Below are 57671 nucleotides of genomic sequence, written 5' to 3' on the forward strand. Positions count from 1 at the left end.
GAGGGATAAAGGAGAAGATTTTGGCTGCAAAGCGGGCGAAAATTAAGGAAATCATACTTTGTGAGGATAACAGAAAGGATATTTTGGAAATCAAGGAGGATTATTTAAAGGGCCTTACTTTTCATTATGTGAACGACATGCAGGAGGTAATAGATATTGCCATTACAGATGAGTCCGTTAAAAATCCAAAGCAACTTTAAAGAGATTTTTATTATCAATAGATCAAAAGCACCTACTAATAAGTGGGTGCTTTTGTATTTTACGGGAAGCTTTCCCTTGTCAAAATGTTAATATTTACACTTGTCAATACGCTGCAATTGAGCAATTCTTACTATTTTTAGACCCATGGGAAAGATAACTATTGCAATTGATGGATATTCATCTACAGGAAAAAGTACTATCGCCAAACAGTTGGCGAAGGCATTGGATTATGTTTATGTAGATACCGGGGCCATGTACAGGGCGGTAACACTTTTTGCTATGCGCCAAGGCTTTATTGGGGGTGAAAAAGACGATCTGGAAGGATTGGTCAATGCTCTGCCCACTGTGGATCTTAAATTTGTCTACAATAAATCCCTTGGGTTTTCCGAGATGTATTTGAATGGGGAGAATGTAGAGAAGGAAATTCGGACCTTGCCGGTTTCCCAACAAGTGAGCAAGATTGCCACCATTGAGAAAGTTAGGTTGAAATTGGTGGGGATGCAACAGGAAATGGGCAAGAAGAAAGGAGTTGTTATGGATGGCAGGGATATAGGGACCGTGGTCTTTCCCAATGCCGAATTTAAGATTTTTATGACCGCTTCTCCAGAAACTAGGGCGTTTAGAAGATATAAGGAGCTTTTGGACAAGGGGGAGAAGGTCTCGTATAAAGAAGTGTTGAAGAACGTTCAGACCAGGGATTACATTGACTCCCATCGCGAATTTTCACCCTTGAGAAAAGCGGATGATGCCATAGAATTTGATAACAGTGATATGGGCTTAAAGGAACAATTGGAACGCATATATAATTTTGCTCTCCGTAAAATTGAAGGAAAATAGAAATTTCTTTTTATTGATCCCTTGAATATTAATTCGGGCGCAGTCAGGAAGTTTGTAACCCTGGCTGCGCCCGAATTTAATTTGTGCTTCCCCTAGTTCGGGATAACCAAAACTTGGTCTGGGTGAATAACATCCGGATTTTTTAGGATGTTAGTGTTTGCCTCAAAGATTTTCTTGTATTTCATAGGGTCGCCATAGTATTTTTTGGCAATCTTACTAAGGGACTCTCCACTTTTTACGGTGTGTCTGTGATAAACACTTTCGTCGGCTACGGTAATATTGGCTTTAATATCCGAAGGATTTTCTCCGCCCAATTCTTTTATTTTATCCCACAAAAGATTTTTCTCGTACTGGGTTGCGGCCTGCCCTTTTATTTTTAGAATACCTGCTTCCTCACTTACATCACCATCCTTTATTTTTAACTGCTCGCCAAGGTTTAAGACAGCTTGATATTTTGCTTTAACACTCATAATTATATTTTTTTAACGGTTAATATTTGTGGCCTCAAGATAGGGATTCTAAGTATAGTTTTCATCAATTTTCGGAAAATAGTAAAGTAATTGTCATTCATCTCATTTTAAGGTTTGTAAAACCATTTTTTAGTTGTATTTTTGCACTCCTTTTTTAGCAAAGCATCGAGAGGAAAAAGGAAAGAAAAGAAAATCTATATAACTTCTTCTGTGGTAATTGTTAGCTCTTGTAACCCCATGGAATACAAATTTATAATCAGCAAATGGCTGAAGAAAAAACAACAGTTGAGGTAGAAGAAACTACCGAAGCTACACAAGAAACAAAAGTAGAAACCCAAGCGCAAGATCCAAAAGAGTTTTTGGAGAATTTTGATTGGGACAAGTACGAGCAAGGAATAGAGCGCGTTGATGATTCCAAATTAAAGGAATTTGAAAGCTTGGTCGCTGAAAACTTTGTAGATACTGCAGACGAAGAAGTAGTACAGGGAACAGTAGTGTACCTTACAGAACGTGAGGCGATTATTGATATTAATGCCAAATCTGAAGGTGTTATTTCACTGAACGAATTCCGATACAATCCTGACCTAAAGGTTGGTGATAAGGTAGAGGTGTTGATCGATATCCGTGAGGATAAAAGTGGACAGTTGGTGCTTTCACACAGAAAGGCAAGAACTATTATGGCTTGGGATCGTGTAAATGCGGCCCATGACAAAGAGGAGATTGTTAGTGGTTTTGTAAAATGCAGAACCAAAGGTGGTATGATCGTGGATGTTTTTGGAATTGAGGCATTCTTACCAGGTTCACAAATAGATGTTAAGCCAATCCGTGATTACGATCAGTATGTAAACAAAACTATGGAATTCAAAGTGGTTAAGATAAACCACGAATTCAAAAACGTAGTTGTTTCGCATAAGGCGTTGATCGAGGCTGATATTGAAGAACAGAAAAAAGAGATCATTGGTCAATTGGAAAAAGGACAGGTTCTTGAAGGTGTTGTTAAAAACATTACTTCTTACGGTGTCTTTATTGATCTTGGTGGTGTTGATGGATTGGTACATATTACTGATCTTTCTTGGAGCAGAATCAACCATCCAAATGAAGTGGTGGAATTGGATCAGAAATTGAACGTTGTTATCCTTGACTTTGATGAGAACAAATCTAGAATCCAGTTAGGTCTTAAGCAATTGGAGAAACATCCTTGGGATGCACTTAGCGAAGACATTAAAATTGGAGACAAAGTTAAAGGTAAGGTAGTTGTTATAGCTGACTACGGTGCATTTATCGAAGTTGCAGAAGGTGTTGAAGGATTGATCCACGTTTCTGAAATGTCTTGGTCTACACATTTACGTTCCGCACAGGATTTCGTAAAAGTTGGTGACGAGGTAGAAGCTGTAGTATTGACCTTGGATAGGGAAGACCGTAAAATGTCTCTTGGAATTAAGCAATTAACTCCAGATCCATGGACTGATATCACTAGCAAATATCCTGTTGGATCTAAGCATAAAGGTATTGTTCGTAATTTCACCAATTTTGGTGTGTTTGTTGAATTGGAAGAAGGAATAGACGGGTTGATCTACATCTCAGATCTTTCTTGGACCAAGAAAATTAAGCATCCATCAGAGTTTGTAACCGTAGGTGATACTTTAGAAGTTGAAGTATTGGAATTGGATGTTGAAGGTCGTAAACTAAGTTTGGGACACAAACAGACAACAGAAAATCCTTGGGATAAGTACGAAACTGAATTTGCTTTAGATACAGTTCACAAAGGAACTATCGCTGAAATAGTGGATAAAGGAGCAACTATCGATTTTAACGAGGATATCGTTGCCTTTGTACCATCACGTCATTTAGAAAAAGAAGATGGCAAGAAATTGGTAAAAGGTGAAGAGGCCGAGTTCAAAATCATTGAGTTCAACAAAGAATTCAAAAGGGTTGTAGCTAGTCATACCGCTATCTTTAGAGAAGAGGAACAACGTAATGTAAAAGCTGCCGTTAAAAAAGCTGCAGCCTCTGCTGATGAAGCTAAGCCTACCATAGGTGATGCCAATGAAGCATTGCAAGCGTTGAAAGATAAAATGGAAGCTAACGACAAGAAAAAGAAGTAAGCTTTTAGATTATTTATATAAAGGAGCCCTGGCATATGTCAGGGCTTTTTTATTGGTAAAATATTTGGGATTCAGATGTCTTTTAGGCTAGTAATTGAAGGTGTGTTGAATTCCCGGGTTAAGATTGCTTCGGACGTCTAAAAAGTGCAACCCTTGGGTTCTCAGGGCATTGCGTGGGGGTTCAAAATACTAATTTCTGTTCTCTAGCGGTCTTTTGTCTTTATGGCGACAATATTAAATAGAAATCCCTACTTTTGTATTTCAAAAGCATTGGCCAAATCATCTATGAGTCAAAAAGTATTACTTTCTTCCAAAGAAATAAATATTATCCTGCATCGCCTGGCTTGTCAATTATTAGAAAACCATCTCGATTTTAAAAATACCGTTCTTATAGGGATACAACCTAGGGGAATATTTCTGGCTTCACGCCTTGCCAAGATCCTTAAAGAGGACTACGGGGTAAAGAATATAGATTTGGGATTCTTGGATATAACATTTTATCGCGATGATTTTAGGAGAGGTGACAAGACCTTGGAAGCCAACAAGACCAAAATCGATTTTCTTGTAGAGGATAAGAAAGTAGTTTTTGTGGATGATGTACTTTATACAGGCAGAAGCATAAGGGCAGCTTTAACGGCAATACAGTCTTTTGGAAGGCCGTTGGAAATTGAGTTGTTGACATTGATCGATCGGCGTTTTAGCAGGCATTTGCCCATTCAGCCCAATTATAGGGGGAGGCAAGTAGATGCCATAAATGGAGAAAAAGTTAAGGTAATGTGGGAGGAAAATGATGGGGAGGATGTAATATATTTAGTAAAGACATAGATATGGGCGAATTAAGTGTAAAACACTTGTTGGGAATCAAGTATCTGAAGGAATCGGATATTCAGCTCATTTTTGAAACGGCAGATCACTTTAAGGAAGTGATCAACCGATCTATCAAAAAAGTTCCTTCCCTACGAGATATTACCATAGCCAATATATTTTTTGAAAACAGTACCCGTACACGACTTTCCTTTGAGTTGGCGGAAAAGAGGTTGTCCGCAGATGTTGTTAATTTTTCTGCAGCACAATCTTCCGTGAAAAAAGGGGAGACCTTGATAGATACAGTAAATAATATTCTTTCAATGAAGGTAGATATGGTGGTAATGCGCCATCCCAACCCTGGAGCTGGAATATTCCTTTCCAAACATGTTAAGGCCTCTATAGTCAATGCTGGTGATGGTGCCCATGAGCATCCCACCCAAGCCTTGTTGGATTCCTATTCCATTAGAGAAAAATTAGGGGATGTAGCAGGTAAAAATGTGGTCATCGTAGGAGATATTCTTCATTCACGGGTGGCACTTTCCAATATCTTCGCCTTGCAATTACAGGGTGCCAATGTAAAGGTTTGTGGACCTAAAACATTGATTCCTAAACATATAGAATCCTTAGGTGTTACCGTGGAAACCAATTTGCGAAAAGCGTTGAACTGGTGCGATGTTGCCAATATGCTACGTATTCAGAATGAAAGACTGGATATTAGTTATTTCCCTACAACAAGGGAGTACACCCAGCAGTTTGGGGTTAATAAGGCTTTGTTGAATAGCTTGGATAAGGAAATTGTAATTATGCACCCGGGTCCCATTAACCGTGGAGTGGAAATAACCAGTGATGTGGCGGATTCCAAACAATCCATTATATTGAACCAGGTAGAAAATGGGGTCGCCATACGTATGGCAGTGATTTATTTGTTGGCGTCAAAAATTAAATAATAGGCCTATGATTTTGGATAAAGAAGGGAATGTAACTACGGTTCTTCAAGAAAATATCTCATTAAACAAGTTTCTATCCAATTTTAGGGACATGTATCCTAAGATTAAGAACGATCATATTATTGTGAATCTTTTTTCCTTTTCAAAACTGACTTCCAACGACGTTTTGGAATTTTTGGAGCTCTCCGATGCTCATCGGAAAACTAAAAAATCCTTCGTTTTGGTTACCGGAAAAGTATCCTATGATGAGGTCCCAGATCGCATCTGTGTGGTGCCTACCATTCAGGAGGCTAAGGATATTATAGAAATGGAGGAGATCGAAAGGGACTTGGACCTTTAAGAATTTATAATTTATAAGTGATAGTGGGAGTAAGATTTTTATTGAAGTAAATGCCAAAGTTATTAGGTTGTTGCTGTCGATTAGGTGTCTTTTAAATATAACCAGGGAATAATCTTCCATTTTCCACTTTCAATATTTCATTTTTATGAAACTAACTGTATTGGGTTGTTATGCTGCAACACCAAGATCTTTGAACAATCCTACGTCACAAGTACTTGAGATTAAGAATCAATTGTTTTTAATAGACTGTGGAGAAGGAACACAGGTACAATTGCGTAAGAGCAAGATAAAGTTTTCCCGTATCAATCATATTTTAATATCGCATTTGCACGGAGACCATTTTTTTGGCTTGCCAGGGTTAATATCTACTTTTAGGTTATTGGGCAGGACCAATGAATTGCATGTATATGGCCCAAAAGGAATTAAGGAGGCGATTACCTTATTTCTTAAATTAGGGGATTCATGGACCAATTACCCCCTAATTTTTCACGAATTAACTTCAACAGAGCCCGAAAGGATTTATGAGGATGACAAGGTGTCCATAACCACAATTCCTTTAGAACACAGGATATATACCAATGGTTTTCTGATAAAGGAGCAGCTGGGCGAACGCAAATTAAATGTAAAAGCTGTAGCCAAATACAAAATAGACAAATGTTATTTTCAGAATATCAAGAACGGCAAAGACATTGTTTTGGATAATAATAGTGTTATCCCCAATGCCTTGTTGACTTTTGATCCTCCCGCTCCCAAAAGTTATGCTTTTTGTAGTGACACGGCATTTTCAGCCAAAATTATTCCTTGGATCCGGAATGTGGATGTGTTGTATCATGAGGCCACATTCTTGGAGACAGAAAAAAGATTGGCTCCGAAAACAAAACATGCCACCGCCAAAGAGGCCGCTACCATTGCCAAGGAAGCTAATGTAGGGATGTTGATATTGGGACATTTTTCAACTAGATATCAATCTCTGGACCTTTTTAAGGAAGAGGCCCAAACCATATTTCCAAATGTGGAGCTAGCGGACGATGGCAAGGAGTTTGAACTTTAGTCCAAATAAAACGTAATATTGTTACTAAGACTTGACTGTTTTTATTTTAAAGCTATTTGCTTTCCTTGTTAGTCCATACTCCTTAAAATTTATGCTTGAGTTATTGGGCATAAACATTGTTTTGGAGGGGCTATTGCCAAACTATAATTGTGTGTAATTATATCGGTCAATCCTTGGTTTCTAGAGTTTAAAAAAACTCCACTTACTTTTCGTGTTTCAGTTTGTTTTATGCAATTTTGTATAGTAACTTTTCACGATAATAATATCCAAGAGTACATATGCAAAAAGACCTAGGGAATTACAGGAAATCCTATGAAAAAAGCTCTCTTACAGAAGAGGTTATTTCGGATAACCCTATGGAGTTGTTTCAAAAATGGTTTTATGAGGTTGAGGCATCAGATGGGGTAGATGAACCCAATGCCATGACGGTCTCTACCATAGGTTTGGACGGGTTTCCAAAGAACAGGGTGGTATTGTTGAAAAAGTACACCTTTGAAGGTTTTATTTTTTATACCAATTATGAAAGTGAAAAGGGTAGGGCCATAACCCAAAACCCCAATGTTTGCATTTCCTTTTTTTGGCCCAATATGGAAAGGCAGGTCATAATTAAGGGAAGAGCGGAGAAAATTGCTGAAAATTTATCTGATGGCTATTTTGAATCGCGACCCGATGGTAGCAAGCTAGGTGCAATAGTCTCCAACCAGAGCGAGGTGGTTCCGAGTAGGGATTATTTGGAGAAGAAATTAAAGGATTTGGAGAAGGAATATGAAAATAAGGAGATAGAGCGTCCCAAATATTGGGGCGGATTTATTGTAAAGCCTGTGTCCATTGAATTCTGGCAAGGACGGCCCAATAGATTGCACGATAGGATACGTTATAGTCTTCAGGCCAATTTCGATTGGAAAATTGAAAGGTTGGCCCCTTGACGCTTGGCCAACGCATTGGATTTGAATGGTAATGGGGATGTGCCAATTACTATGTGGTAAAAAAAGGTAATGAACAATTTACACGCTCTCCATTTTTGATTTTCTTTTTTAGGAATGAATTAAAATGATTTAAACGTATGAAAACGGTAATATTGGTAAGGCACGGAAAATCGTCATGGGAATACAATGTTTCCGACAGGGACAGGCCCCTAATGGAAAGGGGTATAAAGGATGTAAATAAGGTGGCAAAGGAATTTTCGTCCAATATAATCCATATTGATGCGGCCTATTCCAGTCCCGCCAATAGGGCTTTGCATACCGCTATGATTTTTTTAAGAACTATAAACTTTCCATATACAAAATTTGAACTGTCCAATGAACTTTATGATTTTTCAGGGGAGGACGTATACCGATTTGTTAAGGGATTGAACAATGACTTGGATACGGTAATTATTTTTGGACACAACGAAGCTTTTACACATATTGCCAATTCTCTGGGAAACATGTATATTGACAATGTTCCCACCAGTGGGCTGGTACAATTAAAATTTGACATAAACGATTGGAGTGCCGTGACAAAAGGAATTACGGTACAGACACTTTTTCCAAAACAATTAAAAGAATGATCAAGAGTAAAAATCAATATATAAACAGAGAAATTAGTTGGTTAAGTTTTAATGAGAGGGTTTTACAGGAAAGTGCGGACAAGAATGTTCCTTTAATAGAGCGCCTTCGATTTTTAGGGATATTTTCCAATAATTTGGATGAATTTTTTAAGGTAAGGTATGCAACCGTTAAAAGAATTGTAGAAGCAGGCAGATCTGGTAAAAGTGTCTTGGGCGGGGAAACGGCAAAAGATCTACTCGAGGAAATTACCGAAATCGTAATTAAGCAGCAAACCAAAAGTTTAAAGATCTTAAGTGATATTGAAAAGGAACTGGAAACCCAGAATATTTTTTTGATCAATGAAAAAAAAATAACGGAGTCCCAATGTTCCTTTATTAAAAATTATTTCATCGAAAAGGTCAGTCCAGTTTTGATGACCATTATTTTAAACGATTTGGCCGGCTTCCCTATGCTGAAGGATACTGCGGCCTATCTTGCGGTAAAATTAATATTAAAGAAAGAGCCCGGCAGCAAATCCAATGTCAAAGAAAAGCGGTATGCACTTATTGAAATTCCTAAGGGTATAGATCGTTTTGTGGTGTTGCCCAAGGAGGGCGACAAAAACTATATCATCATTCTTGATGATCTTATCAGGTATTGTCTGGGGAGTATTTTTAATATGTTCGACTATGAATCCATATCTGCACATATGATCAAAATTACCCGTGATGCCGAGTTGGATATGGATAACGACCTGAGCAAGAGCTTTATTGAAAAAATATCGTCCAGTGTGGAGCATAGGAAAATAAGTGATCCTGTGCGTTTTGTTTACGATAAGAGCATTGGTAAGGATACCCTCGATTTCTTAAAGGAAAAAATGGATATTGAGGATACGGATAGTGTAATTCCAGGAGGAAGATATCACAATAGACGTGACTATATGGGCTTTCCAAGTTTGGGAAGAAATGATTTAATGTACGATAAGATATCTCCATTGCCCGTTAAGGGAATTTCAATGGAAGGAAGCCTTTTTGAGCGGATATCGGAAAAGGATTTCCTGCAGTATACCCCATACCAGACCTTTTCCTATATCATTAAATTTTTAAGGGAAGCAGCCTTGGATCCCAAGGTGAGAAATATCAAGATTACGGTATATAGATTGGCCGATAACTCCCAAGTGGCGGCATCCTTGATAAACGCCGTAAAAAATGGAAAACACGTTACAGTGCAGATAGAATTGCAGGCCAGGTTCGACGAACAGGCCAATATTGAATATGCGGAACAGTTACAGGCAGAGGGGGTAAAGCTTATATTCGGTGTTCGCGGCTTAAAAGTGCATAGTAAAATATGTCTTGTAGAGAGGGAAGAGGGTACGCAAATTAAACGCTACGGGTTTGTTAGTACTGGAAACTTTAATGAATCAACGGCCCGTATCTATACGGATTATACCTTATTCACGGCACATGACGGTATATTGAAGGAATTGAACAAAGTTTTCGATTTCTTTGAGACTACCTATAAGATCAATAAATACAAACATCTTATAGTTTCTCCCCACTACACCAAAAATGTGTTCAAGAAGTTGATCGATAAGGAAATTCAAAATGCAAAGGCAGGCAAAGAGGCTTATATAAAGATAAAAATGAACAGCTTTACGTCATATAAAATGGTAGATAAGCTGTATGAAGCCAGTAGGGCGGGTGTAAAAATTCAGCTTATTATCAGGGGTATTTGCTGCTTGGTGCCAGGTGTTAAGGGCATGAGCGAAAACATAGAGGCCATTAGTATTGTGGATAAATTTTTGGAGCATCCTAGAATCTTCATTTTTGGAAATGATGGCAATTCAAAAGTATATATCTCCTCTGCCGATTGGATGACGAGAAATTTGGATTATCGTGTAGAAGTCGGAGTGCCGATATATGATGGTGACGTAAAGCAGGAACTTCTGGATACCTTTGATATTTCTTGGAGGGATAACGTAAAGGCAAGGATGTTTTCTGAAAGACACGATAATGCATATAGAAAGAACAATAACCCCAAAGTGCGTTCACAATTCGCTACCTATGATTATTACCTCAATAAATTGAATTCCTAAAAAAAACAGCTACTTTGAAAGTACGGAAATATGCCGCTATAGATATTGGCTCCAATGCTATACGCTTACTTACCCATAACGTAATTGAAGAAGAAGGGAAAGATACCCTCTTTAGAAAAAGTGCCCTGGTACGATTGCCTATCAGGCTTGGGGAGGATGTGTTTAAAAATGGGACTATTTCCAAACGCAATGAAGAACGCTTGTTGAATGCTATGAAGGCGTTTCAACTTTTAATGGAAGTACATGGGGTGGAAAAATATATGGCCTGTGCTACTTCGGCCATGAGGGAAGCTGATAATGGGCAGCTGGTTATTGATAATATATTAGAGGCTTCAGGCGTACAGATTCAACTTATAGACGGGGAAAGGGAGGCTTCAATTATAGCCTCTACAGACCTTAAGAATTTGATAAGGAAAGATGAGACTTATCTTTATATAGATGTGGGCGGAGGGAGTACGGAGTTCACTGTATTTTCTGAAGGGAAAATAAAAATTTCGGAATCCTTTAAGATTGGAACCGTTCGGCTCCTGAACGGTATGGTAAATGATTCTATGTGGAACGATCTGGAACTCTGGCTAAAGAAACACGTTAAGGGGCTGCCCAATTTATCGATCATTGGTTCTGGGGGAAACATTAATAAACTACACAAAATGTCCGGTCGAAAGGAAGGAGAGTCCCTGTCTTATATTTGGCTAAGGGCGCAATATCATTTTCTGGCCAGCTTAACTTTTGAGGAAAGGGTTTCGGAATTGGGACTAAATCCTGATAGGGCAGATGTAATTATTCCTGCAACACAAATTTTTGTCTCTTCTGCCAAGTGGATCGGAGCCAAAAAAATTCATGTACCCAAAATAGGGTTGTCAGACGGAATTATTAAAACACTGTACTATACCAAAGACTAAGGGATTATGGTACAGAAGTTGGATTTATTGGACCTTTTTGCCGAAAGGCAATTTAGCCGTGTACGGTTTCAGTATTGCCCAGATCCTTCATGATCGATGCTTCATAAGTTAGTAGAGCGTCCCATTTCTTGTCCACCTCCTTGCGATCTCCATACGTGCGGGCGAAGTTTAAAAACATGGTGTAATGACCTGCTTCACTGATCATTAGTTTATGGTAAAAATCTGCCAGCTCTTTATCTTGTAATTGCTCGGATAGCAATCTAAAGCGTTCACAGCTCCGGGCCTCAATTAATGCAGCATATAACAATCGGTGCACTAACTGGGTGGTTCTGCTGCCTCCCTTCGGGAAAAACTTTAATAATGCTATGACGTAGTCGTCCTTTCTGTCTCTTCCCAATGTTTTTCCACGGGCTAATATGCGGTCATGTACCATTTTAAAATGTCCCATTTCCTCCCTGGACAAGGCTATCATTTCTTGGGTAAGTTCCGTGTATTCGGGAAAGCTCACGATCAATGAAATAGCCGTGCTTGCCGCCTTTTGCTCGCAATAGGCATGGTCCGTTAATATTTCATCAATATTTTTCTCAACAATGTTGACCCATCTTGGGTCTGTGGGTAACTTTAAACCTAACATAGCACAATTTTCTATTTCAAAAATAGAAAGAATACCATAAACCGCGGTAATTAATGCTGATATAGTTTTATATTTAAGCCTTCTTTGTAGGCATTGTGCAATAATTTGAATTACACATAGGCTTACTATATGTTTTATTAAAATTTATGGTTTAACACTGAACAAATATATTGTAATATGTTATTTAAAAATATCGGTACCCAGCTTCTGAAAATTTTAGAGGATAATGTGGACAATGAAAATAAGCAATGGCTGTTTTCAAAAATTGAAGGCATTGTGGAATCAGAGTCCACAAAGGATTTATATCTGACCTATAGCTTGGTACCCACAAAAATTAGATCGGAAAAAGATTTGTCGCTCTTATTGGATGATAAGGAGTTAAAGGGTTACCTTGAAATACAACATGCAAACCTTCAGCAGATAGGTAGAATCTATTTGCTTTATAGGGTGTTGGAGGCCAAGGAGGATTTTTTTAAGGCCAAGGTGGCCAATATTATTGAAGTGGCGGATAAGAGTGAACTTGAGACCTTCCTTAAATTTTTGGTGTTGTTGCCGCATCCAGAAAACTATAAAGTACAGGCCGTGGAGGCACTTAGGACCAATATCTCTACTGTTTTTGATGCTATAGCGTTGAACAATCCTTATCCTGCTCTTTATTTTAATGAACAGCAATGGAACCAAATGTACCTTAAGGCTGCATTTATGCAGCAAAATCTTAATGAAATAGTGCAGGTAGAACAACGGGGAAACAAGGAGCTTACAAGAATTATTTCGGATTACGCCCATGAGCGTTGGGCGGCATCAAGGGAAATAGATCCCTGCTTTTGGAGGCCAGTGAGCAATTTTATGAACGAAAAACTCTTAAAGGACATGAAAAGATTATTTTCGAGCGAAAATATTGCCGAACGAAAAGCTGCCGCTCTTTGTTGTTACCACTCCAATTCCAGTGAAGCGAAGGCATTGTTGACAGAATTTCCTGCGCTTGTAAAAGGAATCGAAAATGGTAATATTACTTGGCAGAACCTTAAAGAATAGTGTTACATTTTAAAAATAAAAAGAGCGGCTCAACAGTAACATTGAGCCGCTCGTTTTATTGGATGTTGTTAAGTCTTTCTTCTTATATGAATTGATCTATCCGGCAATTTTAAGAGCTTCATCTTTGGGCACATGTAGCATAGGCGCCATTGGTGTTGCGTATGCTGGTTTCTTATGGCTAATCTCTTTTTTAATAAACTGGAGCGTTTGGTAGATAGGTCCGATACTGGAACCGCAGCACCTCCTCTGGTATTTTGTTTAAGATATAGTACAAGGTAGGATGTAAATTGGTGGGATGGATTTTTTGGCCTTTACTCCTGGCAGCATACTGGCATGAACTTTGTATGGTCTAATATCGGCAGAAACTAAGAACGTTTATGACAGAAGCACTCACTTTAATTCAGATATTTATAAGATGTGCATTTCCATTTTAAAAGGCCCAACTTGGAATAGGGTAATGATGGTCCATGGTCGTCTTTTTTTACTGGTTTATATAAAATTCTTTTCAAATGATTTAAATTGCTGCATTATTGTAAAGAATTCTACATTATAGGCAAAAAAAGTATTTATAAAAGTATAATTTGTTTTTGGTTGAGGTGTTTTTCAGATTTGAAGGTTACAATTGAATCTACATTTGCGACACCTTGATCAAAGAATAGTATTTAATTAATTGAATTTTATGGATAATATTTTAAAGTTGGTAATGGGACTTATCCTAGTTTGTATTCTAGGCTCCTGTACCTCCAAGGAAACCAAATTATTGGTGTTTAGTAAAACGGAAGGATTTAGGCATGGATCCATTGAGGCAGGAGCAGAGGCATTGAAAAAATTGGGTACAGAAAATGGATTCTTGGTCGACACAACCGAAGATGCGACCTATTTTACCGAAGAAATATTAAAGCAATATTCCGCAGTTGTATTTTTAAATACTACTGGCGATATATTAAATGAGGTGCAACAGGCAGATTTTGAAAGATATATTCAAGCTGGTGGGGGATTTATGGGAATCCATGCGGCTACGGATACGGAGTACGGTTGGCCTTGGTACAATAAATTAGTGGGCGCCTATTTTAAGGGGCATCCTAAAATTCAGGAGGCAAGGTTGAATATAGTGGATAAAAATCATCCAGCTACGAAATCTATGTCCGATACATGGATGAAGACGGACGAATGGTATAATTTTAGGGATATCAACCCAGCAATAAAGGTATTGATAGAAATTGACGAGACCAGTTATGAGGGAGGGGAAAATGGGGAACACCATCCCATATCCTGGTATCACGAATATGACGGGGGAAGATCTTTTTATACGGAAATGGGACATACCGATGCCACTTTTGAAGATACGGATTTTTTAAATCACATTTTGGGCGGTATTACCTATGCAGTCGGGGATGCGGTATTGGATTACAGCAAGGCAAAGACCGAAAGGATTCCTGAGGAAAACAGGTATGTTCGCAAGGTGCTCGATTTTAACCTGAACGAGCCAATGGAAATTGAAGAATTACCGGGTAGAGGGATATTGTTCGTTGAACGCCGGGGTGCCTTGAAGCTTTATGATTTTAAGGAGGAAAAAACGAAACAGCTGGCCCAATTGGATTTGTTTTATGGTAATGAGGATGGTTTGTTGGGTATAGCGGTTGATCCCGATTATAAAAAAAATAATTGGATTTACTTATTCTATTCCGCTCCAGGAGATAAAAGCGAACAACGGATTTCAAGATTTACTTTGGTGGGTGATTCCTTGGATTTTGCCTCTGAAAAAAATCTATTGACCATTCCAACAATACGTAAATGCTGCCATAGTGGTGGGGCCTTGGAATTTGGTCCCGATGGTAATTTGTTTATTGGTCTGGGGGACAACACTAACCCTTTTGAGTCTTCCGGTTTTGCCCCGATAGACGAACGGGAAGGTAGGGCATTATGGGATGCGCAAAAATCGGCGGCCAATGCCAATGATCTTAGAGGAAAGATATTGAGAATTAAACCAGAGGACGACGGAACCTATTCCATTCCTGAAGGGAATCTTTTCCCAGTAGGTACTCCTAATACCAGACCGGAAATATATGTAATGGGGTCTCGTAACCCTTTTAGATTTTCTATAGATAGTGAAACTGGGTATCTATATTGGGGAGATGTTGGTCCAGATGCCGGTAAGGGCGATCCCAATCGGGGACCACATGGTATGGGTGAATTTGATCAGGCTAGAAAAGCTGGGAATTGGGGATGGCCCTATACTCGCGGCAATAATCAGGCATATAATGATTATGATTTTACCACCGAAACCCCAGGAAAAAAGTTCGATCCTACCAAATTGATCAACGATTCTCCCAATAATACGGGTATCAAAGAGCTTCCTCCCGCACAGGAATCAATGATATGGTTTTCCTATGGTGCTTCGGAAGAATTTCCATGGTTGGGCTCTGGAGGAGTTAACCCTATGGCGGGCCCAATTTATCATACTTCCAACTATCCCAATGCTACCAATAAATTTCCAGAGTATTTTGAGGATAAGGTTTTATTGTATGAGTGGATGAGGGATTGGATCTATGTGGTAACTTTAGATGAAGATCACAACTATGTAAAGGCAGACCCTTTTATGCCCAATAACGAGTTTTCCCATCCGATGGATATGCTTTTTGCCTCTGATGGCAACCTTTATGTCCTTGAATATGGCCAAAAATGGAATTCCCAAAACATGGATGCCCGTTTAAACAGAATTAGTTATGTTGACGGTAACCGCAAGCCGGTTTCCCGAATTACCTCGGATAAAATGGTTGGTGCCCAGCCATTTACCGTAAATTTTTCAGGGAGTACCTCCGAGGATTTTGATAAGGACAAATTGCAATACGAATGGTACTTTAATTCGGATGAGGTACAGGATACGGCTATGGAGCCTAGTTTTACCTTTAATGAACCCGGGAATTATACGGTTCGTTTAAAGGTAACCGATGAAGCAGGAAACACGGATACATCCACCCACAAAATATTGGTAGGCAATGATATTCCTGAAATAAAAATTGAATTGGATACCAAGAACAGAACGTATTGGGATGGACTTAAAGTGGCCTATAAGATTGTTGTGACCGATAAACAGGATGGTAGTACCCTTGAGGGTACCATTGATCCCAAGGATGTAAAAGTCACCTTTGATTATATTCCGGAAGGTGAGGATATGGTTAAGGCCACCATTGGGCATCAACAGAACACCATACCCGAAGGTAAATTAATTATGGAGGATACGGACTGTAAGGCCTGTCATGCCATTAATGTTAAGGTCAATGGGCCTTCATATGAGGAAATTGCAGCGAGATATTCGGCCAAGGACAAAAATTATTTGATAGATAAAATCATTAAAGGGGGCTCAGGAGTTTGGGGAGAAAGTATGATGTCCGCACACCCCCAACTTAAGGTCTCCGAAGTGGATAAAATAGTAGATTATATTCTTTCTTTGAATTCGGATATTGGGAAAGATGAAAATCTATTGCCTATACAAGGTGAAGTTGGTTTTAATGCCCATCAGGCGAAAAAGAGCCAAGGTAAGTACGTCTTAATGGCTTCGTACACTGATAGGGGAAGTAAGGAGCAGCCTGAATCTTCCCTTTCGGTTAGAGATCAAATTGTTTTTAAATTTCCGAAGTATGAAGGAGCCAATGCTGATGAAAAAAGTGGGGGATTGAGTAATTGGGAGGTGGAAGGAGACCAGGTAGTTGGATCCATTAAAAATGATTCCTATTTAAAATTCAACGACATTGGCTTGGAGGGTTTAAAAAATATAGAGTTGTTCATGTATTTTGGGGCCGACTATCCGTACGAGGGCAAAGTAGAAATTAGGGAAAATAGTCCTAACGGTAAATTGATCGGGGAAAGCTCCCTAAAATATTTTAACAAGGAGAAAGGGGCAAAGAAGAACTATCTTATCCCGGTAAAGCCTAGCAAGGATTTTGATGCCCTATGCCTGGTTTTTAAAGGTACAGGTGACAAGGAACAAATAATAGCCAATTTTAACGCTATGATATTGAAATATTAAAGCGGTTATTACGCTAAATATAAATTGAATTCTTTAGTGTTAAGCTAAAGTTGGTAGTTTGGTTTTCTGTTAAAACACTTTTAAAATGGGCTTGTTATAATCGTTATGACCCATTAATTAACTAACTTTATCGGTTAGAGTTGCCTTCAGAATAGGGATTTTTACAATATTTGGTTTATGTTCTTAAAGGCAGGTAAAACATTTGAATATTAGAAGCGTTTATCAATTAAAGTATACAATATTATTATGGAAGAGAAAATGATGATTATTGACCCACATGTACACATGTCCTCCAGAACAACGGACGATTATGAGGCAATGGCGGCAGCAGGTGTAGTGGCTATTATAGAGCCTTCATTTTGGCTGGGACAACCGCGTACACAAGTAGGGTCGTTTCAAGATTATTACAGCAGCCTTGTGGGGTGGGAGCCTTTTAGGGCCAGTCAGTTTGGGATACATCATTATTGCACTATAGGGTTAAATTCCAAGGAGGCCAATAATGAAGCCCTGGCCGAACAGGTAATTGAATTATTGCCGTTGTACGTGCACAAGGAAAATGTAGTAGCCATTGGTGAGATTGGTTATGACGATCAGACCCCAGCCGAGGATAAATATTTTAGAATGCAGTTGGAGTTGGCCAAAGAATTGAATATTCCCGTACAGATACATACCCCGCATAGGGATAAAAAGTCGGGAACCTTAAAAAGTATGGAAGTTTGTTTGGAACATGGTCTTGATCCGGGTATGGTTGTTATTGATCACAATAACGAGGAAACTGTTAAGGATGTATTGGATCGCGGTTTTTGGGCTGCATTTACGATTTATCCAAAAACCAAAATGGGGAATGAAAGAATGGTGGAGGTAGTAAGAAATTTTGGCAGCGATCGTATTATTGTGGATAGTTCTGCGGACTGGGGCGTTAGCGATCCTTTGGCAGTGCCAAAAACAGCCTCCCTGATGCTGAAAAGGGGAATAGCCAAATCGGATGTGGTTAAAACCTGTTACCAAAATGCATTGGATATTTTCGGAAAAAATGGTAAAATGAAGGAATCCGATTGGTTAAATCCACAAGGCATCAATCAAACCAAATTATATAATGACAATAGTGTTTTGCGAGGGCAGGAGCCTAAGGTTGATTCGGATAAAATAGTATAATGAATCCTGTATTGAAAGGATATTTAAGGCTCGCCAGACCTGCAAATTTACCTACAGCTGCTGCCGATGTTTTGGCAGGTGCGGCTATTTCGGGCGTATTTATGGGGGTTTCCCTTAATGCGGATTGGAATTTGTCCATTTTAGGGGATTTAGCTTTGTTGGTGTTTTCCTCCGTGTTCCTATATGCAGCTGGTGTTGTTCTCAATGACGTCTTTGATCATAAATTGGACAAAACAGAGCGCCCGGAAAGACCTATTCCTTCCGGATTAGTTTCTGTGCAAGCGGCCGCAATATTTGGAGGTGTACTAATGAATTTGGGGGTTCTATTTTCGTTTTTGGTAGGCTCTGTAAGTGGAATGGTAGCCGTTTCTTTAGGACTTTCCATTCTTTTGTATGATGCCTTGGGGAAACATCATTCTTTCTTTGGTCCACTTAATATGGGGGTTTGCAGAGGTTTAAATTTACTTCTAGGGGTGTCCATTTTGGGTGATTTCAGCAATTGGGTATATTTTGTTTTGCCAGTATTATATATTGCAGCTATAACCCTTATTAGTAGGGGAGAAGTACACGGTAATAATAAGAGCCATATTATTTTTGCAGGGGGATTGTACAGTGTTGTGATTTTGGGAATTGTTGTTCTTTTTTCAACCTCAGGGCTTAATTTATTGGAGGCAATTCCATTTTTAATACTGTTCGCTTTTTTAATATTTAGGCCTTTATTGAAGGCGTATGCAGAGAATTCGCCCAAAAACATTAAAAAGGCTGTGATGGCCGGGGTGATTTCTATCATTGTTTTGGACGCAACCTTGGCCGTAGGGTTTTCCTATTGGTGGGTAGGGTTGCTTACACTATTACTACTGCCCTTATCTATTTTTTTATCAAAACTGTTCGCAGTTACCTAACGTTTTAAAGTATGTCACATTATAAACCAATAGAGCAATCCTTTAAAGTATCTTATGAGTATAAGCTCCATTTTACGGAATATATTTTTAAGTTGGATAATCCCTTGTTCAGGGATATTATTAGTGGGTATAACAAAAAGGGAGATGTAAAAGTTCTTTTTGTAATAGACAGTGGTGTACAGGACGCCCATCCAAATTTAAGCTCCGATATTGCATCCTATTGCGTAAAAAATAGTTCAGTGGTACATCTAACGGAACAAATTGTGATTACGGGCGGGGAACAGTGTAAGAATGATTACCACAATGTGGAGCGTATATTGAACGCTGTAAATGATAACCGAATTTGCAGGCACTCTTTCGTTGTGGCAATTGGAGGAGGAGCCATCATTGATATGGTAGGATATGCCGCTGCCATAGCTCACAGGGGGGTGAAATTGATAAGAATACCTACCACTGTACTGTCCCAGAACGATTCGGCCGTAGGGGTGAAGAATAGTTTTAATATTTTAGGCAAAAAGAATTTTTTGGGGACTTTTGCTCCAGCTTATGCCATAATAAACGACAGTAATTTTTTAACCACTTTAGAGCAGCGCGATTGGATTTCTGGTATAGCGGAGGCGGTAAAAGTGGCATTGATCAAGGATGCGATATTCTTTGATTTTATTGAGGAGAATAGTACACTTCTTCGGGCACGTGATATGGAGTCCATGGAGTACTTGATTTATCGCTGTGCGGAGATGCATATGGAGCATATTGCCCAAGGGGGGGATCCTTTTGAAAGTGGATCTTCCAGACCTTTGGATTTTGGTCATTGGGCAGCCCATAAATTGGAATATATGACCAATTACCAATTGCGTCATGGTGAGGCTGTTGCCATTGGTATGGCCTTGGATTTGGTGTATGCCCATTTTATAGGGTTGATAAGTAAGGAGACCCTGGACCGCATTTTGAAAGTTCTGGAACAAATTGGGTTCGATTTACATATCCCTATTCAAAAGGATAGTGATCTGGATGATTTGTTGAACGGCATTCAGGAATTTAGGGAGCATTTGGGCGGGGAACTTACTATTACCTTGATATCAAAAATAGGTGCCAAACACGATGTGCATGAAATTGATATTTCCACCATGGGAAAAGCAATTGTATGGTTAAACGAAATGTACAAACCTAAAGTAACCAATACCTCATGTTAATACAAAACAAATATCATCTTAGCTATTGTAGCAACATTCATCCTGGTGAAGATTGGGAGCAGACCTATAATAGCCTAAAAACATATCTACCTAAAATAAAGAAGGAAGTTGCGCCGGAATCTCCTTTTGGTATTGGATTGCGCTTGTCCAATGTAGCAAGTTTGGGGCTTAATGAAGGTAGTAATTTGAAGGATTTCAAGGATTGGTTGGACCATAATCAATTCTATGTTTTTACTATGAACGGATTCCCTTATGGGAATTTTCATAACGAAAGGGTAAAAGATATGGTACATGCCCCGGATTGGACCACCCAAGAAAGATTGGATTATACCAAGCGACTTTTTGATCAATTGGCTTTTTTGATTCCTGAAGGTATTTCGGGAGGTATTTCTACTTCGCCTGTTAGTTATAGGCATTGGCATACTTCCGAAGAGGCTTTGGACAAGGCCTTTGCAACGGGAGCCGAAAGTATGGCGGAGATTGTTTTACAGTTGGTGGAAACTGAAAGGAATACCGGTAAGCATCTTCATATGGATATTGAGCCGGAACCAGATGGTATGATAGAGAATAGCGATGAGGTTCTTTATTTTTATGATACCTATTTGATTCCCATAGCCACTCAAAAATTGATCGCAGTTTTGGGGTGTAGCAAGGAAACGGCCAAGGATTTAATTCTAAGACATATAACTGTTTGTTATGACGTGTGCCATTTTTCCCTAGCCTATGAGGAACCGGAATATACATTGGCAAAATTTAAGAAAGCTGGGATAAAGGTTGGTAAAATACAGGTGAGCTCGGCACTTAAAATCCTTTTTAAAGAGGGTGATAATGAGGCTATATGGCACTCGCTAAGTCAGTTTAACGAGCCCACCTATCTACATCAAGTCACCGAAAAGATTGGCGATAAAGTGGTGACCTATAGGGATTTGCCCGAAGTTTTGGAGCAGCGCTCCAATGCCAAAGAGCTAAGGTCCCATTTTCATGTACCCATTTTTTTGGAAAGGTACGATCATTTATTTTCTACCCAGGACCAGATACTTAAAGTGTTGGAATACCTTAAGAAGGTTCAATTTTCGGATCAATTGGAGGTAGAGACCTATACTTGGGATGTCTTGCCGAAAGATCTCAAAACCGAACTGTCCAATTGTATTGTCCGTGAAATTGAATGGTTAAAGAGTAAAATTTAAGGCATGAAGAAAACCGTAGTGTTAAATGTTGTAGGATTAACGCGGGGATTGATAGGGGAGCACACACCCTTTATTAAATCTTTTTTGGAAAGAGGTGCTTCGGCATCTATTACACCACAATTGCCTGCGGTGACCTGTTCTGTGCAGGCCACCTATTTAACTGGAAAAACCCCATCTGAACACGGTATTGTTGGTAATGGTTGGTATTTTAAGGAAGAACACGAGGTTAAGTTTTGGCGTCAATCCAATAGCCTTATACAATCCGAAAAAATATGGGACAAACTTAAAAAGCTGGACAGCAATTTTAGCTGTGCCAATATGTTCTGGTGGTACAATATGTATTCCAATGCGGATTACAGTGTTACCCCTAGACCTAATTATTTGGCCGATGGAAGAAAGATCCCGGATGTGTATTCCTATCCGGCGGAACTTCGGGACCATTTACAGAATGAATTGGGAACATTTCCGCTATTCCATTTTTGGGGGCCGAAAACCTCTATAAAATCCAGTCAATGGATAGCGGACGCCAGTTTAAAAACGGATGTTTTGCATGATCCCACCCTCACTTTGGTCTACCTGCCGCATTTGGACTACAATATGCAACGCTACGGGACCGATTTAACCAAAATTTCAAAGGATCTAAGGGAGATCGATGATGTAGTTAAGCAATTGGTGGAATATTATGAAACCAAATCGGCCCATATTATTCTACTCTCGGAGTATGGGATTACCAATGTGAACAATCCCATCCATTTAAATAGAAAGCTCAGGCAAGAGGGTTACCTTGATATTCGTGTGGAAAGGGGACTGGAATTGTTGGATGCGGGAGCCAGTAAGGCGTTTGCCGTTGCGGACCATCAATTGGCCCATGTATATGTAAAGGATAAGGAGGATTTGGACAAGATCAAGGCTATTTTAAAAGGCCTTAAAGGGGTAGAGCAAGTACTTTCAGGAAGCGAAATCAAGGATATGCAATTGGATCATGAACGTTGTGGAGATTTGGTGGTAATAGCGGATAAGGATTCTTGGTTTACCTATTACTTCTGGTTGGATGATGAAAAGGCGCCTGATTATGCTAGGATGGTAGACATTCACAAAAAACCAGGATACGACCCAGTGGAGATGCTAACAGATCCCGAGGATAAATTCTTGATGCCAAAGGTTATTTGGAAGTTGTTGAAAAAGAAATTGGGTTTCCGAACGGTAATGGATATTATTCCCTTAGACGCCACTTTGGTTAAAGGATCACATGGCAGGATGCCCGAAGATCCCAAAGATCACCCAGTTTTGATAACCAATAAAAAAAGTGCTTTGTTAAAGGACAATGTGTTGGCAACGGAGGTGTACGGTATTATAGAAAACCATCTTATTAATTCATAACATGCGACTTTTTTCCAAGATATTTTCGGGAGTATTTACCATATTGTTTGTTTGGGCGGCATTGGTCCAGTATAACGATCCGGATGCCTTTATGTGGTATATCATATATGGAATAGCCGCAGTGGCTTCATTTTTATTTTTCCTTGGTAAATTAAATTTATTGATTCCAGTTGTTTTGGCCTTTGCTTACTTAATTGGGGCGTGGATTTTCTGGCCGGATCACTTTGAAGGAGTTTCAATAGGTGGGGGAAATATAGATAATATAGAACATGCCAGGGAGTCCTTGGGGCTCATAATCAATGCCTTGGTAATGTTGTTTTATGCTTGGAGGGTTAAGGTTGTAAGGGCGCTAAATATCTAAATCGAACTCTTTTCTCAAAAGATCGATAGCCGGATTTTTCTCCCTTAATTTTAGATACTTTTCTTCCGGGGTAAATGCAAATTTCTTGGCAGTGGCCTCGTTTACAGTTATTCGCAGTTGTATAAAATGATTATTGAGTTTTAGCTTTAAATACTCCATTAGATCGTACTTTTCCCGCTCAATTTCCTTTTTCATGGTGCCATTTGGTAATTCTATCCAAATGGTGAAATTATCGGTAAGCTTGGGTACATCAGAATGCAGGTTGGATGCCAAAATTTTCCGTCCATCATTATCCAAAATGTCAACAAAATCTGCCCAATGTTTTTGCATTTCTTCCTCTGTAAAATTAGCTTTGGGAAGGTTGCTTTCGTCAATAACATCCTCTTTTTTGTTCAGTTGATGTTCTTTTTTAGCCTTTAAGCTGGACAGCGAAAGACCAGAGACCCTCCTTTCGGTAGATTTTATGTTGATTTTGGTCCTAGGTGCAGGATTTGATTCCTGGGCAATATTTGCGGCTCCGTTACCTTCATTCCTTAGGGGCTTTTGGGTAGTGTTGGCAGGAGAAGATTGATTTTGGACAGTTTGTTCCTGTACGATGGCCCTTTCGGTATTGGGCGCATCGGGATTGATGGTTTTTACCTCCGTTTGGTTGGATTTTATTTCTTTCCCTTCCGAGGTGGGGCGACTAACCCTATAAAAGGAGGCAGGGATTATAAAATCTGGTTTGTTACGACCATTCCCTAAGGATTCAGGCTTTTTTTTTTCTCCATCAAAATTGATAGAGGCTAATTTCATTAAGGTCAATTCAACAAGAAGACGCTGATTTTTACTGGACTTGTACTTTATGTCGCAATCGTTTGCCAAATCAATCGCTGATAATAAGAAGCTACTAGTAGTATTTTTGGATTGTTCGCTATAGTGTTTCTTTGCCTCCTCCCCAACTTCTAGGAGTTCAATAGTGTTTTGATGCTGGCATACCATTAGATCCCTAAAATGTGAAGCCAGGCCACTTATAAAATGGTGTCCGTCAAAACCCCTGGCCAAAGTTTCATTGAAAAGTATCAATAGGCCGGGAATATCGTGTTTTAGAATAAGATCTGTAGCAGCGAAATAGGTGTCGTAATCAAGAACGTTCAAGTTCTCGGTTACGGCTTTCCTGGTCAATTTTTTGCCAGAGTAACTCACGACCCTGTCAAAGATGGATAGGGCATCGCGCATAGCGCCGTCTGCTTTTTGGGCTATAATATGAAGCGCATCGTCCTCAGCCTCTATTTCTTGGTTCTCCGCAATATATTTAAGATATTCGGCGGCATCCTTAACGGTGATGCGCTTAAAATCAAATATCTGACAGCGAGATAGAATTGTAGGGATAATTTTATGCTTTTCAGTTGTGGCCAATATAAATATGGCATGGGCAGGTGGCTCTTCAAGCGTCTTTAAGAATGCGTTAAAGGCGGCCTGGGACAGCATGTGCACCTCGTCAATAATATATACCTTATATTTTCCAACCTGGGGGGGTATGCGTACTTGACTTGTAAGCTCCCTTATATCATCTACCGAATTATTGGATGCGGCATCCAGCTCAAAGATGTTAAAGGCATAGTCCTCGTCTTCGTCCGTTCTACCATCTTGGTTGATCTGCTTTGCCAGAATACGGGCGCAAGTAGTTTTTCCTACACCTCTAGGACCAGTAAACAATAGTGCCTGAGCCAGGTGATCGTTGTCTATGGCGTTGGTCAAGGTGTTGGTAATAGCCTGTTGCCCAACAACATCCTTAAATGTTTGGGGCCTGTATTTTCGTGCGGATACTATAAAAGGTTCCAAGGCTATTAACTTATATTCGGTGTAAAAATAATACGCCGATGGGTGAAGTACAAATATAAAAATAGCATTGCATTAAAGGGCCTATTTAACTTTCTTTAGTACTTTATTTATCAACAATTGAATTACCTTTGTATCAGCAGGTCGCCTTATCGCTCCCCGCGTTCCGTGGGGGGAGGAAAGTCCGGACACCATAGTGCAGTATAGCGGGTAACGCCCGTCCATTGAAAGATGAGGACAAGTGCAACAGAAAGTATGTACAGGTTATGCTGTAGTGAAACCAGGTAAACTCTATACGGTGCAACGTCATGTAAATCAGTGTTTGAGGGCTGCACGCCCGAGCTGAAGGGTAGGCGGTTGGAACCAAAGGGTAACTTTTGGCCTAGATAAATGATAAGGAGGCCCTGAAATTATTCAAGGTCAACAGAATCCGGCTTATGACCTGCTTTTTTTTAATGAGACAGTATTTGCACAGCATACGTAGTCGAATTGATGCCGCCTCAGGCGGTATCCTTTTGATTAATGTAATCCGGGGTATGAATTCTTACGAATACTGCCGCTTCAGGCGGTATCTTGTTGACGAATGTTGTCCAGGGAAGATTCTTTAAATTAATGCCGTCCTAGGTGTTGTAATTAGAGCTTAATACCACCCCGAATGATAAAATGTCTACCTAACCCTACCTTCTGTGGTATCTTTTCAATGTAATTGGGTCCTATAATACTATAGTTATTCTTCAGTCCATTCGAAAAAACTAAAAACACTGCCACCATATCTTCTTTGGTTAGTGAAATGCTCCAAATGTGATAGATCGGTATGTTTGGAATGCTCAATGATCAAAACACCATTCTCTAGCAGTAACTGCTTTTCAAATACCAGTTTGGGAATAGCAGCGAATTCTTCAGGTGACAGATCGTAGGGCGGATCGGCAAATATAATATGCGCTTTTACAGGGTTGGTCTGCAAATATTGAAAAACATCTTTCTTGATGGTCGTTATGGGGAAGTCCATTTCCGAGGATGTTGCCGTAATAAACTTGATACATCCAAAGTCCGCATCTACTGCGGTAATATTTTCAGAGCCTCTAGATGCAAACTCGTAACTGATATTTCCAGTCCCGGCAAATAGATCCAATACGCTTACCTCGTTAAAGTAATATTGGTTATTGAGTATATTAAAGAGGGCCTCTTTAGCCATATCGGTTGTGGGGCGGACAGGGAGCTTTTTGGGGGCAGTTAGTCTTTGGCCTTTGTTTTTACCAGATATAATACGCATTAAAGAGTGTTTAGTAGTGTAAAATCTATGGTTTCCTTGTCCGATCCCCCAAAATGATAAAATGAAGTGTTGGAGGGAACGAAAATGGAAATTTCCCTTATGTATTGATGGCACATATTGTATAGTTCGTCGCCTTCCTCAATAGATCCAAAAAGTTTGAGTTTAGTGGTTTCTGTATCCAATTTTAATTGTTCCAAGGTGAATAATAGATAGTAAATAAAATCCTCCTTGGTAGCAAAACTGAAGTTATTGTATAGGATCAATTTTTTGTTTGAAATTACGGCGATGTCCATATGTCCCTCTATGAGATGAACATAACATATGGGTTCGCTTTGGTTTCCATGGTGGTTTGTCAAGGTTTGGATCATGATTGTTCCATGGTGCATAAATTCAAATTCACCGAAAAGGTCGTATATATAATTGTTTATATTCATAAAGGGAACATAAACGTTTACCATATCCAGATTTTTGATTTCATCATATTCCAGATGGTCGTTTGCTAGGATTTTGGCATTGAATTTTAGGTAATTGGCCAGTTCATCTTCGTTGAAAAGAGCCTGTGGTACTAAGCTGAAAAGATTGTTTCTATGTATTACAACGACTTCTGAAAACTTTACATCCCTTATTTTATTTTTCTCAAAAAGTTGCTTTATTTCCTTTTGAACGGCATATGGGGTAAGTTCATTTTCAAACAACATCCTTTCAGAAGCAAGAATGGTGTTGGAAAGTGTGTCCAGGACACAAAAAGAAAGTCCATTCAAGCTAACTTGAATGGACAATTTATGATATTCCGATTTAGAATTTTCTAAAATGTTATTGGTCGTTTCGTTTGTCATATATAGATGGCCAATTTCCACTGGTGCTTACCTCGGTCAAAGATCCAACCTTAATTACATTTCCATTTACCTCGTCTACATTGATTTGGCTATTTTCCCTCGCCAACAAAGCTTTGGGTTGGTCATGTAATACAATGTTCTTGCTAACTTTAGCTTCGAAAACTGGAGCTTTGTATCCGCTTTTTTCGATAATGGTCGACTTCATTTCAAATTTTTCGCCATTAGGAGCATATGGTACGTTCATCATTGTCTTAAAACGATCGTCTTTTTTGAATAATGAATCCTTAACAGAAACAGTACCAAGTGTATCTATTATTTTAACTTCTTTCAACATATCGATACCAAAATTCTTGTCGTACTCCAAATAAGAGGAATCTCTCTGTTGGGTAATGGTATATTTACCGGTATCAACAAAACTTACTAGGGACTCAAAATCCTTAGCATATCTACCATTTACAGTTTTATAGGCTTCTTGGGAATTTCTAATGTCCTTCAAATTTGATATTACCTTGGCAAAACGTTCTTGCTTAACTTTCTTAAATTCAATTGGGCCGTTTACAGAATTATATATCATATAACCCAACACGATAGATACTATCCAAAGGAAAATTTGTAAAATGGTCTTCATTTTGTAAGTGTTATTTTATTTAGTGGTTGTCACAAATCTACAATTTTTTTTTAATGGTAAAAGTATTTGACCTTAAAAATACTGATTATCTTTGATGTCCTATGACTTCTATAACCGACGCTACTTTTTTTAAACTACTGACAGACAAATTTCCACATGATCCAACTGCCAAGCAGTCAGTGGCTTTACAAAAACTTGCAAGTTTTGTTTTATCCAAGGAAAAGGATAGTGTTTTTATGTTGAAAGGGTTCGCTGGTACTGGAAAAACTACCATTGTGGGAACTATTGTGACCAATCTTTGGAAGACCACTATGAAGGCGGTTTTAATGGCTCCTACCGGTAGGGCCGCTAAGGTAATGTCCAATTACTCCGGAACACAGGCTTTTACAATTCATAGAAAAATTTATTTTCCCAAAAAACAGAGTGGGGGTGGGGTACAATTCGTTTTATCGCCCAATAAGCATAGAAATACCATTTTTATTGTGGATGAGGCCTCTATGATTCCGGATACTCCCACGGATTCGAAGTTGATGGAAAATGGGTCGCTCCTGGACGATTTGCTAATGTATGTGTATTCGGGACATAATTGTAAACTAATCCTAATAGGTGATACCGCACAGCTTCCTCCCGTGCATTTAAATATTAGTCCGGCTCTGGATGAAAATCAATTAGCCTTAAATTATAATAAGGAAGTTATTAAATTGGAGTTGGATGAGGTAGTGAGGCAGGCAGAGGATTCCGGGATTTTAGTAAACGCCACCAACTTAAGGGAACAGCTGCAATCTGAATTCTTTGATGATTTTAAGTTTTCGGTCAGCCATTATACAGATATCGTTCGCTTGGTGGATGGCAATGATATCCAAGAGGCTATAGACGATTCCTATTCGCAAAATGGTAAAGAGGAAACCGCCATTATAGTGCGCTCCAATAAGCGGGCCAATCTTTACAATGAGAATATTAGGAATAGAATCCTATACCTGGAAAACGAGTTGGCCACAGGGGACTATATGATGGTAGTTAAAAATAACTATTTCTGGCTGAAACCTACTTCCGAGGCCGGTTTTATTGCCAACGGTGATATCATTGAAGTGCTGGAGATATTTGCCATAAAAGAGTTGTACGGTTTTAAGTTTGCAGAGGTAAAGGTGAAAATGGTAGATTATCCTAATCAAAAACCGTTTGAAACAGTCCTTTTATTGGATACCATTATGGCGGAGACCCCATCCTTGTCCTATGATGATGGCAACCGTCTATATCAGGAAGTTATGAAAGACTATGCTGATGAGAAATCCAAATACAAAAAGTTTTTGGCAGTAAAGAACAATAAGTTTTTTAATGCGCTGCAAGTTAAATTCTCTTACGCCATTACCTGTCATAAGTCCCAGGGCGGGCAATGGAATACTGTCTTTGTTGAACAGCCGTATTTACCGAACGGAATAGACAAAGAATATCTTCGTTGGTTGTATACCGCCGTGACCAGGGCAAAGGACAAATTGTATCTCATAGGCTTTAAGGATGATTTTTTTGTTGATTAGGAATAGCCTAATTTCGCATTAAAGTTTAGGAATATGACTTTTGAGACCGTTTTAAGCATATTTTTAGGTATTGGGCTGGCTGCATCTGTAGGCTTCAGAATTTTTTTGCCTTTGTTTGCTTTAAGTTTGGCCGCTTATTTTGATGTTTGGCAACTAAATGAAAATTGGGAATGGATAGGGACTATGGCGGCCCTAATAACCTTTGGCGTTGCCACAATGGTTGAAATATTCGCATATTTTATTCCTTGGTTGGACAATTTGTTGGATAGTTTCGCGATACCTATGGCTGCTTTGGCGGGTACCGCCGTTATGGTGTCAACGGCCTCCAATCTAAATCCAGTGATTACCTGGACCCTGGCTATAATTGCGGGAGGGGGAACGGCTACCACAATAAAAGGAGCTTCGGCTACCGGCAGATTAGCTTCTACGGCCACCACAGGGGGAACGGCCAATCCTGTTATTGGTCTGGTGGAAACGGGAACTGCGGCAGTAGTAACTACAGCATCAATTTTCGCTCCTATTCTTGCTGCGTTTTTGGTCCTTATAATATTGATAGTTATTTATAGGTTATATAGAAAATTTAGACCGAGAACATAATCCAAATTAATTTTAAATAATTATCGTGTGAAATAAGCATGACCCAAAACCGGTCGCAAAATCAATGAAGTTATGCGTATTGCATATGATCGTTAAAACAATTAATATCCACATATGAAAATCATTGCAATGATACCAGCTCGTTATGCAGCCTCAAGATTTCCAGGTAAGCTTATGCAGGACCTTCAAGGGAAACCGGTAATACAGAGAACTTATGAAGCAGCCGTAAAAACGGATTTGTTTCAGGAAGTTTATGTAGTTACGGACAGTACTACTATATATGATACCATTACCAATATAGGTGGCAAGGCCATAATGAGTGTAAAGCAACATGAATGTGGAAGCGACCGTATTGCCGAGGCAGTGGAATCCATGGATGTTGATATCATCGTAAACGTTCAGGGAGATGAACCATTTACGGACAGGGAGAGTCTGGCCAGTGTAATCGAAGTTTTTAAGGATGACGTTAAGAAAGAAATTGATCTAGCTTCCTTAATGACTAGAATTAATGATTGGGTAGAGATTAATGACCCCAATACCGTAAAGGTAATAGTGGACAATCAAAATTTTGCCCTTTATTTTTCTAGGGCCCCAATTCCATATCCCAGGTCAAGGGAGTTGGATATACCATATTTTAAGCACAAGGGAATCTATGCCTTTAGAAAAAGTGCATTGATGGATTTTCAGAGATTGCCCATGCTTATTTTGGAGGCCACGGAAAAAATAGAAGCCATTCGATATCTGGAATATGGAAAAAAAATAAAGATGGTAGAAACCAGCGTTTCAGGTATAGAAATAGACACCCCGGAAGATTTGGAAAAAGCAAAGAAGGTATGGAAGTAGATTTTGGCAATATTACAGTGGTGGGTTTTGATGCCGATGATACCCTATGGGTAAATGAAACGTATTTTAGGAATGCAGAAGAAAAATTTGCCAGTCTTTTGGATGGCTATGAAACCAAGAATCAAATAGATCAGGAGCTGTTTAAAACAGAGATCAAGAACCTTGAACTTTATGGTTATGGTATTAAGGGTTTTATGCTGTCCATGATAGAATCTGCCCTGGATCTGTCCAATAATAGAATTTCGCAAGCAACGATTACGGAAATTTTGAATCTAGGGAAGGAAATGTTGTCGCATCCAGTGGAATTATTGGACGGCGTGGAGCAGGTATTGGAAGCATTGAAGGATAAGTATCGTCTAATAGTATTGACCAAAGGGGATTTGTTGGACCAAGAGAGGAAATTGGAAAAATCTGGCCTGTCCCAATATTTTCACCATGTAGAAGTTCTGAGCGATAAAAAAGAAGGAAATTATAAGAATCTACTGGAGCATTTGGAAATTCCTGTGGAGGAGTTTTTAATGATTGGAAATTCTTTAAAATCGGATGTACTGCCAATACTGAAAATAGGAGCAAAGGCCGTACATATTCCCTTTCATACTACTTGGCAGCACGAAGAGGTAAGGATGGAGGAGCATAATAATGATCATCTTACCTTAAGTACTATCTCCGATATTTTAAAGTATCTTAAATAAGTTTATGGACATAAAGAGTAAAAATATCAACACAATTATAAGCCCTGAATTGAAGACGAATTTCAAGAACTTTCCTATGGTGCCGCGCGTTATATTTGGTGCGGGTTGTTTTGGGCAATTGGGAGAGATTTTGTTGCCAAAACGGGTTAATTCCGAGGCTCCATTTATTTTTTTGGTGGACGATGTATTCGAAGGCACCGATCTAATTTCCAGAATACCGTTAATTTTTAATGATCAGATAATATTCATTTCGGCGGACGAGGAGCCAAAAACGGACCAAGTAGATGCTCTGGTCCACAAAATAAAAAACGATTATGACCATCTGCCTTCCGGAATTATTGGTATTGGTGGAGGCACCTTGCTGGATCTGTCGAAAGCCGTGGCAATAATGCTGACCAATAAGGGCAATGCCTATCAGTATCAAGGTTGGGATTTGGTAAAAAAACCATCCATATATCACGTGGGTATACCCACCATTAGTGGTACAGGTGCAGAAGTGTCCCGGACAACGGTACTATTGGGACCGGAGAAAAAACTAGGGATAAACTCTGATTATACCACTTTTGACCAAGTGCTTATGGATCCCGATTTAACAAAAGGGGTGCCCAAGGAACAATGGTTTTATACTGGTATGGACTGTTTTATACATTGTATAGAATCCCTAAATGGTACTTATTTGAATGCCTTTAGCCAGAGCTACGGAGAAAAGGCACTGGAATTGTGTAAAGAGGTCTATTTGGAAGATCTGCAAATGGATGAAGCCAGAAATAAATTAATGATGGCTTCCTGGCATGGGGGTATGAGTATAGCCTATTCCCAAGTTGGGGTTGCACACGCCATGAGCTATGGTCTATCCTATTTATTAGGAGTTAGACATGGAATTGGGAATTGTTTGGTGTTTCAGCATTTGAAGGAGTTCTATCCTGAAGGGGTGGAATTATTTAATAAAATGAAGGAAAAGCACAATATTCAGCTCCCAAAAGGTATCTGTAGTGAACTGACCAATGATGATTTTGAAATTATGACCAATGTGGCCCTTGGCCTTGTGCCGCTATGGGAAAATGCTATTGGAAAGGAATGGCGAACTATAATAACGCCTGAAAAATTAAAGTCGATCTATCAAAAAATATAATCGACCTAAGATGATGATGCTGTATGTTTTGATTAGTGCTGGGTTTTGTGGCACATGTAGACAAGGCGGGTGTTGGTAAATAGGGATATCTCGATCAAGTACAAAAGGCTCCGAATATTTTAAATAATTTTATGGTTTATGCAGACCCTTGCCAAATTTATTTATTTTAAAATTTTAGGTTGGAAATTAGTAGGTTCCTTTCCGCAGGTGGACAAATGTGTTGTAATTGTGGTGCCGCATACCAGTTGGGTCGATTTCTTTTTGGGACTTTTGATTAGGAGGGTTTTGAACGAGGATATCCATTTTATAGGAAAGAAAGCACTGTTTAAACCTCCATTTGGTTGGTATTTTCGCTGGATGGGCGGTGCTCCTATAGATAGAAGCAAAAATATGGATACTGTGAGTGCCATAACCAAAATATTTGATCAAAATAAAAAGTTCAGACTGGCGCTTTCCCCGGAGGGAACTAGGAAAAAGGTTGCGGAATGGAAAACCGGTTTCTATTTTATTGCCAAAGCGGCCGAAGTTCCCATTGTGATGGTAGCGTTCGACTTTGGAAAAAAGCAGATTAAAATCTCCAAACCTCAATATCCTACCGATGACAAAGAAAAGGATTTTGCAAACTACAAGGCATTTTTTAAAGGCGTGTTGGGCAAGGTGCCGGAGAATAGTTTCTGAAAATTTCAATGGGCCTAATTTATCAAATTCTGTAAGTTATTCCTTTAGTATTTATAAGAGTTTTAATCGTACTTTTTCCGTAAATATGACCAATTATTAAGTATTAATTTTCAATCATTGTAAGTATCTTAATAGTAATTTCGATATTGGAATTTTATCTTTAAAATTACGCCCTAGGTAATATTTGATATCCCCTGTTGTTAATTCTATTTTATTGCATTTAAAGCCGGTTGATTGTCTATGATTTGATACCACTTATCGAAATTGTGTACTCTTTTCACAAAATTTAACATTTTATGTTAATATTTATCCCCTCTTGTAATTAATCAATAGAGAATATCATTATTAATTGCAATATTGATATTATAGGTTTTTTATAGAGTTAGTTTTAGTAAAAAAATATCCCCCATTTTTTTTGTTATTACATTTAGTTGATTTGCACCCCAGATCTCTATGTGCTTCGCTTGGTTGTGGTCATGACCAACAGGATTTTTATGAAAAAAAATTACCTTAAGAAGTTTTGTTTTGCTCTTAATTCAATTTCACCCAATTGCAACGTAATATGGCTGAAATGGCATTGGTTTTATGAGTACTTCCGTCTAAGGACTGTTGAATCTAAGATAATAAGCCAAATAGATTTATTGAATCTGATAATATTAAATAATCATTCCACACATAATTTTAATACTCCACATTATGCATAGATTTTTACGTAAACTTATTGGTTTTTTCTTGCCAATTCACCTTGTTCAGTCCAATAAATTGGAAAGAAGGGTAGCAGGGATCCTGCTTGTATTATTATGCTGTAGTTCATCCCTCCTTGGTCAGGTCCAAATAACGACTGATCCGTCCTCACTTACGGTTGCACCTAATGAAACATTTTCAATTACGGTGCAGGTTGAGACCGATCAAAATGCTGATGCGGCCGAAGTACATATGAGTTTTGATCCAAGTATTATAGAGGTTACAAGTATAAGTCTGTCACAGCCCAATCCATTGCCTGTTCAAATCATAGGATCGGAATTTGATAATTCTTTAGGTGTGATCAATTATGCGGCGGGTACTTTTTCAGCCTTTCCCAATTCAGATTTTGATTTGCTCGAAATACAATTTACCGCAATAGCTGAAGGTTCTACGAATTTGGAATTTAGCGGACTTCCTTCAAAAGTTACCTTTGGGGGGCAGAACATATTATCTGGTGTAAGTGGATCTACAATTACGGTTGGAGTAACAGATATAATACCTCCGGTTATTACCCTCATCGGAGATGAGGTTGTCAATTTATCGGTTGGCGATGTTTATATAGAACAGGGAGCCAATGCCAACGATGAAACAGATGGTGATATTAGTGAATATGTAACTATAGGTGGAGATGTGGTGGATACCAATACGGTAGGTAGTTATATGGTTACATATAATGTAATGGATGCAGCTGAGAATCCTGCGGCAGAGGTAGTACGTACCGTAAATGTCTCCCAAGTTGTAGTTAATACATATACTATCACTACTAATCCTGGCTTAAACGGGACTATATCCCCATCCACTACGCAGGTCAATCAAGGGGATAATATTATTTTTACTATAACACCGGACCAAGGGTTTGAAATAGAAGATGTTCTAGTAAATGGAAGTTCTGTCGGTCCCGTAGCCTCATATGAGTTCACAGATGTTCAGGCAACTGCAAGTATAAGTGCTACGTTTATAGAAAATGCTTTCCAATTATGTATAGCCAGTGGTAATGATGCACTTACTGCTTTTGGTCGCAATTTCGTTGGAGATCCCGCAACCACGCCACCGACTGGGGCGTCCTTTTTACGGACTGGTGGTAAGGCTTATTTAGGTTATAATGGTGCAATTAGTGGAACATCCACTCCCGATGAACTTTTATTGTTTCAAAAGGAAATTTATGGGGGTAAGGATAGTGCCAACCCTCCATTGATGTATGAGATCCCTGTTCCAAATGGCTATTATCAAGTGGATCTGTACTTCGCCGAGGTATATCATCCTAATGCCGAGGGTAGGGTTTTCGACGTGTTATTGGAAGGAAATGTTATTTTGGATGAATACGATTTGGTAGATCCAATTAAAGACGGTATTTCTGCCAACAAAACGGCTGTTGTCAGGACGTATTATGTTGAGGTTGTTGATGGAAGTCTAAATGTGCAAGTTGGACCTGCGACAGTCGATAATGGAAAAATATCCGGACTGTGCGTTACGGCGACGTCTGCCACAAATGTTCATCCAATAGCCAATATCAGCAATCTTCAATTTGAGGCACTTGCCGCTGTTGCAGAAACCTTGAATATTGTGGATAGTGATCAGTTGAATATTGTATTTAATAACCTGCCAGCCTCCTTAAGTTATAATCCGTCCAACAATCAATTGGAGGGTACTCCTGTGGTCGCTGAGGTAGGTGATCATTTAGTCAACGCCATAATTGATGATGGGGTCAGTGCTCCTGTAACGGCAGAGTTTACAATTACAATTTATCCTTCTGGAACTGATCTTCCTCCTAGTATCGCCGCCATAAATGATATTGAAGTGGCCGAGGGATCAACAGCATCTGCTAATATTGTTGTTTCTGATGATAAAGATGTATTCAATGCCAGTATTGTCATATATGATAAAAGTAATGGAGGAACAAACAATCCTTTATTGCCGTCCACTATTGTGCCTTCTACGGAGTATACCTTTACGGATAATGGCGGTGGTAGTTATGTACTTAATTGGAGTACTGGTCAAGGAGATGGTCGTTCCTATTTGGCCGAAGTCACTGCCGATGATGGTGTTAATCCAGCTGTAAAACAGAGCTTTAATATTAATATTGCCCAACCGATTCCTGCAAATATTTTTGCCAGGACGTTTAGTAATCCTTTGCCATGGTACGGTCCGAATCCCTCGTTGCCATTTACGATTGCAATTGAAGCCAATGCAGCTCAGAATATTGGTTATATAGATGGAGGGGATTTTGCAGAGTATTTAATAGATGTTCCAGCTCCAGGTGTATACGATATAGAGTTCTCGGCGGCAAAGGGCAATGGCGGAACAACGGTTATAACTATTTCCGAAGAAAATGGAGGTGGTTTTTCTGCTGTTGGATCTGCCAATGTTTTATCGACGGGGAACTGGCAGACTTATGCTTCATATTTTACTTCTGTAGACATCAGCAATCCAGGAATCCAGACGATTCGCTTGGATTTTAATGCTGGTGTTAATATTAAGAATTTTGATATTTCCCAGTCGGCCATTGCAGCATGTAATGTGGCTTTTAGGGTAAATGCAGGAGGTCCCATCCAAGGATTATTAGGAGGGGATTTCGAAGCAGATCAATCTGTTGCTGGGGCCGGTGGAACTGCTGGTACAGGAACTCCTTCCCCTTATTACAAGGGTATTGTAGATAAAACCTTTGGCTCAAATGTAGCCTTGGTATCAAACACCACAGGATATCCTGATGCCATATTTCAAACGGAGCGGCATATAGATGGCGGGGTTTTAATGAACTGGGAGTTTCCAGCTAACGGTACTTACGAAGTAAATATTTTATTCAATGAAAACTGGACTGGAGAAGCCAATCCCGGTAACGCTAGGATTTTTGATGTAGAAATAGAAGGTGATCTGGTGTTGGATGACTATAGACCATCTTTAGCCGCTGGTGGGTTCAACATAGCAAAGGTTGAAACTTTTATCGTTGAAGTTACGGACGGTATTATGAATATCGACTTTAAAAAAGGTAATCAAAATCCATCTGTAAAAGGATTCAGTATTTGTTTAATTTCTGAACCTAACAACACTCCGCCAGTGGTGTCAATAACGGCACCAGCCAATGGAGATCCAGTAATACGGGGGACAGATGTTACCCTTACCGGAACTGCTTTGGATATTGAGGATGGAGACATTTCCAATTTTATCGGTTGGAGTTCAAACGACACTAGATTTACTACAACACCTTTAGACGGAATTGGTTCGGCAATTTCCGGACAATTTGTTACGCCAGGAGTTCAGACCTTGACGGCAACTGCGACAGATAATGGTTCAGAAGTGGGTACAGCCAACGTAACTGTTAATGTTTCCTGGCCCGGTGTGGTTATAGACCTTCCTTTAGAAGCTGCAGAATTGAATTCTACCGATGTAAGATTGGAATGGACAGGAACGGATGTGTTATATGATCTTACAGAGCACTATCATATTTTTGTTAATCCATCGGATATAAATAATATTGACCCTGCAACCCGGATTTCAACAGCTTCACAGATAGGACAGGAATTCTGGGACCTAACAGCTGCAGATGGGATAGTGGATGGACCAAATACCATTGTTCTGGTAGTGGCAGATCCTACTCATGCAGCTTTTGAAAATGTAGAGGCTACGGCTATAGTGAATTTTACGGTAAACCTACCGGACAATATACCACCAGTGATAACACTTCTGGATGTTGATCCGCTTCTAGTGGAATTAGGCTCGTCTTATATTAATTTGGGCGCCAGTGCAACCGATGATACGGATGGTGATTTGACCGATGAAATTGAAATAGGAGGTGATATCGTTGATCCTAATACCATAGGGGAATACGTTATTACATATAATGTTTTTGATGCAGCTGGAAATCCTGCCACAGAGGTAACCCAAACAGTTATTGTATTCGATAGCACTGCACCAGTTATTACATGTCCAGATGATATTGTGACTTCTACTGATCCAGATTTTTGTGGAGTAGAATTAAATCTAACTGGTGTATCCGCCATAGATATGAGTGGAACTATAACTTTTGATGGAATTAGAAGTGATGGACTAGAACTCACGGAACCCTATGCCTTAGGGGTAACTACGGTATCCTGGACTGCCACTGACGAAACTGGTAATGTTTCTGAGCCTTGTATCCAGACCATAACTGTAAATGATGAGGTTGGGCCTAATTTCGGGTGTCCAGCTAACATCAATGCAACCAGTTTCAATGGTAATCCGGTAGTAGTTGAAATTACTGCACCGCCTGTTTTCGATTCATGTTCACAATTGGATGTTACATTAACAAGTACACGTAATGATGGTCAGGAAATAGACGATGCTTATCCCGTAGGGACTACGCAGATAGAATGGAAGGCTACTGATAATGCTGGCAATATAAGTTCTTGTATACAATCAGTTACAGTTGATTTTACGGCTTCCACCCAGAAAAACATTGAGTCTTTTAGTGTCGAAGGACAGTTTGGACCGGAAATTATTGACGCTTCGTCTGGTACAGTAGGAGTTACCGTTGTTGCAGGAACAGATGTTACTGGCCTTTCACCTAGTATTGGGATTTCGGCAGATGCCACAATAAATCCTTCCTCGGGAACAGTTTTGGATTTTACCAACTCAGTAAATTATACGGTTACAGCTCAAAACGGAACTCAAAAGAATTGGACGGTTACGGTTACTGTTCAAGAAGATAACGAAGATCCGGAAATTATTTGCTTGGGAGATATTAGTATTTCCAATGATAATGGACAATGTGGAGCAGTGGTAGATTACACCGCACCGGTTGGAACGGACAATGTTCCAGGGGCTATTACCAACCTAACCCAAGGCTTGGGAAGTGGGGAGTTTTTCCCTATCGGTACAACTACAGAGGTTTATACCGTTACTGATGCATCAGGAAATACATCTTCATGTAGTTTTACCGTTACCGTACTAGACTCTGAAAATCCAACAATAAGTTGTCCGCAAGATATTGTTATCCAGGTTGCAGAAGGAGTTTCAACTGCCATCGTGGATTTTACGACTCCACTTTTTAGTGACAATTGTCCTAATGCCAATATTCAGCAAACTCAAGGTCTTGCAAGTGGTTCTAACTTTCCACTAGGAACAACATTAAATATTTTTGAGGTTACTGATGCAGCGGGAAACAATCAGACCTGTAGTTTCAATGTAACCATAGAAACTACAGCCCCAGCTTCTCTTACCGTAAATGGATTTACGCTTGTAAATGCGGATACGGATCAGGATATAATGCCATTGACTAATGGTAAATTGATCAACGCTGGAACTTACGCCACCACCAACCTTGCCATCAGGGCCAATGCTACCCCGGATGTGGGTAGCGTAAAGTTATTGCTCAGTGGCACTAAGAGTAGGAATCAAACTGAAAGTGTTGCACCCTTCACATTGTATGGTGATAATGCAACAACTGGCGATTATATTGGTGAGTTGTTTCCTATAGGGAATTATACCCTTACGGCTACTCCATATGCCAATTCAGGATTGAGTGGAAATCAAGGTTTACCAAAGACCATAACCTTTCAATTCACAAATCAGAATCCATTATGTAGTAATTTTGACGCAAGCGTTGGTACTTCTTCTAACCCTAGCGCTTGTAATAGCAACGATGGTTCTATAGTCATCAACACCGTTGGGTTTGTGGGTCCTCTTACATATAATTGGAGCCATAATGCCAATTTGAACACTGCTACAGTTAGTGGATTGGGAGCTGGTACTTATAATGTTACAGTTACCGATGCCAATGGTTGTTCTGAAGATTTGACTGTTACTTTAAATGGACCAACACTTCCTGAAGTAACCTTGGCGCCTTTTGCCGATGTACTTATAACAGATAGTCCGTTTGCCCTAACGGGAGGTAGTCCTTCTGGAGGTGTATATAGTGGTACAGGGGTGAGTAATAATTCCTTTAACCCTGCAATAGGAAGTGGAAACTATTCTATAGTCTATACTTATGAAGATGGTAATGGTTGTTCAAACAGTGCCACTCAAACTATTAGAGTGGGTACTCCAATAGACAATGCTTCTGTAATTGTAGTAAATGCCAACACCGATAATGCAATGTTCGCCTTGACCAATGGACTTCAAATAGAAAAAAGTACCATTGGCGAAACTCCTTTGGGAATAATCTATAACCCTAACCTCAACCCGGGTTATGTGAATTTTGTCCTTACTGGACCAATAAACCAAAGTAAGCGTGAAGGGCCATCAGCTCCTTATTCGCTTTTTGGGGATAAAGGCGTAGATATATTAGGGAAACCTTTTCCAGTTGGGGATTATACCTTGGTGACCAACCCTAATTCTGGGGCAAGTCAATCCATTAATTTCTCAGTCATAAGTGGTCCTCCAGCCAATGTGCCTCCAGTTGTGGCTCTAGCAGGTAACACGGACAATAGTGTTCCGTTTAAAATTAATTTCTCGAGTGTCGGATCTACTGATAATGATGGAATTATAACTGGGTTTTCATGGAATTTTGGTGATGGTAATACCTCAAGTCTGCAAAATCCAGCACATACTTACAGCTTAGGTGGTATATATAGTGTTAGCCTAACATTAACAGATGATGACAACGCAACTAGTACTAAAAATATTAGTGTAACTGCAATTGATCCAAGTATTAATCAACCGCCAATTGCTGTGGTTACCGCTTCGCCAAATAGAGGAACGGCACCGTTATTAGTCAATTTTTCAAGTACTGGTTCCAGTGATACGGATGGTAATATTGACTCCTACCAATGGGACTTTGGGGATGGAGTAACCTCTACCCAGAGCAACCCGTCACATACCTATACTACCCAGGGTAGTTTTGTTTGTACTTTAACCGTAACGGATGACGATGGGGCAATAGGTACAACAAGTGTAAGTGTCAATGTAAATGCACCAAATAACAATGCGGCACTATTTATTCTGAATGCCAATAATGATAGTCAGTTATATTCTTTAACCAATGGATTACAGATTTCCAAAACCGATATTAGCGAAACCCCTTTAGGTATCATCTATAATCCGGATCTCAATCCTGGTTATGTAAACTTCACCCTTACTGGCCCGATAAATCAAAGTCAACGGGAAGGACCAACAGCGCCCTACTCCCTTTTTGGAGATAAAGGTGTGGATATTCAAGGCAAACCCTTTCCGGTTGGAAACTATACCCTAGTGGCGAGACCAACCGTGGGTGCAACCCAAACAATTAATTTTAGTGTTGTTAGTGGACCACCAGGCAATGTTAATCCAATTGCTGTTGCAATAGGTAACCCGGATGCCAGTACTGCGTTTAAAGTTAATTTCTCAAGCCTAGGTTCATCGGATAGTGATGGAAACATAGTTGGGTATTCATGGAATTTTGGTGATGGTACTATCTCAACTTCTCAAAATCCCTCCCATACCTATAGCTCTGGGGGCACTAAAACAGTGACTCTTTCTGTAACCGATGATGATGATGCAATTGGAATCACAAGCATTCAGGTTATTGCTATTGATCCTACCGATATAGATAAGGTGGTAAGTTTTACCTTGATAGATACAGAAAATCAATTTGATTTGTTCGATATACAGAATAACATGAACGTAAATGATGGGGAAGGAGTCAATATTAGGGCTAATACAGATCCTGGAATTGTGGGAAGTGTAAAGTTTGAATTATCCGGAACCTTAACCAGGACTTGGATAGAGTCAACTTCTCCCTACGCTCTATTTGGGGATTCCAATGGGGAATATGCAGCTTCGACTTTACCGATTGGATCTTATACCCTTAAAGCAACACCTTATTCTTCGGCAGGGGGCACTGGAAATGCGGGTCAATCGTTGACAATAGTCTTTAATGTGGTACAGTCCGCTTCCACTGCGAAGACGTCGGTTACCTCTATGAATATATTTCCAAATCCGGCTAATGAAAGCGTTACGGTTTCCTTTGATGAGCCAACGCCATTAACCCAAATCTATGTATATGATATTACGGGTAGGTTGGTGAAATTTCTGAAAATGGATGCTAGTGAGAATGTGGAAACTTATCTTCTTGGAGTTCAGGATCTGCCTACAGGATCTTATTTCATAAGAACTATAGATGCAGAAGGAAAGGAATTACAACAACAAATGGCAATAAAGCGATAACCAAGTCCCAAAAAAGATTAAAAAATGGAAAACTTAAATTACATACCATTGATCATAAAAGAAACTTCACTAATAAGTAGGCTACGGACTATATTTATACTTGGCCTGATGATGGTTCTTTGTCATAACGGCATGAATGCTCAATCTTTCAGCCAGAGTAATCTTAATTTTAATGGTAATGGAGCTGTAAGTCAAGGAACATCTTTGATGTATGGCCCGGATGGAAGGTTGTACGTACTAAACTTAAATGGCACCATTGACATTTATACAGTGCAAAAGAATGCGAGCAATAATTATGTGGTCACGGCATCTGAAAAGTTGCTGGGAGTTAAGAACATTCCCAATCATAACGACGACGGTTCTTCAAATAGTGGTAATAATAGGGAGGCCACTGGTCTCACTGTTGCAGGAACAGCGCTAAATCCAATTATTTATGTTACCTCCAGTGATTCAAGGGTAGGAGGGCCTAGTGGAGATTTAAATCTTGATACCAATTCTGGAGTGATTACCCGACTTACTTGGACTGGAAGCAACTGGAGCGTGGTGGATATAGTTCGTGGACTACCAAGGTCTGAGGAAAACCATGCCACCAATGGATTGGAATTTGCAACTATCAATGGTGTGGATTTTCTAATAGTGGCACAGGGAGGCCATACAAATGCTGGGTCACCATCTGACAATTTTGCCTGGACCACGGAATATGCCCTATCTGCAGCAGTACTTTCAATAAATCTTGACCTTATAGAAAGTATGCCTATTAAAAACGATGGAAGGAATTATATTTATGATATTCCTACTTTGGACGATCCTACTAGGGCAAATGTTAATGGTATAATTGATCCAGACGCAGCAGGCTATGATGGTGTAGATGTAAATGATCCATGGGGAGGTAATGATGGATTGAATCAGGCAAAAATTGTTATTGGCGGTCCAGTGCAAATATTTTCACCAGGATATAGAAATGCCTACGATTTGGTACTTACGGCCTCTGGGGCCGTGTATGTGACCGATAATGGAGCTAATGGAGGTTGGGGTGGATTTCCCAACAACGAAGGTACGGGCAATGTAACCAATGAATACAATTCAAGTGAACCAGGTAGTAATACAACTATTGGAGGGGAAAAGGTGGATAATGACGACCATTTATCTTTGATTACCACTAATATTCAAGGGTATTCATTTGGTACTTTTTATGGAGGGCACCCGGCACCGATCAGAGCCAATCCAGCCGGTGCTGGACTTTACACCAACCCGTCTGTAAACAATACCAATGGGGCGGTATATAGAACTTTGATTTATGATCCAACTGGTTTAAAAGGAACTGGCTATACAAATAATGCAAGCATAGCCCTACCTGTAGATTGGCCACCAGTTCCAGTAGGTCTTGCTGATGAGGCACAAGGTGACTGGAGAGGGCCTTCAACTCCAAATCCTGACGGCCCAAACGATGCCATTGTAACTACCTGGGGCAATAATACCAATGGTATTGACGAATATACCTCCACGATATTCACTGGTTCGGAAAGTATGGTGGGCGATCTGATCGCTGGTCATAATAACGGTATTTTAAGAAGGGTGCAATTGGAATCGGACGGAAGTCTAAAAACATTAACCAATACTTTTGCATCTGGTCTTGGGGGTAATGCCCTGGGTATTACATGTAATGGGGACAATGATCCTTTTCCTGGGACTATATGGGTGGCGACATTTAATGGTACCATAAAAATTTTAGAGCCACAACCTGAGGTTGTGTGTTTGGACCCCTCCGATGACTCATATGATGGGTTGGCAGATACCGATCAAGACGGTTACACCAATCAAGATGAAGTTCAGAACAATATAGACCATTGTAACGGGGGATCACAGCCAAATGATTTTGATAAAGCGGCAGGTGGAGTTTTGGTTTCTGATTTGAACGATAATGACGATGATAACGATGGTATTATAGATGCTAATGACCCATTTCAATTGGGTAATCCATTGGATAATGGTTCTGATGGATTTGATTTACCAGTGCTGAACGAATTATTATCCGATAATTTAGTTCTAGGTGGTTATTTGGGTCTTGGATTAACAGGTCTTATGAATAATGGTGCCCCCAATCCGAACTGGCTTAATTGGTTGGATGTAGTTGGTGCCGGCCCAAATCCAAATGATATTTTAGGTGGGGCAACAGGCGCTATGACCATGCAGATGACTTCGGGAACGGCATTGGGTACGGCCAATAATCAGGAAAAGGGATTCCAATATGGTGTCAACGTAGATCAATCCGTTAACTCATTCACCGTTGTTGGCCGATTATTTAATTTTTCCGATCCTACCCAGCTTTATGGTTCCAGTGCCCCATCGGGCGGTGAATTGGGAATATTTATAGGGGATGGAACTCAAAGCAATTATATTAAGGTTGTCCTTACCCAGAACGGGGTTGTAGCCTTACAGGAGATCAATGATGTGCCCCAAACCCCTCTAACGGCTACAATCGCAACAGGAAATAGACCTTCCAATGATGTTGTTTTTTCATTCAATATTAATGCCGTTACCGCGGCAGTAGAAGTTTTGTACAGTCTTGATGGTAATCCCCCAATTTCCTTAGGGACCATTGCGGCATCTGGGACAATAAAAACAGCTATACAACAATCGACTACCATTTTAGCGGTAGGTTTAATAGGAACCTCCAATGCAGCTGGAGAAGAGGTAGAAGGAACATGGGATTATTTGAATGTTACAGGAAGTCAACCTACTATATCTCAGCCTTTGGCCAATTTGGATAAATTGATTAGTTCTCCAGATCAAAATATTGATCTTAACGATTATTTTGGAGATGACCAAGGGGTCGGAAATTTGACTTATACTGTTGAAAATAATTCCAATCTTGCAATTGGGGCCACTATTTCGGCCAATATACTGACCTTAACTTATCCGGATACTGAGGCAAGTTCAATTATTACCATTCGGGCCACAGATTCCAATTTGTTGTATGTGGATCAAATTTTCACGGTTAATGTGACCGAGCAACCGGCAGTTTTGTTTAGGGTGAATGCCGGTGGAGCTACCATTACCGCCACAGATGCTCCCAATCCCAATTGGGCAGGAAACGATGTGGTAGGTGCTTCAGGAGGGACTAATTTTAGTGTTAACACTGGAAATATTTCTACCCATAATATTGCAGGTAGACATTCTTCCGTTCCATCTTATGCGCCTCAGGAGATATTTGCGAAAGAGCGATGGGATCCAGCAGGGCTTCCTGAAATGGAATGGACCTTTAATACAGGCAACGGGACTTTTACCGTAAACCTATATATGGGAAATGGGTACGATGGTACTGGAGATCCGGGGCAGCGAGTGTTCGATGTTAAAATGGAAGATGTCTTGGTGATAAACGATAAGGATCTATCTGCGCAATATGGAAATAAGGTAGGTGCTATGGAAAGTTATCAGGTGACTGTTACTGATGGCGTATTGAATTTGGAGTTCATACGTCAAACCGAAAACCCATTGATCAACGCTATTGAAATACTTGGTGCAGGAAGTGTTGTAAATTCACCAATTGTTATTGACCCTGTTGCCAATCAGATAAACAATCCTGGAGAAACACCCGTACTGAATATTACAGCTAGTGGTGGGGATCCTAATGAGAATTTCACATTTTCTGTAACTGGATTGCCTCCTGGCTTGAGTATAGAGCCAACCCAAGGAGCTATATTGGGAACCATTTCTTCCTATGCAGCAGATGCAGGACAGTACAATGTTACCGTTACGGTGAGCAAACCATCATCAACACCAGCTAATGTAAATTTTGCTTGGACGGTTAATGATCCCAATGCTCCTAACAATGTGTTGTACCGCATTAACGCAGGGGGTAACATTATTGCTTCCAACGATGCGTCTCCAATAAATTGGGGAGAGGATCAGGCAGCAAGTGGCGCCAATGGTAATGCACAAAACGGAACACCTTCCGTATATGTAAATTCTTCAACAGAGGATAAAACTTACGGGGCAGCACTTCCAGGCACTTTTGTCAACAATACATCCTATCCCAATAATATATTTGCTACAGAAAGATATAATACATTGGCTGTACCCGGAAATATGCAGTGGGATATTCCACTGTCGCAGGGGACATATACCATTAATTTGTTATTTGCCGAGGTATGGGCTGGAGCCAACGCTCCAGGAGTGCGCGTATTCGATGTAGCCATTGAAGGCCAAATTGTACTGAACGATTTGGATCAAACAGCAAAATATGGGTTTGCTACTGTAGGAGTCGAGAGTTTTGTGGTAGAGGTAAATGATGGAAACCTTGATATTGATTTTATCAAAGGAATTGAAAACCCTAATATTAAGGGTATTGAGATTATTAGCTCCGGAGGTACCGTTAGTGGAGATTGGACCAATATAACCAATGTAACAGAACATACTCCTAGACACGAAAACTCATTTGTACAAGCAGGAGATAAATTTTATTTATTCGGAGGTAGGGAAAATGCCAAAAAGGTAGAAATTTATGACTACAATACCAATACGTGGTCCCAGGCAGCCTCAACGGCCCCATTCGAATTTAATCACTTCCAAGCTGTTGCTTATCAAGGATTAATTTGGGTTATTGGATCCTTTAAGGATAATGGATACCCCAATGAAGCTCCGGCCGATAATATTTATATGTACAATCCTGTTTCTGATACTTGGATTCAAGGTCCTGCCATACCCAATGCACGTAAAAGAGGTTCTGCCGGATTGGTGATGTACAATAATAAGTTTTATGTTATAGCAGGAAACACCATTGGGCATAATGGAGGTTATATCGCATGGTTTGATGAGTTTGATCCAGCTACTGGCAAATGGACAGTCTTGGGAGATGTGCCACGGGCACGGGATCATTTTCACGCTACCGTTGTTGGCAATAAATTATATGTAGTAGGTGGTAGACTTACAGGTGGTGATGGAGGAACTTTTGCTCCCGTTATTCCTGAGGTGGATGTATATGATTTTGTTAGTAAAACGTGGATAACCCTACCGGCATCCAGTAATTTGCCTACTCCGCGTGCTGCTTCCGGAACAGTTACTTTTAATGGAAAAGTGGTCGTAATTGGTGGTGAAGGAAATGGTCAGGCATATGCCAATACAGATGCCTTGGATGTAAACACTAATACATGGTCTTCTTTAAGCGATTTGAACAATCCACGTCACGGTACTCAAGGTATTGTATCCGGTGATGGTATTTGGATTACTTCAGGGTCTCCCAATCAAGGAGGTGGCAACCAAACTAAAATGGAAGTTTATGGCTCTGATAATCCAACTGGGACATCAATTGTTGCAAGTACTCTATCTGTGCCCTCCAACATTACGGTACCACAAGGGGGAGTTGAGGATTTATTGATAAGTATTTCAGGAGGAAATCAGGGAGTTTATGTTAAGTCATTGGCACTTACCGGTTCCAATGCTTCAAATTTTACGATTCTTGGGTCAAGCAGCTTTTTAATCGAGGCAGGTGCTACTAAGACAATTCAAATTGAACATACAGGTTCCCAGACAGGAGAAGTAGCTACTTTGGTTATGGCTTATGGAAGCAATGGATCTACGAGTGTAGGTGTTACCAGTGGCGAAGAGACTTCAACTATTTTATACCGAATAAATGCAGGAGGTGAATTAATTACTGCAACAGACACGCCCAATCCGGATTGGAGTGTCGATCAGGGTACTTTTGGGATAGCTGGAAACTCTCCATATTTGGCAGCAGCAACCGCAACAGGTGGATTATATAATCAATCTGCCGGTTCTGCTTATAAAGGCCCAATAAATATGACACATGCATCACTTCCTTCTGGGACACCAAGTAGTATTTTTGTTACAGAAAGATATGACGCTGAGGGTGCCCCTGAAATGTTGTGGCAATTCCCAATAGATACGGGGACAGAGGTTGAGGTAAGGCTTTATTTTGCGGAGTTGTACAATCAAATAACGGCGGCAGGACAAAGGGTTTTCGACGTTTCAGTTGAAGGATCGGTGCCCAGTGCATTTAATGATATTGACCCCTTTGCAAGAGCAGGGGCTTTAGGAGCCTTTATGGTATCCTATAGGGTAACGATTACAGATGGCACCTTGGATCTTCAATTTATTCACGGTGTACAGAACCCCTCCCTTAAGGCGATAGAAATAGTTGAAGTTAGTGGTAATCCAACCTCAGGTTTACCTCCGGTAGTAGCCAATCCAGGCGCACAGATGGGTGTGGATGGAGGCGCGGTAAACCTTCAAATAGTGGCCAATGATGAAAATACTGATCCTTGTGGCCCTTTAAGTTATTCTGCAACAAATTTACCGCCAAATCTTTCTATTGACCCCGCAACAGGTATTATTTCGGGTACTATATTAGGTGGCACGGGAAGTGGTACAGCTGGGGCTTTTAAGGAAAACAATGGATTGGTAATTATAGAAGCAGAAACCGATTTCGTGGATACGTCAGGAGGATGGAATCTTGAAACCAATTCGGGCACAACCTATATGGTGGCTAGTACCGATCATTTTTCCAATCTCAACGGACAAACAGTAAATTATAATGTAGAGATTACCACGCCCGGGGTATACCGTTTTCATGTTAAATCGGCTATTTCAGGTTCAAGTTCTAGCGATAGGAATGATACATGGTTTAAAATAGAAAACACACCCGATGTTCATTTTTTCGCAGTTCAAGGTGGTGTGCTAACAGGAACCCAAGAGTTTCTAAATGAATTGAGCGATCCAACAAGTACAAACAAGACTTTTTACTGGCCCAAAGGCAATGCTCAGGGTAGAACAGATCACGGGAATGAAAATCCAGGTATAAATGGTTTTTTTAAAGTATACACTAATTCAATTTCAAATGTTTGGAACACCCGTACCATAGATAACAATGGTTTTCCTGTTTATGCCTACTTTGAAAATACTGGTACCTATAGTATTTCTATGAGTGAGCGTTCGGAAGGACATAAGATAGATCGAATTGCCCTAGCTCATATAGATGAAGCAAGTACGGGTATAAATAATACTTTGCTCAACGGACCACAATCTTCACAAAATGTTGGTGGTTCACCTGGGGCCTCTGAAAACAGTCCTTACAATGTTGCGGTAACGGTAAGTGATGCTTGTGATCCTTCTTCAAGTACGGTGATTAACTTTAATTGGAATGTTACCGCCTTGCCAATAGGCAATCCGGAAGCTACGGTTAAGGTTACCCCCGGAGGTGATCTAGCAGCGTCAACTTATGGAAATAATTCCTTCTTTATTGACAATACTGGTGATGATGATATAGTAAATGTTACTATTAATACATCTTCTGGATTTATGATGGATGTAGTTTTTGATCCAGTGGGAACCGCAGGAGATAGTGTTGCCAAATGTTTAACGGCTGGTAATGCGGGTAGTTCCTCCAGTGCTGTTGGATTAACAGTACCAGGGAACGGAGGTTCGGACAATGCAGATTGCGTGAGTGTATTTGCGCAACCCCACAATGGCACTAATAATCAGGAAGGTTATGATGTTTTATCTTTGGATTTTACTGATTTTAATCCTGGAGAGTCGTTTGTGTTTGGCGTTGATATGGATCCGACAACCATCAAGGGCGATTTATCATCCGGTGATGCAGGTTCTATTTCGGGATTTGAACTGATCGGGGCGACAATTACAATAGAGTTTGCCAGTGGGGTTGTTTATACAACAAGCTTGTATGATGAAGGTTCCTTAGGAGGATCGGATGCTATTGTAAATAGTGATAGTAATAGTTTGGTGGCACCTTCCATTTTGGTTGATGGATCAAATGGTTCCAGATTGGTGACGCAGGCGAATCAAGTTGTGCAGATTACAGGCCAGCCAAATGCACTGATTAGTCTATTGCGTGTAGATGGACGATTATATATTGATGCAGGTAATCCTTCTATAGGGTATGATATAGATCCTTTTGAGGCTAATGAAGCCATGGCCAAGGAGTTATATACCACTCAATTAAATGCATCGGGGGTTGCCAATATTCCGGTTACCCTAACACAAACAACGGGAGCGGCCGGAACGCCAAACGGTGGCCTTAATCATTTCGTTGCTGTAGTAACTGGCGCCAATGGAATAAATAGCGTTGCATCCAATATCATCGTATTGGAGTTTGATCCTACTGCAGCAGCATCCGATTTGACCGTTTCCTATAGCTTACAGGGTCGTACCGATCACAGTATTGATTTATCGGTTGCTCTATATGAAGTAGGTGCTACTACACCTTTGCTGGAGTTTAATCCTATAGGAACTTCCAATGGAGAAGCTGTAATGGTAGGAATTCCGCAAGGCACCTATGAAATTGCTGTCAAATCCGGAATGCATTTACAAAAAGTGTCGACCATGACCTTAGAGGCAGGTGACAATAATCTCAATATAGGGGAACTAAGAGTTGGGGACGCTAACAACGACAATACAGTAGGCTTAGAGGATTTCTCTGTCTTGGTAACCACCTTTAATATAGGTTTTGGGGATACAGGCTATGATGCTCGTGCAGACTTTAATGGGGATGGTAGTGTAGGATTGGAAGATTTCTCGCTGTTGGTGACTAATTTCAATGTTGCAGGGGAAGTGCCCAGTGGATTGTAAAATATAATTTAGTGTTCAAAAAAAAGCACTGGGCTAGCCCAGTGCTTTTTTTTGTTTAAAATGATTCCTAAATTGATAAGTAATTACCCATTCCTAGTTTCTTGCAGTTGGAACTATGACTAGGCTATTTGGATATGCGGGCCGATACAAATCATTAAAACCAGTTATATTTTAGAAACAGCCTAGGTTTTATCATGGAATTGGTAGGCGTCTTAAAATCAAACTGCACAATAGCGGCTTTACACAACATTTTCAGACACTTACACATCTTTGGGGCTATAATAAATCCTTTTTTAGGTGCGGAATACTAATTTTGATCTTAATACGTTAACAAGGAACAAGGTATAAGCCTATTTCTAGTAAGGAATAACGTTGATTTAATTAGCATTTATAGTATTAATTCCATCGAGAATGAAAAGAAATCAAATAATTGTTTTTTTAATTATCGTTTTCAGTTTTTCCAAATCCATTGCACAAACTGAGGTATTGGTTACTGGTCTTGACGACGATAATAGTAAGGGTACTTTGCGTTGGGCCATAAATACGGCCAATGCTGATTCTAATATCGATAAAATAAGTTTTTTGGAAGGATTGGCGGGCACTCTTAGATTATCTTCAGATCTGCCTCCCATCAATAATAATCTCACCATTACTGGACCAGGGGCGAAGCATATCACTATCTCGGGGGAGGGGAATTATCGTATGTTCGTGGTTAATAAAGGTTTTAGTTTGGATATCTCCGGATTTACCTTTACTGATACTGCAGATAATTACAATGACGGAACTATTTTTGCCGTTTCGGGCTCAGCTGTAAAGGCTTCTGAAATAAGGGTTACCGGTGTTTCCAATCAAACTGCGTTTTGGTCCAAGGGAGACAATTCATCTATTACCATTTCCAATTCCATTTTTGAAAATAATTCTGCCACCTTATTTAGAAGCTATTGGGGATCTACTCCCAATTATACTTCGGACAATGAAAATGATTATACCAATAGAATTACAATTACGGGATCGTCATTTATTTCCAATAGGGGCTTAATCTTTTCAACGGAGCATTATGTAAAAATTGATAATTGCATCTTTAGCCGGAATTATGATCAAATAGCCAGTTTCAAGGGGGTAAACCGCTACCAGATATTAAACTCTAAATTCGTTAATAATACTGGCCGATTGCTGTTTACTTTTTCAAGTAAGATTGGCGATACCCCATCGTGGGGCGAGGATACGTTAGGGACCAATAATACTCTTTTTGATGGGAACCTTTTTCAGGGAAATACGGGGACCATTATCAATACCGGTGGAGGTTTTAAACATGATTCCAAAACTACCATTACCAATAATATCTTTGTAAACAATGGAAATAACTGGTATGGTAATCCTATTGTAACTTCAGGAAACCAACTGAATAATTTTATAACCTCGGTTACTCCAACAGAGGATGAGGGAACTGTTGTTCTTACGTTGAACAAATCTTTACTAATAGGAGCGGATGAAGAACTGCACTAAAGATGGAAATTTCCAGATATTGGAATTGATTTAGAACAAAAAAACATTAAACTATTAAAAATAAAAAGAGGCCCGATCAAGGGCCTCTTTTTATTTTTGTCATTAAAGTGAATTATTATTCCTGCATGGTGTGATATACATTCTGCACATCATCATCCTCTTCTATTTTTTCCAGGAGTTTTTCAACATCGGCTGCTTCTTCCTCACTCAGGGCCTTGGTAACCTGTGGTATACGTTCAAAACCGGAAGATAGAATTTCAATCTCTCTATTTTCCAATTCTTTCTGAATGGCTCCGAAACTTTCAAAGGGAGCATAGATCAAAATACCATCCTCATCGGCAAAAACTTCTTCGGCCCCAAAGTCGATCATTTCCAATTCCAACTCCTCCGGATCTATGCCTTCAGCGGGAATCCTAAAGTTACAAGTATGGTCGAACATAAACTCAACAGAACCCGAAGTTCCCAAGCTACCGTTACATTTGTTGAAGTAACTTCTAACATTCGCAACTGTCCTTGTATTGTTGTCCGTAGCAGTTTCTACTAAAATTGCAATTCCATGGGGTGCGTATCCTTCAAAAAGCACTTCCTTAAAGTCGCCCAAACTCTTGTCAGATGCCCTTTTAATGGCTCTTTCCACATTGTCTTTGGGCATGTTTACCGCCTTGGCATTTTGAATAACGGCCCTTAATCGCGCATTGGAGCTCGGGTCTGGCCCTCCCTCTTTTACAGCCATAACAATGTCTTTGCCTATTCTGGTAAAGGCCTTTGACATTGCGGACCACCTTTTCATTTTACGTGCTTTTCTAAACTCAAAAGCTCTTCCCATTTCTTAGTTTTATTAGAATAATATGGAACAAATTTAATAATTTTTACTACCGGCGCAAGTGTTCAGCTTAGTTGCTTACAATAATTTCCTCAATACTGTGCGCTAATTTAAAATCCCTTTCGGTAACTCCCTCCGCATCATGGGTGGAAAGTCTTATATTAAGGGAATTGTAGACATTGCTCCAATCTGGGTGATGATTTTGGGATTCACATTCAAAGGCGATTCTGGTCATTACGGAGAAGGCATCCTTGAAATTTTTAAATTCAAATGACGTTTCTATAGCACCATCAACATAATCCCAACCGTCCAATTCCTCCAATCGCTTTTCTATTTCCAATTCCGATAATTTTTTCATGTCTCTATTTTTTATAAAGTTAATTAAAACAGTACAATTCCAAGTGGCTTATTCACTAAAGATATGATGGTCTATTATCTCCTGATAGTTGAATAATAAATTCTTTGGAAGCTGATTCGTTTTTGGTAGCACCGCCAAATAACGGTCTTCATTGGTGGTAAAAACATGTTTATATATGGGATGGTAGTTGCCCAAACGGTTTACAATTTCCTTTATAAAATCTTCATGGTGTATTAGGTCTACACTTCCCAAATGAAAAGTACCCGTTTTATTGTGATTTATAAGGTAATGTATTTGTTGTGTTAGTTTATCATCGTTGGTAACATTTATAATTAGGTTGGGGAATACCTCAATAGGTTCCTTATTGGATAGGGCATTCTTTATTTCCTTAATTCTTGGTGAATTTATGCCAAAAACCATGGGCACCCTAAGAATGGCCATTTTAGAAACAGGTATCCTCAGAAGCATATTTTCTATTTTAATTTTCAGTCGGCCATAGATACTTTCGGACAAGGTCTTGTCATTTTCATAGGATGGGTATTTGCTATAGGCATCAAATACGTTGGCAGAGGATATAAAATACAATTTGCAATCCCTTTTTTGGATGTATTCCACTATATGTTGATGGGCCATTACCTGTGCTTGGAAATTTCCCCTTAGTGCAGAAATTATTAAGTCGGGTTTTACTTTGTTCAAAATATCATGAACGTCATCTTCTTCAAGGTCATAGCGGAAGAACTGTTGATTGTTCTCAAAGCTCTTTCTTGAAGAGTAATAAGTGCCATAGGTGTCAAAATAGGAATTCAATTCCTTGTAAATGGCATTGCCTATAAAACCGCTTGCTCCTAAAATGAGTATTTTGTTCATTCTATCACCTCCTTTTGCAAAACTCAACCACTACATCTGTTAAACCTTATAAAAAGGGAGTTTAACGATGGTAGCAGGAACCGCATTTTTTCTAATTTGAATATAGATTTTACTGCCAATTTGGGACAAGTCTGTGGGTACATACCCCAAACCAATGCCCTTTCCCATGGATGGCGACATGGTGCCCGAGGTTACCACCCCTATTTTATTTCCCAAAGCATCAACAATGTCATAATCGTGCCTTGGAATCCCTTTTTCATCCAACTCAAAAGCAACCAGTTTTTTGGTAACACCTTCTTCCTTTTGTTTGGCTAGGGATCCACTGTTCACAAAATCCTTGCTGAACTTGGTAATCCATCCTAGGCCTGCTTCCAGTGGCGATGTAGTATCATTGATATCATTGCCGTACAAACAGTAGCCCATTTCCAAGCGTAAGGTGTCCCTGGCGGCAAGTCCAATAGGTTTTATGTTATAGGCGGCACCAGCTTCAAAAACCTTGTCCCAAATCTGTTGTACTTCTTCATTCTTGCAGTATATTTCAAAACCTCCTGAACCGGTATAGCCGGTGGCAGAAATAATTACGTTATCAATACCGGCAAAATCTGCTACCTCAAAGCTGTAGAACTTAATTGCGCTTAAATCTATGGACGTCAACGTTTGCATAGCTTCAACGGCTTTGGGACCCTGAATGGCCAGAAGGGAATACCCTTCGGATATATTGCGCATATCTGCACCAAAATCTTTATTATATTTACTAATGTGCTCCCAATCCTTATCAATATTGGATGCGTTTACCACCAATAAATATTGTTCATCTTTAATTTTATAGACTATAAGGTCATCCACAATACCGCCAGTTTCGTTAGGCAAACAACTGTATTGTGCCTTACCAATAGTCAATTTGGAAGCATCATTGGAAGTTACTTTTTGTATGAGATCCAATGCCTTGGGGCCTCCTACTAAGAACTCACCCATGTGGGATACGTCAAAAACGCCCACTCCTTTGCGGACTGTTTCGTGTTCTATATTAACTCCTTCATAAGAAACAGGCATATTGTATCCTGCGAACGGTACCATTTTAGCGCCCAATGCCTCATGGGTTTTTGTCAATGCGGTGTTTTTCATTTGAATAATTTGAGGCGTAAAAATATCGAAAATTAATCTAAGGGAGAATCTATATACTTTTTGTTTTGCACAAATTAATGTTAATTTGAATTCTTACTTTGATAATTTGGGGGAGGAGGGATGTTCACTTTTTAACCGAGCAGTGAACATTTTTTGTCCCTTTAGGGATTGTCCAGTTTGCTTTTCCAAGTTTTCTGGCGAAGTATTAATCAATGTGGTATTATAATTGATTATTTTTAAACATTAATTTAATGATGACTATGAGGAATTTAATAATGATTTCTTTATTTCTTTTTTTAACATCTTGGTTTCAGGCCCAGGAAGTTCCCAACGATTTTCTACCTGCAGATTTTCATAAGGGAAGGCGTCAGGAAGTGCGCAAGGCTATGCCTCCAAATAGTGTGGCGGTATTTTTTGCCGCAGCCGTTAGGAATAGGGCGAACGACGTGGATTATATATACCATCAAGATCCGGATTTTTATTATTTAACTGGATACAAGGAACCTAATGCTCTTTTGCTCATATTTTCCGAAATGCAAAAGGATAAGGAAGGGAATAATTATGATGAGGTGCTCTATGCCCAGAAAAGGGATGAAAAGGCCGAACAGTGGAATGGAAAACGATTGGGAGTAGAAGGGGTTAAAGGGCAATTGGGGTTTGAACAAGCGTTTAATGCGGAAGAATTTTTAAATTCGGATATTGATTTTTCCCAGTTTGAAAATGTACTGTTTTTTGATTTTAATAATGATTTTAGGGATACCAATGACCCAGCTGATATATTTGATTTGATAAGGACATTTAAGGAAAAATCCAATTATCCGTCAGATTACGATGCCACCAAACAACAGCTTTACAGCATGATCAAGTCAACGGAATTGGAAAATAGTGCCAATGTGGCCCAAACCCTGGGGAGGTATTTAAATTATTACCAGGAATTAAAATCGGACAAATTGTTGGTCGATTTTGTGGAGGCTTCAGATGATAGGTCCCGGATCGAAATCAAGGAAAAAGTGGCCCTGCAATTGAAATCCAATAACCTTAACAGCGCTAAGTTGGAGGAAATAATGAACACCTTAAGGGAAGTTAAGACCAAAGAAGAGTTGGTACTTCTGAAGAAGGCCGTGGAGATTTCGGCAGTAGGGCAAATAGAGGTTATGAAGGCCATGCATCCCAATATGTCCGAGATGGAAATACAAGGGGTGCATGAGTTTGTTTATAAGAAGTACGGTGCCGAATATGAGGGGTATCCTTCCATTGTGGGTGGAGGCAATAATGGCTGTATTCTACATTATATAGAGAATAATAAACCTAAGGTTGGGAACGATTTGGTTTTGATGGATTTAGGAGCCGAATATCATGGTTATACTGCCGATGTAACCCGGACCATTCCGGCCAATGGCAAATTTTCAAAGGAACAAAAACAAATTTACGATATTGTATACAATGCACAAGAGGCGGGGATAAGGGCTAGTGTAATAGGGGCTTCTTTTCAGGCCCCTGGGCAGGCCGCTAGTGAAGTTGTTGCCAGAGGGTTGATGAAGCTGGGAATTATTGGAAGCCCGGAGGAGGCCAGAAATTATTTTCCACATGGCACATCCCATTATTTGGGATTGGATGTTCATGATAAGGGCACTTATCAGCCCTTTAAGGAAAATACGGTGATTACAGTGGAACCAGGAATTTACATTCCGGAGGGGAGCGATTGCGATAAAAAGTGGTGGGGGATAGCCGTAAGGATCGAAGACGATATTCTTATCACCAAAAATGGTCCTGTTAATTTATCGGGAATGGCCCCTAGGACAACGGAAGCTATAGAGGCAGTGATGAAACAATCCAGTCCGCTGGATCAATTTAAATTGCCACCATTGGATTAAATATTTCGATACAGGGTACTAAGAAAGTGCTAGGAGTGCCTTATCCATAGCTGCTTTTAAAAATCCACCGGAAATGATTTCTTTTCTGACTTCGGCTACATTTTTTACCATTTTTTGGTAGTCTTCATGGGACAGGTTTTTTAATTTACCGTCCAACTCCTCCAAGGAGGAAATACAAATGCCCAATTGGCGTTCTTTAATCACAGCGGCAATGGCAGCTTTGTCCCATATAATGATGGGAAGGCCACAGAGTAAGTATAGAGATGTCTTATGGGGATTGTTATATAAAAGGTATTGCCCAAAATGACCGGCACATTCGTCAATGGAATTCCCGTTCCAGACCAAACCGAAGGAACCTCTTATGTGTTTGGCAACTTCATCCGGGGAATACATGCCCTCAAAACTTATGATGGTATTGGCCGGGTCCACATCGTCTTTGATAAAACCGCTACC

At 39.8% G+C, this 57671-nt stretch carries 40 protein-coding genes and 1 other RNA gene (2 of these 41 running past the window's edge); 30 read left to right on the forward strand and 11 right to left on the reverse strand.

Annotated features, from left to right (window positions below; genetic code table 11):
- A protein-coding gene (lon, locus tag KO529_RS03470) for an endopeptidase La (RefSeq protein ID WP_252734292.1) crosses the window boundary here: on the forward strand, positions 1-200 show its 3' portion. It extends 2251 nt beyond the left edge of the window; the window shows 200 of its 2451 coding nt (coding positions 2252-2451); its start codon lies beyond the left edge, outside the window; its stop codon occupies positions 198-200.
- A 145-nt stretch (positions 201-345) separates the two neighbouring features.
- Positions 346-1038 (forward strand): (d)CMP kinase, encoded by a 693-nt coding sequence (gene cmk / locus KO529_RS03475; protein WP_215946521.1) that lies wholly within the window; start codon positions 346-348, stop codon positions 1036-1038.
- Between the two features lie 92 nt (positions 1039-1130).
- Here cmk and KO529_RS03480 read toward each other — a convergent pair whose 3' ends face one another.
- Positions 1131-1508: a LysM peptidoglycan-binding domain-containing protein gene (locus KO529_RS03480; RefSeq protein WP_110357789.1), complete on the reverse strand. Its 378-nt coding sequence runs from the start codon at positions 1506-1508 to the stop codon at positions 1131-1133.
- Positions 1509-1771: 263 nt separating this feature from the next.
- On the opposite strand from KO529_RS03480, the gene rpsA reads away from it, so the two are divergent.
- From rpsA to KO529_RS03525, 9 genes are all read left to right on the forward strand, one after another.
- Positions 1772-3613, forward strand: coding sequence for a 30S ribosomal protein S1 (gene rpsA / locus KO529_RS03485; protein ID WP_215946522.1), 1842 nt, complete (start codon positions 1772-1774; stop codon positions 3611-3613).
- Positions 3614-3898: 285 nt separating this feature from the next.
- On the forward strand, positions 3899-4438 hold the full coding sequence (gene pyrR / locus KO529_RS03490) for a bifunctional pyr operon transcriptional regulator/uracil phosphoribosyltransferase PyrR (protein WP_085496012.1): 540 nt from the start codon (positions 3899-3901) through the stop codon (positions 4436-4438).
- A gap of 2 nt (positions 4439-4440) precedes the next feature.
- Positions 4441-5367 (forward strand): aspartate carbamoyltransferase catalytic subunit, encoded by a 927-nt coding sequence (locus KO529_RS03495; protein WP_215946523.1) that lies wholly within the window; start codon positions 4441-4443, stop codon positions 5365-5367.
- A 7-nt stretch (positions 5368-5374) separates the two neighbouring features.
- Positions 5375-5707: a ribonuclease Z gene (locus KO529_RS03500; RefSeq protein ID WP_215946524.1), complete on the forward strand. Its 333-nt coding sequence runs from the start codon at positions 5375-5377 to the stop codon at positions 5705-5707.
- Between the two features lie 145 nt (positions 5708-5852).
- Positions 5853-6758, forward strand: a complete 906-nt coding sequence (locus KO529_RS03505; RefSeq protein WP_215946525.1) for a ribonuclease Z — start codon at positions 5853-5855, stop codon at positions 6756-6758.
- A 278-nt stretch (positions 6759-7036) separates the two neighbouring features.
- Positions 7037-7684: a pyridoxamine 5'-phosphate oxidase gene (pdxH, locus tag KO529_RS03510; RefSeq protein WP_215946526.1), complete on the forward strand. Its 648-nt coding sequence runs from the start codon at positions 7037-7039 to the stop codon at positions 7682-7684.
- A 137-nt stretch (positions 7685-7821) separates the two neighbouring features.
- The gene (locus KO529_RS03515) at positions 7822-8310 is read left to right on the forward strand and encodes a SixA phosphatase family protein (protein ID WP_215946527.1); all 489 of its coding nucleotides are present in this window, start codon (positions 7822-7824) and stop codon (positions 8308-8310) included.
- Positions 8307-10385, forward strand: a complete 2079-nt coding sequence (gene ppk1, locus KO529_RS03520; RefSeq protein ID WP_215946528.1) for a polyphosphate kinase 1 — start codon at positions 8307-8309, stop codon at positions 10383-10385. Before KO529_RS03515 ends, ppk1 begins: the two co-directional genes overlap by 4 nt.
- Positions 10386-10399: 14 nt before the next feature.
- Entirely contained in the window at positions 10400-11287 is an 888-nt protein-coding gene (locus tag KO529_RS03525; protein WP_215946529.1) for a Ppx/GppA phosphatase family protein, read from the forward strand.
- Between the two features lie 52 nt (positions 11288-11339).
- Here KO529_RS03525 and KO529_RS03530 read toward each other — a convergent pair whose 3' ends face one another.
- Complete coding sequence (locus KO529_RS03530; RefSeq protein ID WP_215946530.1) at positions 11340-11921, reverse strand: tRNA-(ms[2]io[6]A)-hydroxylase; 582 nt, start codon at positions 11919-11921, stop codon at positions 11340-11342.
- A gap of 177 nt (positions 11922-12098) precedes the next feature.
- Here KO529_RS03530 and KO529_RS03535 point away from each other — a divergent pair, with 177 nt between their 5' ends.
- The 8 genes from KO529_RS03535 (at position 12099) to KO529_RS03570 (ending at position 23164) form a co-directional block, all read left to right on the forward strand.
- Positions 12099-12956, forward strand: a complete 858-nt coding sequence (locus KO529_RS03535; RefSeq protein WP_215946531.1) for an EboA domain-containing protein — start codon at positions 12099-12101, stop codon at positions 12954-12956.
- A gap of 679 nt (positions 12957-13635) precedes the next feature.
- Entirely contained in the window at positions 13636-16986 is a 3351-nt protein-coding gene (locus KO529_RS03540; RefSeq protein WP_215946532.1) for a ThuA domain-containing protein, read from the forward strand.
- A 246-nt stretch (positions 16987-17232) separates the two neighbouring features.
- Entirely contained in the window at positions 17233-18141 is a 909-nt protein-coding gene (locus KO529_RS03545; protein ID WP_215946533.1) for a TatD family hydrolase, read from the forward strand.
- Positions 18141-19043, forward strand: coding sequence for a UbiA-like protein EboC (eboC, locus tag KO529_RS03550; protein ID WP_215946534.1), 903 nt, complete (start codon positions 18141-18143; stop codon positions 19041-19043). The genes KO529_RS03545 and eboC overlap by 1 nt, the downstream gene beginning before the upstream one ends.
- Before the next feature lie 11 nt (positions 19044-19054).
- Positions 19055-20236 (forward strand): 3-dehydroquinate synthase, encoded by a 1182-nt coding sequence (locus KO529_RS03555; protein WP_215946535.1) that lies wholly within the window; start codon positions 19055-19057, stop codon positions 20234-20236.
- The gene (gene eboE, locus KO529_RS03560) at positions 20230-21423 is read left to right on the forward strand and encodes a metabolite traffic protein EboE (RefSeq protein ID WP_215946536.1); all 1194 of its coding nucleotides are present in this window, start codon (positions 20230-20232) and stop codon (positions 21421-21423) included. The genes KO529_RS03555 and eboE overlap by 7 nt, the downstream gene beginning before the upstream one ends.
- Positions 21424-21426: 3 nt before the next feature.
- Positions 21427-22803 (forward strand): alkaline phosphatase family protein, encoded by a 1377-nt coding sequence (locus tag KO529_RS03565; RefSeq protein WP_215946537.1) that lies wholly within the window; start codon positions 21427-21429, stop codon positions 22801-22803.
- A 1-nt stretch (position 22804) separates the two neighbouring features.
- Complete coding sequence (locus KO529_RS03570) at positions 22805-23164, forward strand: transmembrane 220 family protein (protein ID WP_215946538.1); 360 nt, start codon at positions 22805-22807, stop codon at positions 23162-23164.
- On the opposite strand, the gene KO529_RS03575 is transcribed toward KO529_RS03570, so the two are convergent.
- Positions 23153-24988: a DNA polymerase III subunit gamma/tau gene (locus KO529_RS03575; protein WP_215946539.1), complete on the reverse strand. Its 1836-nt coding sequence runs from the start codon at positions 24986-24988 to the stop codon at positions 23153-23155. The two genes, KO529_RS03570 and KO529_RS03575, sit on opposite strands and share 12 nt — an antisense overlap.
- A gap of 133 nt (positions 24989-25121) precedes the next feature.
- On the opposite strand from KO529_RS03575, the gene rnpB reads away from it, so the two are divergent.
- An RNA gene (rnpB, locus tag KO529_RS03580) (RNase P RNA component class A) lies at positions 25122-25438 on the forward strand.
- Positions 25439-25712: 274 nt separating this feature from the next.
- Here the strand turns inward: rnpB and KO529_RS03585 are convergent.
- From KO529_RS03585 to KO529_RS03595, 3 genes are read right to left on the reverse strand one after another with little or no spacing between them, the layout of a single operon-like run.
- Positions 25713-26258 (reverse strand): RsmD family RNA methyltransferase, encoded by a 546-nt coding sequence (locus KO529_RS03585; RefSeq protein ID WP_215946540.1) that lies wholly within the window; start codon positions 26256-26258, stop codon positions 25713-25715.
- Complete coding sequence (locus tag KO529_RS03590) at positions 26258-27094, reverse strand: DUF3822 family protein (protein ID WP_215946541.1); 837 nt, start codon at positions 27092-27094, stop codon at positions 26258-26260. Before KO529_RS03590 ends, KO529_RS03585 begins: the two co-directional genes overlap by 1 nt.
- On the reverse strand, positions 27072-27722 hold the full coding sequence (locus tag KO529_RS03595; RefSeq protein WP_215946542.1) for a hypothetical protein: 651 nt from the start codon (positions 27720-27722) through the stop codon (positions 27072-27074). The genes KO529_RS03590 and KO529_RS03595 overlap by 23 nt, the downstream gene beginning before the upstream one ends.
- Positions 27723-27823: 101 nt before the next feature.
- On the opposite strand from KO529_RS03595, the gene KO529_RS03600 reads away from it, so the two are divergent.
- From KO529_RS03600 to KO529_RS03640, 9 genes are all read left to right on the forward strand, one after another.
- A complete protein-coding gene (locus tag KO529_RS03600) occupies positions 27824-29257 on the forward strand; it encodes an ATP-dependent DNA helicase (protein WP_215946543.1) in 1434 nt (477 codons plus the stop codon).
- Between the two features lie 33 nt (positions 29258-29290).
- On the forward strand, positions 29291-29854 hold the full coding sequence (locus KO529_RS03605) for a DUF4126 domain-containing protein (RefSeq protein ID WP_215946544.1): 564 nt from the start codon (positions 29291-29293) through the stop codon (positions 29852-29854).
- 114 nt (positions 29855-29968) lie between these two features.
- Positions 29969-30697, forward strand: coding sequence for a 3-deoxy-manno-octulosonate cytidylyltransferase (gene kdsB / locus KO529_RS03610; RefSeq protein ID WP_252734293.1), 729 nt, complete (start codon positions 29969-29971; stop codon positions 30695-30697).
- Positions 30688-31389 (forward strand): HAD family hydrolase, encoded by a 702-nt coding sequence (locus KO529_RS03615; protein ID WP_215946545.1) that lies wholly within the window; start codon positions 30688-30690, stop codon positions 31387-31389. Before kdsB ends, KO529_RS03615 begins: the two co-directional genes overlap by 10 nt.
- 4 nt (positions 31390-31393) lie before the next feature.
- Positions 31394-32521 (forward strand): iron-containing alcohol dehydrogenase family protein, encoded by a 1128-nt coding sequence (locus tag KO529_RS03620; RefSeq protein ID WP_252734294.1) that lies wholly within the window; start codon positions 31394-31396, stop codon positions 32519-32521.
- 138 nt (positions 32522-32659) lie between these two features.
- A complete protein-coding gene (locus KO529_RS03625; RefSeq protein WP_215946546.1) occupies positions 32660-33199 on the forward strand; it encodes a 1-acyl-sn-glycerol-3-phosphate acyltransferase in 540 nt (179 codons plus the stop codon).
- Between the two features lie 696 nt (positions 33200-33895).
- Positions 33896-42061, forward strand: a complete 8166-nt coding sequence (locus tag KO529_RS03630; RefSeq protein ID WP_215946547.1) for a PKD domain-containing protein — start codon at positions 33896-33898, stop codon at positions 42059-42061.
- A gap of 24 nt (positions 42062-42085) precedes the next feature.
- The gene (locus tag KO529_RS03635; RefSeq protein ID WP_252734295.1) at positions 42086-50665 is read left to right on the forward strand and encodes a malectin domain-containing carbohydrate-binding protein; all 8580 of its coding nucleotides are present in this window, start codon (positions 42086-42088) and stop codon (positions 50663-50665) included.
- Between the two features lie 411 nt (positions 50666-51076).
- Positions 51077-52171 (forward strand): hypothetical protein, encoded by a 1095-nt coding sequence (locus KO529_RS03640; RefSeq protein WP_215946548.1) that lies wholly within the window; start codon positions 51077-51079, stop codon positions 52169-52171.
- 115 nt (positions 52172-52286) lie between these two features.
- Here KO529_RS03640 and KO529_RS03645 read toward each other — a convergent pair whose 3' ends face one another.
- The 4 genes from KO529_RS03645 to gcvT all read right to left on the reverse strand — a co-directional run bounded on the left by KO529_RS03645 (position 52287) and on the right by gcvT (position 55344).
- On the reverse strand, positions 52287-52997 hold the full coding sequence (locus tag KO529_RS03645) for a YebC/PmpR family DNA-binding transcriptional regulator (protein WP_111621994.1): 711 nt from the start codon (positions 52995-52997) through the stop codon (positions 52287-52289).
- 67 nt (positions 52998-53064) lie between these two features.
- Positions 53065-53352: a 4a-hydroxytetrahydrobiopterin dehydratase gene (locus KO529_RS03650; RefSeq protein WP_215946549.1), complete on the reverse strand. Its 288-nt coding sequence runs from the start codon at positions 53350-53352 to the stop codon at positions 53065-53067.
- Positions 53353-53400: 48 nt separating this feature from the next.
- Positions 53401-54219, reverse strand: a complete 819-nt coding sequence (locus KO529_RS03655; protein ID WP_215946550.1) for a sugar nucleotide-binding protein — start codon at positions 54217-54219, stop codon at positions 53401-53403.
- A 39-nt stretch (positions 54220-54258) separates the two neighbouring features.
- Positions 54259-55344, reverse strand: coding sequence for a glycine cleavage system aminomethyltransferase GcvT (gcvT, locus tag KO529_RS03660; RefSeq protein WP_215946551.1), 1086 nt, complete (start codon positions 55342-55344; stop codon positions 54259-54261).
- Between the two features lie 254 nt (positions 55345-55598).
- On the opposite strand from gcvT, the gene KO529_RS03665 reads away from it, so the two are divergent.
- On the forward strand, positions 55599-57218 hold the full coding sequence (locus KO529_RS03665) for an aminopeptidase P family protein (RefSeq protein WP_436835194.1): 1620 nt from the start codon (positions 55599-55601) through the stop codon (positions 57216-57218).
- 18 nt (positions 57219-57236) lie between these two features.
- On the opposite strand, the gene KO529_RS03670 is transcribed toward KO529_RS03665, so the two are convergent.
- Positions 57237-57671: the 3' end of a beta-1,6-galactofuranosyltransferase gene (locus tag KO529_RS03670; protein ID WP_215946553.1), read on the reverse strand. The gene runs 609 nt beyond the window's last position; only the last 435 of its 1044 coding nucleotides appear in the window; its start codon lies beyond the right edge, outside the window; its stop codon occupies positions 57237-57239.

This window comes from Arenibacter algicola, assembly GCF_018860365.1.
Lineage (GTDB): Bacteria > Bacteroidota > Bacteroidia > Flavobacteriales > Flavobacteriaceae > Arenibacter > Arenibacter algicola_B.

Bases quoted from the DNA above. Each gene is read 5' to 3' on its own strand.
- cmk (WP_215946521.1), top strand. From the start codon at position 346: ATGGGAAAGATAACTATTGCAATTGATGGATATTCATCTACAGGAAAA.
- KO529_RS03480 (WP_110357789.1), bottom strand. From the start codon at position 1,508: ATGAGTGTTAAAGCAAAATATCAAGCTGTCTTAAACCTTGGCGAGCAG.
- rpsA (WP_215946522.1), top strand. From the start codon at position 1,772: ATGGCTGAAGAAAAAACAACAGTTGAGGTAGAAGAAACTACCGAAGCT.
- pyrR (WP_085496012.1), top strand. From the start codon at position 3,899: ATGAGTCAAAAAGTATTACTTTCTTCCAAAGAAATAAATATTATCCTG.
- KO529_RS03495 (WP_215946523.1), top strand. From the start codon at position 4,441: ATGGGCGAATTAAGTGTAAAACACTTGTTGGGAATCAAGTATCTGAAG.
- KO529_RS03500 (WP_215946524.1), top strand. From the start codon at position 5,375: ATGATTTTGGATAAAGAAGGGAATGTAACTACGGTTCTTCAAGAAAAT.
- KO529_RS03505 (WP_215946525.1), top strand. From the start codon at position 5,853: ATGAAACTAACTGTATTGGGTTGTTATGCTGCAACACCAAGATCTTTG.
- pdxH (WP_215946526.1), top strand. From the start codon at position 7,037: ATGCAAAAAGACCTAGGGAATTACAGGAAATCCTATGAAAAAAGCTCT.
- KO529_RS03515 (WP_215946527.1), top strand. From the start codon at position 7,822: ATGAAAACGGTAATATTGGTAAGGCACGGAAAATCGTCATGGGAATAC.
- ppk1 (WP_215946528.1), top strand. From the start codon at position 8,307: ATGATCAAGAGTAAAAATCAATATATAAACAGAGAAATTAGTTGGTTA.
- KO529_RS03530 (WP_215946530.1), bottom strand. From the start codon at position 11,921: ATGTTAGGTTTAAAGTTACCCACAGACCCAAGATGGGTCAACATTGTT.
- KO529_RS03535 (WP_215946531.1), top strand. From the start codon at position 12,099: ATGTTATTTAAAAATATCGGTACCCAGCTTCTGAAAATTTTAGAGGAT.
- KO529_RS03540 (WP_215946532.1), top strand. From the start codon at position 13,636: ATGGATAATATTTTAAAGTTGGTAATGGGACTTATCCTAGTTTGTATT.
- KO529_RS03545 (WP_215946533.1), top strand. From the start codon at position 17,233: ATGGAAGAGAAAATGATGATTATTGACCCACATGTACACATGTCCTCC.
- eboC (WP_215946534.1), top strand. From the start codon at position 18,141: ATGAATCCTGTATTGAAAGGATATTTAAGGCTCGCCAGACCTGCAAAT.
- KO529_RS03555 (WP_215946535.1), top strand. From the start codon at position 19,055: ATGTCACATTATAAACCAATAGAGCAATCCTTTAAAGTATCTTATGAG.
- eboE (WP_215946536.1), top strand. From the start codon at position 20,230: ATGTTAATACAAAACAAATATCATCTTAGCTATTGTAGCAACATTCAT.
- KO529_RS03565 (WP_215946537.1), top strand. From the start codon at position 21,427: ATGAAGAAAACCGTAGTGTTAAATGTTGTAGGATTAACGCGGGGATTG.
- KO529_RS03570 (WP_215946538.1), top strand. From the start codon at position 22,805: ATGCGACTTTTTTCCAAGATATTTTCGGGAGTATTTACCATATTGTTT.
- KO529_RS03585 (WP_215946540.1), bottom strand. From the start codon at position 26,258: ATGCGTATTATATCTGGTAAAAACAAAGGCCAAAGACTAACTGCCCCC.
- KO529_RS03590 (WP_215946541.1), bottom strand. From the start codon at position 27,094: ATGACAAACGAAACGACCAATAACATTTTAGAAAATTCTAAATCGGAA.
- KO529_RS03595 (WP_215946542.1), bottom strand. From the start codon at position 27,722: ATGAAGACCATTTTACAAATTTTCCTTTGGATAGTATCTATCGTGTTG.
- KO529_RS03600 (WP_215946543.1), top strand. From the start codon at position 27,824: ATGACTTCTATAACCGACGCTACTTTTTTTAAACTACTGACAGACAAA.
- KO529_RS03605 (WP_215946544.1), top strand. From the start codon at position 29,291: ATGACTTTTGAGACCGTTTTAAGCATATTTTTAGGTATTGGGCTGGCT.
- kdsB (WP_252734293.1), top strand. From the start codon at position 29,969: ATGAAAATCATTGCAATGATACCAGCTCGTTATGCAGCCTCAAGATTT.
- KO529_RS03615 (WP_215946545.1), top strand. From the start codon at position 30,688: ATGGAAGTAGATTTTGGCAATATTACAGTGGTGGGTTTTGATGCCGAT.
- KO529_RS03620 (WP_252734294.1), top strand. From the start codon at position 31,394: ATGGACATAAAGAGTAAAAATATCAACACAATTATAAGCCCTGAATTG.
- KO529_RS03625 (WP_215946546.1), top strand. From the start codon at position 32,660: ATGCAGACCCTTGCCAAATTTATTTATTTTAAAATTTTAGGTTGGAAA.
- KO529_RS03630 (WP_215946547.1), top strand. From the start codon at position 33,896: ATGCATAGATTTTTACGTAAACTTATTGGTTTTTTCTTGCCAATTCAC.
- KO529_RS03635 (WP_252734295.1), top strand. From the start codon at position 42,086: ATGGAAAACTTAAATTACATACCATTGATCATAAAAGAAACTTCACTA.
- KO529_RS03640 (WP_215946548.1), top strand. From the start codon at position 51,077: ATGAAAAGAAATCAAATAATTGTTTTTTTAATTATCGTTTTCAGTTTT.
- KO529_RS03645 (WP_111621994.1), bottom strand. From the start codon at position 52,997: ATGGGAAGAGCTTTTGAGTTTAGAAAAGCACGTAAAATGAAAAGGTGG.
- KO529_RS03650 (WP_215946549.1), bottom strand. From the start codon at position 53,352: ATGAAAAAATTATCGGAATTGGAAATAGAAAAGCGATTGGAGGAATTG.
- KO529_RS03655 (WP_215946550.1), bottom strand. From the start codon at position 54,219: ATGAACAAAATACTCATTTTAGGAGCAAGCGGTTTTATAGGCAATGCC.
- gcvT (WP_215946551.1), bottom strand. From the start codon at position 55,344: ATGAAAAACACCGCATTGACAAAAACCCATGAGGCATTGGGCGCTAAA.
- KO529_RS03665 (WP_436835194.1), top strand. From the start codon at position 55,599: ATGACTATGAGGAATTTAATAATGATTTCTTTATTTCTTTTTTTAACA.